This is a genomic window from Paenibacillus sp. BIHB 4019 (assembly GCF_002741035.1).
In the GTDB taxonomy this organism is placed as follows: Bacteria; Bacillota; Bacilli; order Paenibacillales; family Paenibacillaceae; genus Pristimantibacillus.
On sequence record NZ_CP016808.1, the window covers coordinates 3193362 to 3251032 of the forward strand.

Below are 57671 nucleotides of genomic sequence, written 5' to 3' on the forward strand. Positions count from 1 at the left end.
GTCACAGTCAGGAACGTTCACTTCTTCTTTTGGCGGACTGAGTTTCCGCTATTTTGGCTTTTAAGCTGATTTCAGACCGTACGCGGACAGGAGATCCGTTATTGCTCTCATTATCCTGTCAAAATAGCTATTTGCAGCGCATTAGTGTCTCTTGAGTCCGCGACCTATGCCAGAATACGTGTCTCTGTTGAAATAGCGTCTTCAGAGTCCGCGACCTATGCTAGAATCTGTGAATTTGTTGAAATGGTGGCCCCTGAGTCCGCCGCCTATCCCAAAATCTGTGATTCAGTTGAAATAGGCGCTTTAGGCGGTGCTGCGTCCACCAAGTCTATTTTTATGCAGGGAGCAAACCGCTGAACCGAAAAGCATGAGGCTGACCTTCGTACGTAGGTTCACATTCATGATGGATATCATTCGCGGTAGTTGCGGGAATACGTTTGACGCTGGCTTCAAGCAAAATCCGCTCTGGATCTAATCTGAATCTAATCCCGATCTAATGCAAATCCGCTCTGAATCGGCTCTTGCTTGTTTAAGTTTGCATGCAAGCCCTAATATGCAATGCCTATCCTATTTCTAAAAGTCTCTTGACATTCAATTACTCTAATGTTAGAGTAATTATATTCTAATATTAGAGTAAATAATTTAAGAATAAAAACGACTAGTGGGGGAATTAAAATGAGTATTGTATCTATTGTGATTCAAGTTTTGTTAGGTCTGGGTTTTCTTATGTTTGGTTTGATGAAGCTGGGCTCGAAGCAAATGGTCGATGAGTTCAAGCGTTACGGCTTGCCTTCCGGCGTTCGGCTGTTCACAGGCGTGGCTGAAATTGCGGCGGCGGCTCTTGTTGTGGTGGGTATTTGGTACAGCGGTCTGGCTGCTTGGGGCAGCTTGCTTATCGTAGTTATTATGGCGGGCGCCATTGCTACTCATCTTAAAGTTAAAGACCCTGGGTCGAAAATGGGCATGCCGCTCGTATTGCTGGTGCTTGGCCTGATCGTATTGCTGCTCAACTGGAGCGCATTGGCGGGTTAATATGGCAACGAACGTAACCGATTCGTTAAAGCAATAATATTTTCATCCTCAATCAAAGGAGATGCATTCAAATGAAAATACGAATTATAAGTCCGGATGAGCAGGGCATAGGCGAGTTTGACGGTGGCAAAATAAAAGAGCAGAAGCCAATCGGCTTTTCTGGCGAAGGCTCTATTTTCAACCGGCTCGGTCCTTTGTTTTATTGGGCATGGGGACATATCGAGGAAGCGGGCCAAATTGGCGAGCATCCGCATAAGGGCTTTGAAATTATAACCTATGTGCTGGAAGGCAAGAGCTCCCATCGGGATTCGCTCGGTACGCATAGCGTCGTGGGCGAAGGAGGCGTTCAGGTGATGCAGACTGGCTCCGGGATGTGGCATGCAGAGGGCTCGGACGGCCCGGCAGAGCTGTTCCAAATTTGGCTGGAGCCGCATTTAAGCAAGGCGGTGAAACGGGAGCCGATATATAATAAATATACGCATGAGCAATTTCCGCGAACTTCCGAGAATGGAGTATCGGTGAAAACGATTTTGGGCGGACAATCGCCCATTAATCTCGTAGCCGATGCAGCTATGGTTGATGTAGAATTGGAAGCCGGGGCGCAGCATACGTACAGCTATTTGCTAGGACGCAGCCGCATTGCGGGCGTATTGGTCATCAGAGGCGAAGGCACGATTGATAGCGAGCAGGAGATTTCATTTGCAAATAAAGATTTTATAGTGGTACAGTCAGAGGATGGCGGAGAAATACGCATAAGCAATCCAGGTCAGGAACGGCTGCGCTTCAGCATCATTGACGTTCCGGAAGAGGTAGATTACCCGCTGTACAACAAACCGCTGTAACGGGTTTATTTTAGACGGGAAAGGAGGTTGGGTATAGATGTATCAAGCCGATGAGCGCACCGGGCTGGACTTGCGGCTGTTCCGTGTATGGAGCAAAGCTTCTATGGCCGTATTCGGAAATGTCAAAAAAGACATTGCAAGCCACGGCATTGAGCCGGAGCAATTCATTATTCTTGAGCTATTATACAGCAAGGGGCCACAGCCAATTACGAAAATTGGCGAAACCTTCTCCATTCCAACCGGAAGCATTACTTATGTCGTAGACAAGCTGGAGAAAAAAGGATACGTCAAGCGGCATCCTAGCCCGACCGATCGCAGAGCCTCCAATGCCGCGCTTACCGAATCGGGCACGCAGCTGTTTAATGAAATTTTTCCTAAGCATGCGGAAATGATTTCACGCAGCATGTCATTCATTGATGATTCGGAGAAAGAGCTGCTGATCCAGCTGCTCAAAAAAATCGGGCTTGGCGCAGAACAGTTAAGCTGATGCTTGTATAACGGCAGAGCTATTTCCGTCTAGTACCGAAAAAGGCCAATAGCCCCGCAAGATCATGAAGGCAAGCTTCGTGATTTAGCGGGGCTATTTTTCATAGGCATATTAAGCGGGGCTTAGTTCAAGCTCATCATTATCGTTGCTGTTAAACACATCGCGATCCAGCTCCCCTTCGGCTTGAGCGACGAGCACGGAAGTGACCGTCGTTCCCGTTGCATTGACAGCTGTGCGGCCCATATCAATAAGCGATTCGACAGCGACGACAAGTGCCAGTCCTTCCAGCGGCAGGCCGACGGCAGTGAGCACGACAGTTGTCGAGATGGAGGCAGGGCCCGGAACGCCAGCAACACCGATCGACGAAATAACGCTGACGAGCACGATCAGAATATACTCGGTAACGCCGAGCGGAATGCTGTAAATATGCGAAACGAATACGGCAACTACGGCAGGCCATACGCCTCCGCAACCATTGAAATTCATCGTAGCGCCAAGCGGAGCGACGAAGCTGGCAACTTTGGGCGATACGCCGAGGCGCTTCGTAATGACCTCCAAATTGATTGGCAAGGTTGCGTAGCTGCTGCGCGTCGTAAATGCGACTGCAATGGTCGGATACGCCTTCTTGAAAAAGCGCAGCGGATTCAGCTTGGCAACGAAGGAGATGAGTCCGCCAAATACGAGCACGAAATGCAAAATGAGGGCAATGTAGGTGACGATAATAAGCATGCCGAGCGGCTTTAAGGTTTCAAGGCCGTATTTGGCGGCCATCACGGCAATTAGCGCATACACGCCGTATGGCGTGAAGCGAAGCACGAATTTGACGACCTGATGCAGCACCTCGGTGAGCGAGGCGAACAGCGCTTTAACAGGCTGGACGGCATCGGGCTTCTTCGCGCCAACCTTGACGATGGCAATGGCAATGAAGATGGCGAAGATCAGCACCGGAAGCACCTTGCCGGTTGCCGCTTCATTAATCGGATTGGAAGGCACCTGGTCCAAAATAACCTGGAAGAAGCTCGGCACTTCCCTGGCCTCAAAGCCTTCCGGCGAAGTCGCTTCGAAAGTGCCTGCCGGGTTCAGCGCTACGGCGACGAGCAGGCCGATAATTGCGGCAACGCCTGTGGTGGCGAGAAACCAGGACACAGTCTTGATGCCGATCTTTTTCAGGAAAGCGATATTGGTGATGGAAATAATGCTGTTCACGACGAGCACGAAGACGAGCGGAATAACGATCATGCGAATTAAGCTGATATAGATAGAGCCGATGGTGCCAACCCCTTCAAATTGCAGCTCGAATTTATTGAAAATAATGCCGGCGACAAGTCCGAGGCCAAGCGCCAGCAGTACCCTCGTGCCGAAGCCTACGCGTTTCTTCGCGAGATAATAAAGCGCGGCGAGAATGACTGCCGATACGAGCAGCGATAGCCAGTTGTTCTGAAAAGCGGCTACTAAATTGTTTTCCATCTTCAACATCCTTTCAGCTATGACGAGCAAGAATATTATATAATTCCTACCTGTTTACTAAGTATTATAGTACGAAATGTAATATAGCACTCGTCTTTCGTTCCTGTCAATTATAAATTTGGCAAAAAAGAGGGAAACCGCTTACTTGCGGCTCCCCTCCTCAAATTGTTATTATGCTTAGTTTTCTTTGCGAAACGGAAGCTTTGCCGCCAGAGGAGGCGCACGCCGTTTACGCTTGAAATATAGGAAAGGATATGAATTTTGCATCCCTTCTCTATATTTCTCCGCGAAACGAAAGCTTTGCCGCCAGAGTATGGCAACAGCCGTTTACGCTTGAAATATAGGAAAGGATATGATATTTCCATCCCTTCTCTATATTTCTCCGCGAAACGGAAGCTTTGCCGCCAGAGGATGGCGACAGCCGTTTACGCTTGAAATATAGGAAAGGATATGAATTTTGCATCCCTTCTCTATATTTCTCCGCGAAACGGAAGCTTTGCCGCCAGAGGATAGCGACAGCCGTTTACGCTTGCTCCGCTGGCGTTGCTTTTTTATAGGCCGCAGGCGTTTGTCCGGTTACTTTTTTGAACATGCGGTGAAAATGGGGCAGGCTCTCGAAGCCGCAGGCGTCGGCAATGAGCCGAATGTTCTCGTCGCTTGCCAGCAGCAGCTCCTTGGCGCGAATAATGCGCTTCGCCGTCACATAGTCGGTGACATTCATGCCGGTGAGCTGCTTAAATACGCGGGAAAAATGGGCTGGCGTGACCGCCGCCATTTGCGCCAATACGGACAAGCCGAGCGGGACATCGGGATGCTCATCAATATAGTGGAGAATGTTCCGCATCCATAACGGGCCAATCAGCGGGCCATCCGCCTTGGCATATTCGCGGCTGCTTGCAATAATCCGGCGGTTCATCAGCAGCAAAATATGCTCCAGCTGCAGCAATATCGCCTGCCGATAGCCGGGCTGCTGCTCGCGCTGCTCCAGCTCAAGCTCATCAATGAGCTGCACCAGCTTAAGCTGCTCCTGCGTTGTCGGCTCAAATTTGTAGCGTTTATGTTTTTTGGCATGGTCGAAGCAGCGCAAATACGAGAAGGTATCTCCGAATGACGCCGTCTGGACAAATAAGGTGCTGAAAAAAATCGCCGTCGACGTCACCGGCTCCTCCTTGTCGGGAAACGAGCGATGTATCGTATTGCCCGGAATAATGAACAAATCGCCGGGCTTCATATCGTAAAAGGTTTGGTCAATAAAAAAAGTGCCTTTGCCCTCATAAATATAGACAAGCTCATACCAGTCATGCAGATGATCGGGCAGCTCCGTCTGCCAATGCTTGCGGTCACGGTAGACGAAATCGAAGGGAAATGAGCTGCCAACCTCGAACGGCTTGCGAAACGGCTTCATACGCGAACGGCTCCTCCTTGCGCCAGCATGGGCTAAGCGCGCAATGTTTCTATAGTCCAGCATAGCAAAAATCAAAATACAGTACAAATATGCAGGAATACGTTATTTTTAATATCATTATTGGCATTTATAATGAGATCAAAGGGATAGATAGCAGCGGGCGCAGGTTTTTGTTTTAGAGCAGCTGCTGCTATGAAAACGTTAACAATTATATGTTCATTTAAAAATATAGGAAAGTATATGATTTTGCTATCCTTTCTCTATATTTCTCGGACTGAAAGCCGTTTCACCTTGTGTGAAAATATCGTTTTATAGGGGGCAGCAACGATGAGGATTGATGCGCATCAGCATTATTGGGCAATTGAGCGGGGCGATTACGGCTGGATTACACCAGAGGTACCTGTGCTTTATCGCGATTTCGGACCAGAGCATTTGCAGGCAAGCCTGAATCGGCATGGCATTAGCTATACGATCGCAGTGCAAGCCGCTCCAACGCTGGCTGAGACCGATTATTTACTCGCGTTGAGCGACCGCACGGAGTCGATTGCGGGAGTTGTCGGTTATCTCGACCTGTTCGATCCCGAGCATCTAAGCCATTTCGAACATTTTGAACGTCATCAGCGGTTCGTGGGGTTCCGCGTGATGATTCAAGAGCTGCAGGATGCGGGTGTGATTTTGCAACAGACGTTTGTTGAGGCGCTGAAGGAGTATGAGCAGCGGGATACGCCGATTGATCTGCTCCTCACCTCGCATCAGCTCGATTCGCTCGTTCAGCTTATGAAGCAGGTGCCGAATTTGCGCGGTGTTATCGATCATTTGGCGAAGCCGCGGATTGCGGCGGGCGAGCTTGAGCCTTGGCGCAGCCAGCTGACGGAGCTGGCACGTTATCCGAAGCTGTATTGCAAGCTGTCGGGAATGGTCACAGAGGCAAGCCACGAGAGCTGGCGGCCGGAGCATTTTATCGCCTATATTCGCCATGTGCTGGAGGTTTTTGGCCCGGACCGGGTCATGTTCGGCAGTGATTGGCCGGTGTGCCTGCTGGCGGCGGGCTATGATGAAGTTGTGGATGTGCTGGAGCAGGCGCTGCCAGCCTCTTGGGGAGATGCGGAGCGCAGCAAGCTGTTCGGACTAAATGCAAAGGAGTTTTATAAACTATGAGCCAGTTAAATAAGTCGCTTCTGGGACAGGAAGACCGCGAACGGTACGAGGCGGTTCAAGCAGGGAAAATAACGGTGCTGCAAATCGGCGAAGGCAACTTTTTGCGCGGCTTTGCCGATTGGATGCTGCAGGAATGCCATAAGCAGGGGCTGTTCAGCGGTGGAGTCGCGGTGACGCAGCCGCGTCCGGGCGGCAAGCCGAAAATTGACGCTTTGGCCAAGCAGGACGGCCTTTATACGCTGGTCATTCGCGGATTGGAAAATGGCGCGGCTGTCCAGCGCAAGGAAGTCGTCACCGTATTTGCGAAAGCATTCGATCCTTATTCGGAGTGGGAAGCGCTGGTGCAGCTTGCGGAAAGCAAGGATTTGCGTTTCGTCGTTTCCAACACGACAGAAGCTGGACTTGCCTACAGGCCGGAGCCGCTGCAGGAAGGCCAGCCGGTTCAGTCTTACCCGGGCAAGCTTGCTTATTTGCTGTATCGCCGTTTTCTCGCCTTCGAAGGCGCTGCGGACAGCGGCTTGATCTGCCTGCCTTGCGAGCTGCTGGAGCGCAATGGCGACGAGCTGAAAGCTTGCGTCCTGCGCTATAGCGAGGATTGGGGCTTTCCGCAGGCGTTCAAGGAATGGGTGGAGCAGGACAATCGCTTCTTGAACTCGCTTGTAGACCGAATCGTGACGGGCTATCCTGATGAGCAGCAGGCGCAGCAATGGTTTGAGGAGTGGGGCTATGAGGACCCGATGCTGACGACAGCGGAGCCGTACCATTTTTGGGCGATTGAAGCGGAGCCGGAGCTGGATGAGCAGCTGCCGCTGCGCCGGGCAGGACTGAACGTGCATTTTGTAGAGGATTTAAAGCCGTTTCAGCTGCGGAAGGTACGGATACTGAATGGCGCTCACACGCTGATGACGCCGCTTGCGCTCGTCCATGGTCTGGAGCAGGTGCGCGAGGTGATGGAGCATGCGGAGTTTGGCCCCTACGTTCGCGATGCAGTCGAACAAGAGATCATTCCTGCGCTGCCGCTGCCCGAGGGCGAGCTTAAGGATTATGCCGCTGCGGTGTATGAGCGGTTTCTCAATCCGTTCATTCGCCACCGGCTTGCCGATATTGCGATGAACAGCATTAGCAAGTTCAAGGTCAGGCTGCTGCCATCGCTGCTGGATTATGCAGATCGCGGTCAGCCAGTGCCAGCACGCCTGGTGCGCGCTTTTGCCGGATTGCTGCGCTACTATAAAGTAGAGAGCGATGGATCAGGCGCATACACAGGTACGGATTTGCTCGGCACCGTCTATACGGTGCGCGACGATGCAGGAGCACTAGCGGCGCTTGCAGCGGCGTGGGCTTCGGAAGGAACGGCTCAAGGTGCAGAAGCAGCGGCGGGCTCGGCACAAGCGCAAGCAGAGCGGCTGCTGGCCCTGAGCGAGCTATGGGGACGCGACTTGCAGGCAGTGCCAGGCTTGGCGGAAGCGGTAGCTTCACAATTAGAGGAACTGGAGCGTGGTGCGCATGAATAACTGGGTTCGGCTTAATGAGAAGGATCAGGTCGTTATTGCGCTTACGCCGCTTTCCCAAGGGGATAAGCTGGCACTTGAAAATGGCAGGGAGCTGGAACTGCTCGAAGACGTGCCGAAAGGGCATAAAATCGCCTCTACTCCAATTCCGCAGGATGCACATGTACTCAAGTTTGGTTATTCCATCGGCATCGCCAAGTCGGATATTCCAGCAGGCAGCTGGGTGCATACGCATAATATTGGAACCGGACTGAAAGGCTTTCTGGAATATTCGTATGATCCGGCAAAAGGCCGCGAGGAATCGGCAGCGCCAGCTGCGAGCTCGGCGAATCGTGCGAACCAGACGTTTCAAGGCTATGTGCGGGATGGCGGCGAGGTCGGCATTCGCAATGAGATCTGGATTATTAATACGGTCGGCTGCATTAACAAAACCTGTGAAATCGTAGCGCGGCGGGCTGATGCGATGTATGCGGGGCGCGTCGATGGCGTTTATCATTTTGCCCATCCGTTTGGCTGCTCGCAGCTTGGCGATGATCTGCAGCACACGCAGAAGCTGCTTGCTTCGCTTGTGAATCATCCGAATGCGGCAGGCGTGCTCGTAATGGGGCTCGGCTGTGAAAATAACCAGATCGACCTGTTTAAGCAGGCGATTGGCGACTACAATCCGGAGCGCGTCAAGTTTATTAAATCGCAGGAGGTTGAAGATGAGCTGGAGGCTGCGCTTGAGGAAATCGACGCTCTCGTCGAATTCGCAGAGCGCTTCAAGCGGGAGCCGGTGCCGGTCGCGAAGCTCAAGCTGGGGCTCAAATGCGGCGGCTCAGACGGCTTGTCCGGCATTACGGCGAACCCGCTTGTCGGAACGGTATCCGATCGCTTGATTGAAGCGGGCGGAACGGCGATTTTGACCGAGGTGCCGGAAATGTTTGGTGCGGAAACGATATTAATGAATCGCGCAGACAATGAACAGGTATTTGGTAAAATCGTCCATTTAATTAACGACTTCAAGCAATATTTTATCCGTCATGATCAGGAAATTTATGAAAACCCTTCGCCGGGCAACAAGGCTGGCGGCATCAGTACGCTGGAGGAGAAGTCGCTTGGCTGTACGCAAAAGGGCGGTCACGCGCTGGTCAAGGACGTTGTGCCTTACGGCGAGCGGATTTCGCATACAGGCTTGAATTTGCTTGAAGCGCCGGGCAATGATCTCGTATCGGTAACGGCTTTGTCTGCGGGCGGCGCGCATATCGTTCTGTTTACGACAGGTCGGGGAACGCCGTTCGGCGGCCCGGTTCCGACAGTGAAGATTGCAACGAACAGCGAGCTGGCGGGACGCAAAAAGAACTGGATCGATTTCAACGCAGGACAGCTGCTCGAAGGCAAGACGATGAATGAGCTGACCGATGAGCTGTGGGATCAGCTGCTGGCGCTCGCTTCAGGCGAAGCGAAGACGAATAATGAACGCAATGGCTTTAAGGAAATTGCGATTTTCAAAGACGGCGTTATTTTGTAATCGGAGGGAAAACGATGAAATATCGCAAATTAGGCAAAACCGGACTGGATGTATCAGTACTCAGCTTCGGCGCATCTTCCCTCGGTTCCGTATTCCGGGAGACGAATGAGGAAGAGGCGATTCGTACCGTTCACAGCGCTTTGGATGCGGGCATCAACTATATCGACGTTTCGCCGTATTACGGACTGACGAAGGCGGAGACGGTGCTCGGCAAGGCGATTAAGGAGCTGCCGCGAGACCAGTTTCTGCTCTCGACTAAAGCAGGCCGATACGGCGTGGACAGCTTCGATTTTTCCGAAAGCCGGATTATTAGCTCTCTTGAAGAAAGCTTGCAGCGGCTCAATACGGACTACGTAGATTTTATGTTCCTTCACGATATTGAGTTTGTTTCGCCTGAGCATGCGGCACAGGGCATTCCGGCGCTGCAAAAGCTCAAGGAGCAGGGCAAAATCCGCCACTACGGCATTTCCGGCTTGCCGCTGCAGCTATTCGAGAAATGGCTGCCGCATACGGAAGTCGATGTCATTTTATCCTATTGCCATTATTCATTAAATGATACATCGCTGCTTGGCCTGCTGCCGCTCATTGAGCAGCATAATGTCGGCTTGGTTAGCGCATCACCGTTGTCGATGGGTCTGCTTGGCACAAGAGGCACGCCTGATTGGCATCCGGCGAGCGCCGGGCTGAAGGCCGCCTGTCTGCGTGCTGCCGAGCATTGTGCAGCGCAAGGTACCGATATTGCGAAGCTGGCGATGCAGTTTGCAGTAGCGAATGAGCAAATTCCGACGACGCTGGTCAGTACAGCGAATCCAGAAAATATCCGCCGCAACGCGGCATGGATAGAGGAGCCTATGGACGAGAGGCTGCTTAAGGAAGTGCTTGAATTGCTGGCGCCCGTTGCCAATGAAAGCTGGATCAGCGGCTTGCCGGAATATAATGAGCAAATCAGCGGCGGAGCCAGGCAAAGGAGCGCAACATGATGAAAGCGATTGTGTGCGAGCAGCCGGACAGCCTCAAGCTGACGGAGCAGGAGCAGCCTGCTTTTGGCGGCGGCAGCGGTGAAGATACATTCGCGGCTGGCCCAGAGGATGCTATTATTCGCATTCGCCGCATTGGCATTTGCGGGACAGATATGCATGCCTACAAAGGCAATCAGCCTTTCTTTCAATATCCTCGTGTTCTCGGACATGAGCTGGCGGCTATTGTAGAAGAGGTTGGCGAAAATGTAGCCGGACTTGTGCCAGGCGATCAAGTCAGTGTCATTCCGTATATGCACTGCGGTACTTGCATCGCATGCAGGCGCGGCAAAACAAATTGCTGCACCGCCATGCAGGTGCTGGGCGTACATCGGGACGGCGGCATGCGCGAGCTTATTGCGGTTCCCGCTACCCATCTGATTAAGACGGATGGCTTGACGCTGGACGCGGCGGCGATGCTGGAGCCGCTTAGCATCGGCGCCCATGCTGTGCGCCGTGCGGAGCTGGAAGCGGGCGAGACTGTGCTCGTCATCGGAGCAGGGCCGATCGGCCTTGGCGTCATGGCGTTTGCCAAGCACCGGGGAGCGCGTGTTATTGCGATGGATATTAATGAGGAGCGGCTTGCTTTTTGCAAGGATTGGGCTGGTGTGGATGAAACGGTTCATGCCTTGCAGCAGCCGAAAGAGCGGATCGCTGAGCTGACAGAGGGAGAATATCCAACCGTCGTATTTGACGCAACGGGCAATGCCCGTTCGATGACGGATGCCTTCGGCCTGACAGCGCATGGCGGCAAGCTGGTCTATGTTGGACTCGTGAAGGCGGATATTGCCTTTCATGATCCCGAGTTTCACAAACGCGAGCTGACGCTGATGGGAAGCCGCAATGCAACGCGTGAGGATTTCGATATCGTCATTGAAGCGGTATCCAGCGGCAGCGTTAACGTAGACCGATTAATTACGCATCGCTCGTCCTTTGAAGGCATGCTTGATGTATTCGACGAGTGGCTGAAGCCGGAGTCGAAGGTCATTAAAGCGGTAGTCGAACTGTAACCTAATGTTGCTATTGCTCATCATGTACGAATTATGCTAAAGTAAGTTTAGCTTTTCTGATCCTGTGTGAGCTAAGCTTACGTAGATGGCATCGGCTGTGCAGGAAGGATAATGAAGGGAGAGCTGCGGCTCTTCTTTTTTTATATAGGGACAGGCTTTTATTCATGAGATAAAGGGCTGTCTGGCAATAGCAGAGGGGGAAATGAAGGATGAGTATTGTAAATGATTTATTGTCATATAATGAGAAATTTGTTGAGGAAAAACGTTATGAACAGTTTCTGACCGACAAGTTCCCAGCGAAAAAGCTGGCGATTTTGACGTGTATGGATACCCGTCTTGTTGAGCTGCTGCCGCAAGCGCTGAATTTGCGCAATGGCGATGCCAAAATCATTAAAAACGCCGGCGCGATTTTGACTCAGCCGTTCGGTAGTGCGATGCGCAGTATTTTGGTCGCTGTCTATGAGCTGGGCGTAGAAGAAGTGCTCGTTATTGGGCACCACGGCTGTGGCATGAACAATTTGGATACGCAGGGCATGGTCAATAAATTCAAGGAAAACGGCATTTCCGAAGTCGTTATCGAGACGCTTGAGAGCTCCGGCATTAAGATGGACCGTTTCTTGAAGGGGTTTGATAAGGTAGAGGAAGGCGTCATGGACAGTATCGGCATTATTCGCAACCATCCGCTGATGCCTGCGCATATTCCTGTGCATGGCTTCGTTATTGATCCAGAGACAGGACGCCTCGATTTGGTGGATGAAGGATATAAGAAGGAATAATATATTTAAAAAATAACAAAAAAACAAGCCCCTTGCGCATGAATCGCGAGGGGCTTGTTTTTTGTATGCTTAAGTTAGGTGTGCGTGGGGTTAAGCTTGACTCGTCTTCGCAGCCGTCGTAATCATCCACGGAATGCCGAATTTATCTTCCAGCTGCCCGAACAGCGAACCCCAAAATTCCGGGCTCAGCTCTTTTTTCACCGTTCCGCCCTCTGACAGCTTACTGAAAGCCTCATGAGCTTCCGCTTCGCCTTCGAACTCCAAGCTTAGATTAATGGCGCTTCCATGAGTCAGCTTCTGGTACACAGCATCGCATAACATGAAATGAACACCAGCGGCCTTCATCTCAAGATGAAGAATTCTGTCCTTTGCATCCTCTTGCGTATTCGGCAAATCCCCGAATTTCATAATGGAGATGATTTCCCCTCTAAGCGCCTGAATATAAAAATCAGCCTGTGCTTTAGCATCCTCCGAGAAAAAATAAGCAGTGAGCTTCGCCATTGTTCAGCTTCCTTCCCATTATGAAATGTATAGACTTGTACCTTGTTTAGTATAGCCTATTTTTCGGAAATATCTTTATTTTTGATTGTTTTGGGCGCGATAAATGTGTAAACGAGGTAAATAACCAATAAAAACAAGTTAAAAAACAAGTAAAATTTTAAGTTGACTTTAAGTAAAAATCATAATAGAATTTTACTCAGGCAATGCAAGCGTTTTCAAAAAATAGAAAGCTTGCCTCAGAACGGCATGCTGCAAGCAGCAGCCATTTCGTTTATGCACAGAAATACAGTCATATCATTATGAGGGGGAATTTCACATGAACAAATCTTTCAAATCAGTTATCACTTTACTGCTGTTAACGGTCGTGCTGGCAGCATGCGGCAGCAATAACAGCGGAACAGGTACTACAAGCAATGCAAGTCCTGAAAGCGCTAACAACGGAGAGAAAGTGAAATTGACGGCTTGGGCTTGGAACGTAAACGTTGGTGCGTTAAATGAAGCGATTACGGCTTATCAGCAGGATCATCCGAATGTAGCGCTAGAGGTTCAAGACATTGGGCGCCTTGATGTATATGACAAACTGTCCACGGGTCTAGCTGCAGGCGGCGCTGGCCTCCCTGATATCGTGCTTGTGGAGGATGACAGGCTGCAAGGATATCTCGACGCTTTCCCTAAGGGCTTCGTGAACCTTTCGGAGAAAGGCTTTGATGCCAAGCTTTCCGAGTTTCCGACGTTCAAACAAGAGCTGACGAAAAAAGATGGCGTAAGCTATGCCTTTCCTTTCGATGCAGGCCCAACTGGCGTATTCTACCGCACGGATTTGTTTGAGCAAGCAGGCGTTGATGCTTCCAAGATTGAGACTTGGGATGACTACCTCGCAGCAGGCAAGCTGATTAAAGAAAAAACAGGTGCGCAGCTGTTCCCTGTAGATAAATTTAAAGATGATGCAACGCTTCGTATTATGCTCAATGAGCAAGGCGCGTTCTACTTTGACAAAGATGGCAAAATCGACTTTAACAACCCGAAATACGTGAAAGCGCTGGAAACATTGAAAAAATTCGATGAGGCTGGCCTAATCAAAGACGTTAACGGCTGGGATGGCACCGTTTCTGCAACGGTTGACGGCACGATCGCTTCCATTGCATTTGGCGCATGGTACACAGGCACAATTACTGACCAAGCGAAGGATTTGAGCGGCAAATGGGGCGTATTCCAAGTTCCGGCCTTTGAAAAAGGGGGCAACCGCGCAGCTAACCTTGGCGGCAGCAGTTGGGCTTTGACTTCCACAAGCAAAAATGTAGATGCCGCTTTCAGCTTCATGGAATATTTTTCAACATCGCCAGACGTTCAAAAAGTAGCTATGGAAAAATACGGCTTGTTCCCATCGCTGACGAGCGTTTATAACGAAGATATTTTTACAACGGGCGTTGAGTTTTTCAGCAATCAAAACATCTGGATGCTGTTCGCGCAAGAAATGAATGCGGTACCGACACCTTACTACACGAAAGATTATTCCGTTGCTCTTGATGAATCGGTGAAAGCACAATCCGACGTATTCAACGGCAAAGCTGCGGCTGATGCATTGAAGGAAGCGGCAGCACGCCTGAAGGACCGCACAAGCCGCGAAGTAAACGGCGGTTAATTGATCCTCGGCTCCTAGCCTGTTGTATAACCAGGTTTAACCAACCTGCATATGAAGAACCGAATAAGCGAAAAAAGCAGTCCGATAAGAGATCCAGCGCTTACGCCTGGATCTCTTGTTCCCTTCTGCTCTTCTGCTCTTCTGCCCTTCTGCTCTTCTGCTCTTCTGCCCTTCTGCTCTATGCTCTTGTGCTCTTGTTCTCGTATGCTCTTGTTCTCGTATGTTCTTGTTCTCTTATGTTTTTATTCCCTTATGTCTTTATCTCTTTATGTCCTTATTTACTTAATCTTTTGTATTAAAAATTGAAAAAACAGGAGGTTATCCCCTGTTTTTCAACGGCCTATAAAAATGAAATCTACGGTGAAAGTCGGAGCGGAGTGAAAAGCTTGAGCTGGAGAAGCGGCAGCGTTCGCTTTTACCCTTGAATTTCCCTCTTGGGGAAACAAATTCGAAGAAATTCAAGGGTAATGGCGATCGGAAGCCAAGCTTTTCACGCAGCGCAGACTCTTTCTCACCGTAGATTCATAAATCCAACTTAGAAAGAAGGGTGAATATGAGAACAAAAGCGTTTGTTCCGTATTTGTTTCTTACCCCGGCACTCGTGCTATTCGCCATATTTATGGGCTATCCAATCCTTTATTCGCTGACGCTGAGCTTCCAGACCAGCCAAGGCGGAGAACTCGTATTCACTGGTCTCGACAATTACGCTAAGCTGTTCAGCGATAAAATATTTGGCAAAGCGTTGTTAAACACGTTTATTATTTTGATCATCCAAGTGCCGCTCATGCTGTTCGCTTCCTTGCTGCTCGCGACGCTGCTGAATTCCCTTAAGCGCTTTAAGGCGCTGTTCAGAGTCGCTTTTTTCATGCCGGCTGTAACGTCGCTCATTGCGGCATCGATTATTTTTTCAATTATGTTAATGAATGACGGGATTTTGAATCAGCTGCTCGGGGCAGTGGGCATTGATCCGATACCGTGGCTGTCCCATCCTGTATGGGCGAAAGTATCGCTTATTATCGCGATGACCTGGAGATGGACGGGTTACAATATGGTCATTTATTTGGCCGGCTTGCAAAACGTATCGGAATCTCTCTATGAAGCGGCAAGCATCGACGGGGCAACCCGCGTCCGCCAATTTTTCAACATTACGATTCCGCAGCTGAAGCCGATCATATTGTTCACGGCGATTTTGTCCACGATTGGTACGCTGCAATTGTTCGAGGAGCCTTATACGTTGACCAAGGGCGGTCCAAGCGATGCGACGATTACGATCGGCATGTATTTGTACCAGACGGGCTTCCGCTATTTCAACTTCGGTTATGCTTCAACGCTAGCGTATGTCATCGTTATTTTGATCGGCATTCTCAGCTACATTCAATTTAAAGTAACGGGGGATGAGTAAATGGTAGCCAAACGTGTACGCGTCTCTATAACAACTCTGATTTTGCTAATTGGCTCCTTTATCTCCCTATTCCCTTTCTATTGGGCGATTATTGGAGGAACGAACGAGAGCGGTAAAATTTTCGCCAAACCGCCTGTGCTCCTGCCAGGAAACCACTTGTTCGAAAACATCCGGAATTTGAATGATTCCATCGGCATTGGCCGGGTGATGTTCAATTCCTTGTTTGTTACAATCGTTTATACGGTGCTGGCGCTTATCGTCTCGACGATGGCGGGATACGTGTTCGCGAAGTTTAATTTTAAAGGAAAAACGCTCATTTTCGGCGTATTTCTGCTGTCGATGATGATTCCTTACCATGCTATTGTCATTCCAGTGTTTAAAATGATGGCGGCCTGGGGCTGGCTGGGTACCTATAAGGCCTTGATTTTGCCCAACATTGCTTATCCATTCGCGATTTTCCTCATGCGCCAGAACATGATGGCCGTGCCTAACGCCATGATGGAAGCGGGGCGGATTGACGGCGTAAGCGAGTGGGGATTGTTTACTAAAATTATTTTGCCATCCTCCAAGCCTGCGCTTGCGGCGACCGCTATTTATTTGTTCATGTACCAGTGGAACAACTTCCTCTGGCCGCTCATTTCCGCGACTTCAGAGGATATGTATACGATGCCTGTCGCGCTGTCGAGCATGTTCGGCTTATCGCGCATTGATTACGGCCAAGTTATGGCGGGGGTTACGCTTGCGACCTTCCCGATTATTCTTTTTTTCCTTCTGCTGCAAAAATATTTCATTCAAGGGATGCTCGGAAGCTCCGTCAAGGAATAAACCGCCTGAGCAGAATTTCCGTAAGGAGGAACTTATTAGGTTGGTCGGGGTAGACTATTTTATTGAGGATTGGCCCGAGGAGCAAATGGAGCAAATCAAGTTTTTTCGCGGACATGACCTGTGTCCATATGCTAGTATTGTAATAAATCCCTGTTAGTTAGGTGGCGGTAAAGCCTGATGGTGCAGCGGATGTACATTCACTGGATCTTGGGGCAGGAAAGGGTATGATGAAGTGGCAACAATTAAAGATATTGCGCAGCTGGCGAGCGTCTCAATCGCAACGGTATCGCGGGTATTGAATTATGACCCGTCACTGTCGGTTGGAGACGATACACGCAAGCGGATTTTTGAAATTGCGCAGCAGCTGAACTATAAAACGCTGCGCGAGCGCAATGGCACAGCAGCGAAAGAAATGACACGAATCGGCATCGTGAACTGGTATTCCGATCAGGAAGAGATGCTTGATCCTTATTATATGGCGGTGCGGCTCGGCGTGGAGCGGGAATGCTTTCAGCGCCAGATGGAAGTCGTCAAGCTGTTCCGGCAGGAGCGTTCGTATTATAACGAATGGGTCGGCGAATTGGACGGCATGATAGCGATTGGACGTTTTGAGAAGGAAGACCTCGACATGTTCCCCGCTTCTATGGACAAAATCGTATTCGTCGACTCATCGCCGGATGATCAGCGCTTTGACTCGGTCATTATTGATTTGCGCAAATCGGTCACTGAGGTGCTGGATTATCTTGTCCATTTGGGCCATCAGCGAATCGGATACATTGGCGGGCATAATATCGTTAATAATAAGCGGGTACGCGATGAACGCGAAGTGACGCTGCGGGACTATTTGAAAAACAAAGACATTTTTCATCCCCAATTTATTTTCACCGGTGAAAATTTGTTTTCCGAGGATGGTTATGTGCAGATGTCCCGTGCGATTGAGAGCGGGGAGCTGCCGTCAGCCTTTTTTATCGAAAATGATTCCATGGCCGTTGGCGCTTTGCGTGCCCTGCATGAGGCGGGAATTGAGGTGCCGGGCGCGGTGTCGCTCGTCGGCTTCAATGATATTCCGATCTCGGAATTTGTCCAGCCGCCGCTGACGACGGTCAAGGTGCATATGGAATATATGGGCGAGACAGCGGTGGAGCTGCTCGCGGAACGCTTGACCACGAAGCGGTCGATTCCGAAAAAGGTTGTGATTCCGACGGCTTTGACGATTAGGAGCAGCTGCTCGGACGTATAATAACAGAGTGAAAAAGGCTCATCGCTGCATGAATGGTTGGGCTTCCCTTGCGGTTCCCCCTCTTCAGCCTGTTTACGAGCAGGCCCCGTTATGATATAATGTGGGCATAAGTTAATATTCGGTCGGAGAAACGGAGACACCGCAGAAACCTTTTGCATTGCGCTAGATGTTGCGCAGCTTAAGGTGTTTGCGGTTTTTTCGTTTTCTTTTTTTTCAGGATATTGCATAAGGACTAGCTGAAAAGGTGGAATAGACGATGAGCAAACAGACAGGATCGGCAGAACAAGGTGCTTTTAGCGCATTAAATAGGGAACAGCTTTATCGCAGTTTAGGCGAGGAAACCTTCGATTTGCTCGTTATCGGCGGCGGCATTACGGGAGCAGGCATTGCGCTTGATGCCCAGACGCGCGGTATCAAGACAGCGCTTGTAGATATGCAGGATTTTGCGGCAGGAACATCGAGCCGTTCGACGAAGCTTGTTCACGGCGGTCTGCGTTATTTGAAGCAGCTGGAAATCGGCGTCGTAGCGGAAGTTGGCAAAGAGCGCGCGATTGTATATGAGAACGGGCCGCATGTGACGACGCCCGAGTGGATGCTGCTGCCTTTTTATACAGGCGGCACCTTCGGCAAATTTTCGACCTCGCTCGGCCTGCGCGTCTATGATTTTCTGGCTGGCGTTAAACGCGGCGAGCGCCGCAAAATGTTCAGCGTAGACGAGACGATGAGCAGAGAGCCGCTGCTGAAGCGCGAGGGCATGAAGGGCGGCGGCTATTATGTGGAATACCGCACCGATGATGCGCGTCTGACGATTGAAGTGATGAAGAAGGCTGTAGATATGGGCGCTTTGGCGATCCCTTATGTGAAGGTGGAATCGTTCATTTATGAGGATGGCAGAGTTGTTGGCGCTAATGTGCGCGATCTGCTGTCGGGAGCCGAGAGCAAGGTGCGTGCCGTTAAAGTTGTCAATGCGACAGGCCCATGGGTCGATACGCTGCGTGAGCAGGATGGCTCGAAGCAGGGCAAAACGGTTCATTTGACTAAAGGCGTGCATTTGGTATTTGACCAATCGCGTTTCCCGCTGCACCAAGCGGTGTATTTCGATACGCCAGACGGACGTATGGTGTTCGCCATTCCGCGTGACGGCAAAACGTATATTGGCACGACCGATACGAACTATAAGGCAGATAAGGCGCATCCGCGCATGACGAAGCAGGATCTGGACTATATTTTGCAGGCAGCGAATTTCATGTTCCCTTCGATCAAGCTGAAAGACTCCGACGTGGAATCGAGCTGGGCAGGCCTCCGTCCGCTCATTCACCAAGAAGGCAAAGACCCTTCGGAAATTTCGCGTAAGGATGAGGTATTCGTTGCAGGGTCTGGACTGATCTCGATTGCAGGCGGCAAGCTGACGGGCTATCGCAAAATGGCGGAAAGCGTCGTGAACACGGTAAGCACGCAGCTCACAGCGGAAGGCCGCAGCGGCATTCGCCCAAGCGGCACGAAAAATCTGCCATTGTCGGGCGGCGACTTCGGCGGCTCCTCCCATTTCCCAGCCTTCGTTGCCAAGAAAACGGAGGAAGGCGTTCGTGCGGGGCTGTCTCGTGCAGAGGCTGAGCGGCTTGCCCGCCATTTTGGCACCAATGTGGACCGAGTCATTGGCCTTATCCCGCAATACAAGGACCAGGCAGCAGCTAGCGGCCAAGAGCTTCCGCTCAGCCTGCGCATTGAGCTGATGTACGCTCTGGAATATGAGCTGACGACGAAGCCGGCGGATTTCTGGATTCGCCGTACAGGCAATCTGCTGTTTGACCGCGCTCGCGTTCTGCAGTGGAAGGAAGCGGTGCATGCCGAGATGGCCGCACTGTTCGGCTGGTCGGAAGAGACGAGTGCAGCTTATGCTGCCGAGCTGGAGCAGGAGCTGCATTATGCAGTGACGCCAGTGGAGCAGGAATAGGAACTAGCAGTAGTAGAAGTAGCAAAATTGAAGCGAATGAACTTCACAATAATAGCAATATAGCGGTAATATAGCGGCAAAACAGGCAACAGCCAGTGTGTGCACAAGCTGCGTCCGCCTGCTAAATAAGCTTCCTTTATACACCATTCGTGTATGAAGGGAGCTTATTTTTTTGATGCCTTTTTATTGAAATTAAGGTTGTTCTATTAATAAACGAACTTATAAAGTCGATATATATTTTATTATTATAGTATAAGTATGTAAATTAGTCCTGTTATATATCATTTAGACTGTAACAATATTCCCTGTACTATAACTTTATGGTACAGCTGGAGCGTAAGGATATTGAAGGAGATGACATAATGGCCTTATTTTCAGTTAGCTATGAAGAATTGCGAATCCTTCCTTTTGACATGAGATTGCATCATGTGCTGCTCGTCAAGAAAGTTCATGATCACGCCAAATTGACGTTTACGGGCATTATTCCGGAGGAAAAGGAAGATTATTATGTTCGCATGGCGGATGATCAAACCCCTATCGAGCTTCTTTATACCGAAAAAAGCGGGAGGCAGCATCGGCTGTTTCATGGCATGATCATGAAGCTCCACGTTCGTGTAGAAAACCACGTTTATTGGCTGGAGGCGGAAGCCGTGTCGCATACACATGCGATGGATCTCAAGCCGCAAACCCGCTCCTTCCAAAACCAAGCGATGCTCCTCCCCGATCTCATGCAGCAAATCAGCAGCTATTACCCCAAAGGACAAACGTTCAATACGTTCGATGAAAATAAAAAGCTTGGTGCCTATACGCTGCAATATCAGGAAACCGACTGGCAGTTTTTGAAGCGTCTCGCTTCCCGCTATCATTCGGTGCTTGTTCCGGTCACAACCGAGGACTGCATCCGCGTTTATATAGGCATTCCAGACAATCGGGATGCTGGCAAGATAGAGGCGACACATTACCGGATGTTCAAGGACTTGGTTGCTTATAAACAGGAAGCAGCAATGGAGAAGTCCGGCCTTAGCGAGCAGGATTACATTTGCTACGAAATTGTGCTGAACAATCGGGTGCTTGAGCTGGGCGATAAAGTGACGTTCAAAGGGCATAAGCTTCATGTATTCGAGGCGCGGACGGAAATGCAGCAGGGGCTGCTCACCCACAGGTATACGCTTTGCCTGAAGAGCGCGGCTTATCGCCGCAAGCGGCATAATGCCAAGCTGATTGGCGCGTCGATTTCGGGGAAAGTGATGGAGGTTGTGCGCGACGAGGTAAAGGTGCAGCTGGATTACGATCAGAACTGGAGCCTCGCCATCGCCAGCCCATTCCCTTATTCCACAATGTACGCGTCGGACGATCAGACCGGCTGGTATTGTATGCCGGAGAAGGGCGACAGCGTGCGGATTTATTTTCCGAATGCGAAGGAAGCCGAAGGGATTGCGCTTAGCTCGGTGCGGAAGAAGGTGCCGGAGGAAGCGATGAGTGTTGGGGCACAGACAGGTTCAGGAAACGGCGGCGCATCCGCATCGGCTGGATCAACAGGCGGACAAAGCCAAAATGTAACGACGACGGTTGTCCAGCAGGAGCAGCTGCAGCCGGTCATTAACTACGATAAGGATTTGAAGGACGATTTAATGGCGAATCCGAATACGAAGTTTTTGCTGACGCCAACAGGGCAAAAGATCACGTTCGAGGAAGATAAAATCACCATCACGGGCGCGACCGGAGGTGCCACGATTACGCTGACAAGCGCAGGCACGATCATTTTGAACTGTGAAAATAAAATTATGCTGCAAGCGAGCAAGCAGATTGAGATGGTCGGCGAATCGATCATGATGGTGGCGAACCAAATCGAAATGTCCACGAAGGACGGCAACGGGGGAATTACGATTGACCAAGGCCAGGTCGTCATTAAAGGGATTGAAGTGCTGATGAATCAGTAGGCAATGAACACCATAGATAGGAGTACAAGCGATGCATGATATGGAAATGTGGCAGCATTTTTTAGAAGAGGATGTTATCCCGCAGCGCAATGCGCAAATTCGGGCGTTGCATCATTATTATGTGAAAAATAAAGCGTTGATCGCGGCTGAGTTCACCGCGCTGTTTGACCGATTTTGCCAAGCGGTGCTGGCTCGGCAGCAGGAAGGGCTTTTGCAGAAATGTGCCTATATCCACATCTCCTTGCTGCGGACAAGCCTGAATGAAGGGCATCCGGTGTATATGCTCGAAGCGAGCGACAGGGAGACGGATGGCAAGGTGGGGCTGACTCCTTTTCGCTATGAGGCAGGGTGGATTTATGGCTTCGCAGAGGCTTGGGACCTGGGCTGCGAGGAGCGGCGCAAGCGTTATATGAACCGGATTGAGCGCCATTCGTTTGAGGTTTGGATGAAGGAGCAGCTGTATCCGTTTCATGTATATATGGTGCATGCGGCGCGGTATGCGATGGATGCGATTCGGGAGCTGGCTTCTTTTCAGGAGATCAAGAAGGATGATTCGTTTGAGGTGCGCGTGGGCGAATATCGGGATCGGGAGGTTAGCGAGTCGGTCTATTGCGTGAAGGAGCGGCAGCGGACGTCGATAACGTGCAAGGGCTGGCTGGAAAACAAGCTGGATCAGGACTATATCTATGAGCATATCGCTGGCGTGAACCTGATGCGAGGGCAGTACGAAGGAATCGACGTGAATTATACGAGATTCGAAGAGGTGACGCTGACGGGCAGCTCACTTGCCAGCAGCCGCATGCTGGGCACGCGATTCGAGCGGTGTGTGTGCGATCAGGCGGATTTTCTAGATTGCCTCTTATATGATGCCGATTTTCGCCATTGCGATCTGACCTATGCGCGGTTCGATGGCGTCCTCGGCAATCGGGACTATGTGGCAGAAGCGCATGGTCTGGTGTTCGGGATGAACGGCGTACAGTTTCAAGGGGCAGACCTGACGTATGCGAGTTTTCGGGGTGCGAAAATCGCGGCAGATTTTACGGGAGCCGAGCTGCTTGAGGTAGATTTCACCGGAGCAGATTTAACAGGCAGCCGCATGCTGGAGCGGGATTCGCTGCGGGTGGAGCTGACGGAGGAGCAGCGGCAAATGATTTGCTGGGTAAAGGAGCCGTTGCATGAGCATGCGTAGAGAGTGGGGAGAAGAAGGGGATTGGCACTCGCATGAGCTGGAGGCAGGGATGGAATATTTCGTGCTGGAGCATGATCGGCGCCTGCCGGCAAACGGGGCAAATCTCGCTTTCCCCGAGCACATGCTGAGAGGCTACCGCTATGCGGAGCAGCAGGAGATGGTGTACGTCAAGAAAGGGAGCCGTCTGAATCCGGGTTGTATGATTGAAAATCCGCTGCTGCTCGTAGGCGCTGAGCTGCGGGCGGTCGTCAGCCGAATGGTTCCAAATATTAACTATAAGAGCGTCATCGTCATGGATTTGGAGCAGCAGGGACAGTTTTTTTATGACTGGATGGATGTGCAGGAGGTGCCTTGCTTAGCGCCAGAGCGGACCGTGACGGAAAACGGGCGGGTGAGCAAAATGTGGGTAGATCCATGGGCGCTGCAGGATGCTGCGATTTTTCAAATTCCGTACTATAGGAGCCGCGTGCTGGTGGTGCGTGTAGATATAGCGGAGGGGCTGCTGCGGAAAAGCCTGTATGGGCTGAGTGTGAGACGAATTGAGTTGGTAGGGGGAATGGGCTCAAATGGGGCATAGGGAAACGATCTTGAAAAAAACGACACTTAAGGCTTTGCTGGAGTCTCCGTGGCGAAGCGAGGATACGTATGTGACGGCAGGGGCCTATATGCATTGCTCCTACGGTTCTCACGAGGAGGTGCTGAATAAGCCGGAGCCGAATGGCATTTATATTAACGGCAGCCCGATGCTGACGGTGGAGGATTGCAAAGTGTCCCTGTCAACGCCCAATACCATTGTGGGGATCCCCTTTGATCGTATGGGTCAAGAAATTGACGGGAATTTTTATTCCTTTGGCTTTTGCCGAAGTGAGCAGCATCCAATGAAACTGGCGGAATCAGCAGGTGCGGGCATGCCTTCGGACCCCTCTTATATCATTGATACGGATCCAGAGGAGCCTACTTTTAACCTGCCTGTTTACCCCTGTGCGCCCAAGCTGATGGCAGCTCCGGCTCCAGCGGGAGCGCCATTTAAATCTGCGCCGCCGATCGGACTGCCAAGCGGATTGCCATCGCTTAGTGCGATGCTGGAGAAGCTGAAAGGGCCGCAATGGACAAACGGCAGCCCGAGTGTATCGATACAAGGGGCAGCTGCGTTAACGAGCAAATCCTGTTTGTTTTGCCAGTATGGGGGACAAATTCGGCTGCTGACCAATGGGATGGATCCGGCACCTCCGGAGTTTTCCGTGAGATAAGGGGAAGAAGGGAGGTGACGGCATGGAAGTGAACTATGAAGGAGACGGCTACCAGCTGGTATGGCCTTATAAGCTTAAGGCCGTGCGCAGCTTTCGCATCGAGCGGAAGTTCAATGCGCATGCGAAATGCACCTTTACGGCGGAAATGACGGAAGAGGAAGCCGAAGCTTGTATAGGCAGAAGCAGCTTCGAGGACAGCCTAATCATGCGCAAGCCCGCTGAGCCTAAGGCGGAAAGCTGGTTTGCCGGGGGCATTACGCATGTAGACATTGAAATGGAGGACGGCATTCCGCATGTGAAGGTCGAGGCGATGTCGCGCACGTATGCGATGGATTTGGAGCCGAAAAATCGGTCCTATCAGAATAAGCATCTGACGTATACGGACGCAATTCTGCAGCTGGTCAAGAACTATCCCCGCGGAGACGCGCAAAATATGGCGACGAGCGATCAAGCGACACTCGGCTCCTTGATGGTCCAGTTCGAGGAGACGGATTGGCAGTTTCTAAAGCGGTTGGCGTCGCGGGTTGGAACGGTCATTTTGCCGGATGTGGTGATGGATACCCCGCGCGTGTATTTTGGCGTACCGGACTTGTCCTGGGGGAAGGAGCTGAAGGCGAAGCGTTATACGGTTCTGAAAAATCGCGCTGCCTATGAAGAGCTGAAAGCCCATGCGGAAGGCAGTGATGCGGATCGTATTCATGAAGCGGACTTCGTCAGCTACCGCATAACCAGCGAGCAATTTTGCCAGGTTGGGGACGATGTCGTATTCAAGAAGCAGATGTGGGTCGTAGCTGAGTCGATCATCAGCTATGCCTCGGGGCTGCTGACCTATGAATATATGCTCGTCCGGCGCCAGACACTGAGGCGGAAATCTCGGCAAAATGAAGGGATTCAGGGTGTGTCTCTGGAAGGTCGCGTCGTGAAGCGGGCGAACAATATGGTCAAGGTGCATCTGGATATCGACAACGCACATGACGAGCAGGGGAACTGGTGGTTCCCGTATTCGGGGGAAGGCAACAATATGTTTCACGTGCTGCCGGATGAGGGGGCGCGGATAAAGGTCTATTTTCCAAACGGTGTGGAAAAGAAAGCGATGGCGATCAACTCGGTGCGAGGCGGCAGCGAGGAGATGAAAAGTCGAACGGTGTTCCAGAAGCCAACGACGAAGGTGTTTGAATCGCCGGGAGCGGCCAAGATGCAGCTGGGGGACGATGGGGTTCTTTTTGAAAAAGGAACGGTCAGCCTGCATTTGGATGGCGGAAACATTACGGTGAATGCGAGTGAAGATGTGCTGCTGGTCGCGGGCAATAAGGTGGAGTTGGGCAGCGGCAGTGAGAAAGGGATCCTCGAATCGATCCGAATGCGGGCGACGAATCAGATCGCATTGCAAACGAATGCGGAGCATTATGTGCTAATCAGCGATAACCGTGTCGGCATCAAGAGCAGCAAGCTGGATTTTCAGAAGGTGGAAGTACCGTTCACCGAGCTGCTGACGGATGAAGAGATGGAGCAGATGTATCTGGATGAACAGTTGTCCGAGCAGCTTGCTGCGAATATGGAGCAAGAAAAGCAGAAGTATAATGGGGCTCCAATCTCGGAGGAATATTTGTACCAGAAGGTTCATCCTGCAACCAAGGAGCAAATGAAAAATGATCCGAACTTAGGCGCTAAAGCGAAGGACTGGATCAAGACTCAATCGACGGAAAAGCAGCAAGAGATTTATCAGAAGAGGTATGGTCCGAAATCGAGTGAACCAAGCAAAGATAGAGAGGGAGAGCTTGCGCGTAGACAGCAGGTGTATGATCAGCAGGATCGGGACCGAACGGCCGTGCATAATTGGAATCAAGAGGTAACGGCGATCAGCAAGCGTGGTCAAACGGAAGGGAAGTCGGTAGCGGAGATCCAGTCGATGCTGCCCGCGCCGCCTGTGCTTTCGTCTAGTCCTCCAAAGGAGAACATGTTGTCAGGAATGATCCACGAGGTGCTGAATGCACCTGGGGTTCAGAGCTTCCTGGAACAAATGGTACCTGCGCTGGATGCCTGGGCGTTGGAAAATATGATTCCGCAAAAGCCGGACTATCTGAGCAAGCAGACAGCAAAAACGGTATACTTATCTCGATATACGTATGAGGAATTAATATTAGGTCCGCAAATGCTGATAGCAGAGTTCAATCTTATTTTTGGGGTTATTGCGATTATTGCGGCGATACCGTCAGGCGGGGGATCACTTTACCTCTTAGTAGCGGCTGACGTTGCTTTAGGCGCAGCCATGATTTGGGTCAATGCAGAGAAATTAATGGATTTGAGGAACGGTGATGATAGCACCAACCCTTCCTTATTTGGCATCGACCAGTCTATGCTGGACAAGCTAGGTATTGCGCTGACAGTTGTGAACTTGGGTATTTTGCTGAAGCATGGCTTGTACGCCGCTGCGAATAAACTAGCGAATGGTCGGAATGTAGCAGCGCTGGATGATACTTGGACGAAGTTCAAGCTGGAAAATGTCAAACCTAAACCGAAGGAACCGCCTGCGCCGCCGCAAACGAAGACAACAACGAAAGAACCTTCAAAAGACGTACCTGGTGTAAATCGGCCGATTGATGAGTTTGATGATGCGGCGATTTATCAGGGGGCAGGTAAAGGTAGATCGGAGCATCCGAATGCAACAGGTGGGGAAGTAGGGGGGACAGGTAATTCTGCAAAGATACCTAGAACAGGACCAGAGTGGGATGAGTATTTCCGTTCAAAATATGGCGATCAGAATGTGGACTGGAAAACGAGTTCAGAATATAAACTATATGGTGAAAAACATATTCCTTATACACCTAAAATTAGACCAAATGCTATCATTACAAAGCCTTCATTACCTAAGGGTGGCAAACCAGTAGGAAACTACGCTGAAGCTAATGGAAAAGATACTCGAGGAATAGATAGACAAAATGAAGCAGCGGATGTGCTGGCGGAAAATGGATATCGCACGATAATGCTTGACGAAGTCCCCAATGGAAATGGTTTTGGTGGAAACGGCTATGGTATTGATCCTCAAAAAAGTCCAGACTTCATAATTGAAGGACAAGTATTTGATTGTTATGCTCCTGATTCAACTAATCTAAAAAACATTCTTGACACACTTAGAGCAAAAACTACTAAACAGGCTAGACGAATAGTGTTAAATTTAAATGATTATCCTGTTGAAAAAAGAGCTGAGCTTATTGAGTTTATATTAAGTCAAACACACAAAGATTTAAAAAATTTAAATGAACTATTGATTATTGAAGGTCGAGAAGTAACTAGAGCGTACTGGAGGTTTGAGTAAAATGGATTTCCGATTATCAATTGGTTTTGATTTACCTAGGGAGGACTTGAGAAAAATATTTTATGATATGATACGTGATGCTTTAATTTTGGAATTAAATATATATGAAGCAGAAATAAGTGATTGGTCTGACGCTCAACAAGTGAGCATTAGTTGTACTTATTTTTCTCTAAGTATAGATTTAGATGACGAGGAGGAATATTTAGAACGTTTTCGAGAGATGAATCTTGAAGCGTACGGTGTGGATACAAATGTTCTTGTAAATATTCAATTTATAACGCGTACATTTGATATAGGATGGTTGAAGTTATTGGAAATGATAGGAAAATTATTGAATATAAATGACAGAGATTTGATTTTAGAGGATGATTCCACATATCCATTACTGAAAAGAATTAAAGGATCTTTACTTATCAATAGTAATTTAGATGAATATAGGACTTGGTATATGACTAAAGAAAAACTAGCACTACTGAACAAACCATATCTAGAAGAGGATTTTTAAAGATAGTAGTTTATACACAGTTCTGAGTAAGAACGTCCAATAGTTTTCATAATAGGATCGTACAATAAAGCCAACTAAGCCACAATGCGAGATTGCTATCCGTATTGTGGTCTTCTTTTACCCATGTCCCTGTTTTAATGCTTGAAGAGTAGCCCCACTCGGTAAAAACGGTATACTTATCTCGTTATACGTATCAGGAATTAGAACTGAACCCCCAGATTTTGATGGCACAAATGAACATCGTATTTGGAACCGTGACCATCGTTCTGGCTATTGGAACGGGTGGGGGATCGTTGTATGTCTTAGCAATAGCGGATGGCGTTCTAGTCGCGGCAATGGTTACGGTGAATGGAATGAAGGCGTACGCCTTGTCTCACGGTAATGTAGTTACACCCCTATTGGATCTGGAGCAGAAAATACTGGATGACCTAGGAATAACCTTGGCGGTCGTGAATTTAGCGCTCCTGCTGAAGCATGGTGTATATACGGTAGCGAACAAGATGGCGAATGGTCGGAATATAGCAGCGGTGGATGATGCTTGGAAAGCGTTCAAGCTAGATAATGTCACACCGCCTAAACCGATGGAACCGCCTGCGCCGCCGAAAACGAAAGGACCTTCAAAAGGCGGTCCTGGTGTAAATCAACCGATTGATGAGTTTGATGATGCAGCGATTTATCAGGGGGCAGGTAAGGGTAGACCGGAGCCTTCGAATGCAACGGGTGGGACAGTTGAGGGGCGGGACAATTCTGCAAAGATCCCTAGAAATGGATCAGAATGGGATGGAGATTTTCGTTCAAAATATGGCGATCAGAGTGTGGACTGGAAAACGAATTCAGAATACAAACTATATGGTGAAAAACATATTCCTTATACACCTAAAATTAGACCAAATGCTATAATTACAAAGCCTTCATTACCTAAGGGTGGCAAACCAGAAGGAAATTATGCTAAAGATACAGGTAAAGATGCTCGAGGATTAAAAAGACAAAATGAAGCTGCTGATGTTCTTGCAGAACAAGGATATCGTACAATAATGCTTGACGAAGTCCCCAATGGAAATGCATTTGATGGAAATGGCTATGGCATTGATCCCTCTAAAAGTCCAGACTTTATAATTGAAGGACAAGTATTTGATTGTTATGCTCCAGATAAAGGTACTAGTTTACAGAATATTCTTACTACACTCAGAAGTAAAACTACAAAACAAGCTAGAAGAATCGTATTAAATTTAAATGATTATCCTGTTGAAAAGAGGCGAGAACTTATTGATTATTTAATAAGTCAGACACACAAGGATTTAAAACATCTAGACGAACTATTAATCATTGAAGGTCGTCAAGTAACAAGAGGGTATTGGAGGTTTGATTAAAATGGATTTTAGGGTATCTATTGGTTCTGATTTGCCTAGAGAAGCCTTGCGAAAGATACTTTACGATATGATATGCGAAGTGTTTTTTGTAGAATTAATTAATTATGAAGTGGAAGTAAGGGATCGATCTGGTGCTCAGCAAGTGAGTATTGGTTGCACTTATTTTTCACTAAGTATAGATTTAGATGAAGAAGAAGACTATATTAAACGCTTTCGAGAGATGAATCTCGAAGATCATGGAGTAGATACAAATGTTCCTATTAGTTTTCAATTTATATCGCGTACTTTTGATATTGGGTGGTTAAAGATGCTTGAAGTTATTGGGAAACTACTGCAGTTGAACGATAAGGATTTGGTTGTTGAAGATGATACCTCCTATCCATTAATAAAAAGGGTTAAAGGGAGTTTACTGATCAATACCCATTTAGATGAATATCAAACGAGTTATTTGGCTAAGGAAGATTTAGAACTACTGAACTACCCCTATCTAGAAGAGGATTTTTTTAAAGATAGAGAGTAAAAAAGCAGCCACTCTTTATTTGCTGAATAACAGGAACATTCAATCCTGTGAATGAGAGCCAAAAATGAGTGGGAGAAGAACAGTTTTGCAGCACAGGCTGCAAGCTGTTCTTTTTCTATAAAAGTCGAAATTGCACGGAGTATCTATAGCAACAGTATTTAAATAGCTAATTTTAAGAAGGCAGGTGTTGAAATGGGAGAGCAGTCGAATGATTTAGCAAAAGTTATGGAGAAGATTAATAGAGTTCGATTAGAAGAAGGAATACTGGATTACTTAGAGATAGGCGGGCTGGATCTATCTTTTTCAGACTTATCAGAGCTAAGGGCAGATCGAATAATGGCTCATGGTACGAACCTGCGAGGCTCTGAGCTACTGCGTGTCTCCTTGCGTGATTGTGAATTTGGCAAGGCACATCTGGAAAGCTGTAATTTGGAGGAAGCGGATATCGCTGATTGTGTATTGAGCGAGGCGAACCTGCGTAAAGCTCAGATGAAGTATGCACAGATAAAAATAAGTACGTGTATAGAGACTTGTTTTGACGAGGTGGATTTTTACCATGGCCATTTATCTGGAACGACTTTCAATGGAGCTGCATTTCGCCAGGCGAATCTAATGGGAATTATTGCAATCGGGGCCTATTTTGATGAAGCCATCTTTTCTGGTGCTGTTCTCATAGATGGAAACTTTGAAGGATCTGATTTCATTAAGGCTAATTTATCCGAAGTACAAGCTAGGAATGCGAATTTTTCAGGAGCTGATTTAACTGGAGCTACACTATGGAATGGTCATTTTGAAGCAGCTGACTTTACAAATGCTAAACTTGACGATGTGATTTGGAAAGGGGCTAACATAGAAGGAGCTAAGTTCGATAAAGGTGTTAGAGAACAAATCTTAAAACAGCTGTAAAAGGTATGATCATGCTGTGGACTACTGGCGATGATGCCACCACCTCAGGCTGTATCCCTGATAAAGCCGCAGTTTTAGTCATGAATACATATAACGAAAGGTCCAAACAAAATGGAAAATAAAATAACCGCAAGCTATAATGCCATTCAACAGGATTTAGTTCAACAAATTAAGTTGGAAAATCATTTTAAAATAGAAGATATTAAGCTCATTGCCGGAGTGGATCTAGCGTACTGGGAGGAAGCTGGAAAGACAATTGCAGTGTGCTGCATATGTGTCGTAGATTTTCTGACGAAAGAGGTTGTGGAAATACAGTCATTAAAAGCTGAAGTTAAGGTGCCTTATATACCGGGCTATTTATCTTTCAGAGAATTGCCTTTAATTATCGAAACCTTTAAGCTGCTGACTAGCGATCCAGATATGATCATGTTTGATGGCAATGGATATTTGCACCCTAGAAATATGGGAATCGCCACACATGCGTCCTTCCATCTGAATAAACCGACGATAGGCATGGCGAAAACTTATTTGAAAATCGATTCGGTTGATTTTGATATGCCGGCGAATGAAGCAGGGGCGTTCACCAATATTGTAATTAACAACATCGTATATGGACGAGCGCTAAGAACGCATAAAGACGTGAAGCCTATTTTTATTTCATGCGGCAATTGGATCGATATAGATACAGCGACCGCCGTCACGCTAGCGTTAATTAATAAAGAAAGCAGACTGCCTATACCTGTAAGACTGGCGGATTTAGAAACTAAAAAAAAGAGAGAGCATTTTAGATAGCATATGAAAAGGCTCGTTCCACTTGGGCTTCAAGTAGGAATAAGCCTTTTTTTAGAATAGCTTTAGAAAAGCCTTTATTTATTCAAAACGCTATCCTCCAGCATCGAATACTTATCGCCATAAATTCGGATAATATGCTCTTCTCCCCAGTTGCAGAGGGCGCTCAAAATGCTATCGAGGCTGAGTCCGTATTCGGTCAGCTCGTATTCGACTTTAGGCGGCACCTGATTATACGTAATCCGGTTCACGATTCCATCGTCCTCCAGCTCGCGGAGCTGCTGAGTGAGCATTTTTTGCGTAATGCCTGGCATGAGCCGTTTCAGCTCGCTTGTCCGCTTCTTGCCGTGGGTGAGATGGCACAGAATGACGCATTTCCATTTCCCTCCGATAACCTCAAGCGTCGCTTCTACGGAAATATTGTATTTCTTCTTCGTCATGCTGCTCCTCCTTGCTGATCGGTATTTATGGGTACTTTTTAGTGCCTACAGTACTGAAAAGTACGTACTATTCATTTGGATAGATATAACCTATCATAGCATTTATCGATCCATTGCGGCTACTCGCGAAGTGAACCGTACCCAATAGATACACGACAGGATAGGAGGCAATATAGCATGACTATTAATCAAAAAAGAAGCATATTGGCATTGCTGGCTCTCGCCGTTAGCGCCTTTGCCATTGGTACCACGGAATTTATAAGCGTCGGGCTGCTGCCGCTGATTTCAGAGGACTTGCAGGTATCGCTGCCGACAGCGGGGCTAACTGTTTCCCTTTATGCACTAGGTGTAACGATTGGAGCTCCCATTCTTACATCTCTAACGTCCAGCTTGTCACGCAAAACGCTGCTCATGTGGATTATGCTCATCTTCATTATCGGCAACAGCTTAGCGGCCGCATCGGCTAGCATTGAGGTGCTGCTGATTGCGCGCATCGTATCGGCTTTCTCGCATGGCTTATTTATGTCGATTGGCTCGACGATTGCGGCTGATCTTGTTCCGGCGAACCGCCGTGCCAGCGCGATTTCGATTATGTTCAGCGGATTGACCGTTGCGACGGTAACCGGTGTGCCGCTCGGTACATTTATCGGCCAGCTGTGGGGCTGGCGTACGGCTTTTGTCGCTATCGTAATTGTCGGCGTTCTTGCGTTTATCGCGATCATGCTGCTCATTCCAGGCGATTTGCGCAAAGGGGCTCGTTCTTCCTTTAAAGATCAATTGCAACTGGTCAAAAATGGCCGGCTATTGCTGCTGTTCGCCATCACCGCCTTGGGCTACGGTGGCACATTTGTCGTATTCACTTATTTATCCCCGCTATTGCAGCAAATAACCGGATTTAAATCGGGAACGGTCACGGTTATTTTGCTCGTATACGGTATTGCGATTGCGCTCGGTAATATGATTGGCGGAAAGCTTGCCAACCGCAACCCGATTGTTGCTTTGTTTTATATGTTTATGGTGCAGGCCGTTGTGCTCGTTATCCTGACATTTACGGCGCCTTTCAAAATCATCGGTCTAGTGACGATTATTGCGATGGGACTGCTGCATTTTATGAACGTGCCGGGTTTGCAGGTGTACGTTGTAATGCTGGCCGAACGGTTCGTGCCGCGTGCAGTTGATGTGGCCTCGGCGATCAATATTGCTGCCTTTAATGCAGGCATTGCCATCGGCGCTTATCTTGGCGGCATTATTGCTGCTTCCATCGGGCTTATTCATACGACCTGGATCGGCGCGTTGATGGTGCTCGGAGCGGTGCTGCTGAGTGGGTGGAGCATGGCGCTGGAGCGCAACGATCAGAAGGGAAGTCAGAAAGCAGCGTGATTTTAGCGGGAGTAAACAATCTGAAATAATAACAGGGCTGTCCATCCGTCAGTAAAAACAGCTCATCATTAAATGGATTATGGATGGAATTAGAAGCCCCTTAGGGTCGGGAAGTTAGAAGTAGAAAAGGCATAAAATTGATAAGCGGACGCCCATTTGCTATCATAAATAATAAGGGACTGACCAAAAGAACAAATCGGTCATTTCGTTTGTTTTCAACATTTTTTGCGTTCAATTATGGGCAATGAGGGAGAGTGAAGCATGTCAACGATCGAGGTACACACGAAGGATGGCGCGGTTAAAGGGCAGCAGTTAAACGGAGTTTCCGTTTGGAAGGGAATTCCCTATGCCAAGCCGCCAGTAGATGAGCTGCGATTTGCAGCGCCTGTTCCGCCTGAGCAGTGGGAAGGCGTCAGAGAAGCTTTCCATTTTGGCCCTGAAAATATACAGCCGAGACACAATGGGGCGTCAGCGGAGTTCGCCGCAGGTGCGTTCCTCGAATCAGAAGATTGCCTATATTTAAATGTATGGGCACCGGAAGCAGCCGTTACTGAAAATGCAGCCGCGCCGCTTCCAGTTATGGTATGGATTCATGGAGGCTCTTTCTTGACCGGAGCAGGAAGCTTGCCTCTCTATGATGGATCAGAGCTGGTGAAGCGAGGAAATGTGATCGTCGTAACGATCAATTACCGTCTAGGACCGTTCGGGTTTCTGCATCTCGCGCCGCTTGGCGGCTCCTTCGTATCGAATGCGGGACTTCTAGATCAAATAGCAGCACTGGAATGGGTGAAAAATAATATCGCGGCGTTCGGCGGCGATCCCGCTGCCGTCACCATTTTTGGCGAATCCGCAGGCAGTATGAGCATTGCAGCGCTGCTGGCCATGCCGAAGGCGAAAGGCTTGTACAGCCGTGCCATTATGCAAAGCGGAGCCTCGCAGTCCATTGCGCCTCAGCAAGCGGATGCCATCCGGGCAGGCCTGCTTCAAGGTCTCGGCATTGGCCCATCTGAGCTGGATAAGCTAAGGAGCGTGCCGGCAGAGCAGATTTTTGCAGCAGGAGAAAAGCTGAAGGAGCAGGCGGGAGACCGGTTTGCGCTGCTGTTTCAACCGGTGCCCGACGAGGCGACGCTCCCGCAGACGCCGCTTGAGGCCATTCAGGGAGGGGCTGCGGCGGACATTCCTCTGCTAATCGGGACGAATTTGAATGAGGGGCATTTTTTCATCCGGCCCGATATGCCTTTTGATGATAATCTTGATATGTCCAAAGCGCTGGCTTTTATGGCGCCGGATATCAAAAACACAGGCGCAGCCGCGGCTGCTTATCCGCAAACGTCAGATGGACAAGCGCAAATGATGACCGAAGCCTTTTTCTGGCGTTCGTCCCTGCAGTTCGCCACCGCGCAAAGCGAGCATGCGCCTGTATGGATGTATCGTTTTGACTGGGTATTGCCGGAGCACCCGCTGCTGAATAAAGCGATTCACGCCATTGAAATCTTCTTTGTGTTCAATACGCTGGAGCATATGCAGAGCATGGGCGTTACACCCGATGAGTCCATGAGGCAGTTAGCTTGGCGCATGCAGGATGCTTGGATTGCTTTCGCCAAACAGGGCAAGCCTAAAGTTGAAAATGTTACCTGGCCTGCCTACAGCAAGCCGGAGCGTTCGACGCTCATTTTCAACCACAGTATTCAAGTGATTGCTGACCCTGAAGCCCAAAAACGCGAGCTGCTGGAGCTGTAAAGCATCAGCTTAAAATAAGCTTCAAATCGAAAAGCACCAATGAAGCAGGCGCAATTGCCTATTTCATTGGTGCTTTGTTGTATTGGTATTTGGTGCTTGGGTGTTCATAATCTCTTTAATCCTTCATTCATTACCTGCTTGGCTGCAAAACTGCCGCCCGCCCTTTCCGCTGTTTAAGCAGCAGCAAGAGAGGGAAGCCGGCAAGCACTGTAATGGCACCGACCACAAACACATCATTAATGCTCATTGTGAACGACATTAGGCGGATCGTATTCGTATCGGTAGCGCCAGACTGGATGAGCTCGCTGCTATGGATGGCGGTACGGCTGGAGATGAGTCCCGTAAACACTGCGATAGCGAAGGAACTGAGCACATTGCGAATCCAGTTGCTGATGGAAGCGGCATGACCGGACCACTCAGGCGGAATTTCTTCCATGGAGGCGGTACTGCTCGGAACGGAAGCAAAACCAAGCCCGATATTGCGAATAATCATTCCCCATAGTACGAAGCTGTAAGCCGTATCCATATGCAGCCAGCTGAGCATAAACAGCCCTGCGAAAATAAATATGATGCCAATGCTGATCATTTTCACCGCTCCAAGCTTCGGATACAGCTTTCCGGCTATTGGGCTTAGAAGTGCCAATATGACGGAGGAGGGCAGCAAAATCAACCCTGTTGCAAGCGGACTTTCGAGCTGCACCTGCTGCAAAAACAGCGGAGTCAAATACGTTCCCGTGTACAGCGCGACCGTCACCATGCCATAGATGCTCAGCATGACGGTAAAACGGCGAATGCGGAAAACCCGCAAATTCAGCAGCGGCTCCTTGGCCGTCAGCTCCCGCCAAATAAAGAGGCCCAGCAAAGCGACGCCTGAACACATAAGCAGCAGCGTTTTCCATGAGCTCCAGCCCCAGCTATTGCCCTCGCTGAAAGCTACGAGCAGCGCCAGACTGCCGAGAATAACGGTCATGATGCCCGGAATATCAAGCGATTTTGGGATGTTCATCCGATAATAAGGAATTAGCTTTTGGGTCAAAATAATCGCAATCAGCCCAATCGGCACATTGAACAAAAACAGCCAATGCCAGCTTGCCTGCTGCAGCAGCCAGCCGCTGAAAGTCGGTCCAATTGCAGGAGCGACCATCGCCGACAGCGACCATAGGCTAACCGCAAATGCCCGGCGCTCCTTCGGCACAACCTGAAAAATAATCGTCATCGTACAGGACATAATAAGTCCGCTGCATGCCCCTTGCAGCATCCGAAATACGATCAGCGACGTCGTATCCCATGCGGTAGCGCACAAAAACGAAAACAGCGTAAAGCCGATCAGCGCGTATAAATATAATCGTTTATAGCTGAATCGTCCTCCCAAATACCCGACGAGTGGTGAAATGACTCCGGTTGCCAGCATAAAGCCCGTCACCATCCACTGCATGGTCGAAAGCTCCGAGTGGAAATGCTCCATCAGCAGCGGAAGCGCAATATTAATCGTCGTTGTGCTGAGCACGGAAAGGAACGTTCCGAAGAAAATCGCAATCATAATCGGCCAAAATCGTATCGTAGTCGTCTGCTCCTCCAAAACAAATGTCCTCCTGTCATTGCTTATATGTCTACTTTTACATATAATATTCTGTGTTATCTATGTTACACTTATGCATTTTATATGTCAATAATGACATATTGGGAGGCCGTTATACGATGCGATTAAACACTTTATCCTACGGGTTGCTTGCTTTGCTAAGCGCTAGCCCACTGACAGGCTATGATTTGGCGCAAAAAATAAAGCCGCTGTGGCAGGCGGGCCACAGTCAAATTTACCCGCTGCTTGCTGCGCTGGAGCAAAACGGCTATATCGCTTTTGAGCGGATCGAGCAGCAGGATAAGCCGGACAAGAAGGAATATTCCATTACCGATAAAGGGCTAACGGAGCTGGGAAGATGGGTGGAGCTGCCAGCGGAAAATCCTGTGCTGCGGGACGAGCTGCATTTTAAGCTATATGGCTTATGGCTGTCAGAGCCGGAAAAGGCGAAGGCGCTGCTCGTTACTCGCGAAGCTTTTTGCCGGAGCGAGCTGGAACGATATGACGGGCTAATGCGTGCTCTGGAGGAGAAGCGCATAAGCGGGAAGGAGGCGCGCAAGCAGAATGCACGGCTGCTCGGGCGTTATTTGCTGATCAGCAAACGGATGATGGATACGCGGACGTCATTGGCTTTTTGCGAATGGGCAATGAAGGAGCTTGAAGCCAGCGAATGGCTGGAGGGCTGACACGGGCTGGGAGTTCACGATTATGCTCGGAGGAAGCGCCGTTTTTTTTTTCTGGTCGAGATTATATTACAAAAGAAAAACGATGTAATTAACTCCGAAGCAAAGCCCAATCCTCTATGTAGAGTGGATTGGGCTTTGCTTCGTATCAGCTTTTATGCTTTATGAGAGGCGGCTGTGTCACTTCTCTGAAAATGCACCTTGAGCGAAGGAAGAACAGATATCAAACATACGGCTGCCGCTATGAGGTAGACGGGAACCAAGCCGATCGAAGTCGCTAGCAGTCCGGATACACCTGTGCCAAGCAGGGTCGCCCCTATGAACAAGGGGGTCATCAGGCCATTGACCTTGCCGACCATTCCGTCGGGAATTTTCGCAATGACAAAGCTGGCAACTGCCGTATTAAGAACGGCGAGCAGCATGCCGTTGGCGAAGCGGAATGCACCAGTAACCAGCGGCCAGATAGAGGAACCTTCCACTATAAAGGTAATGCCAAGAAAGGCGAGTGCGAGCGGCAGCAAATATTTAGCTTGGAGCAGCTTAGGCAACAGCGCTGCAAGCAGCGAGCCCAGCAGCAGGCCAATGCCGTCTGCGGTGGCGAACCACTGCACATTTTCCTTGCTAAGGCCAAGCCTTTCGGTCACTATAAATATTTCAAGCGGCTGAACGAGCCCGGCTGCCAGACCGATGAAGGCGAAGGTTAGAAATAACCGAAGTAAGCTTTTCTCAGCCATAACGAAGCGGTAGCCGGAGGTTAAATCGCTTTTAAGTGAAGCATTTGAACGTTCCTTGGGCTTATCATCCTTTGGCAGCATGGTGAGCGCGGCTGCTGACAATAGAAATAACACAGGAAGCACAAGCAGCGATGCCGTTATTCCCGCCCACTGATAAATCGCCGTTCCAACAATCGGACCGAGAATAAGAAACAATGACGATAGACTTTGCGAAAGGCCAACTGCGGCGGGAACCTGATCCTCACGAATATGGCGTTTGAACACCTTCGCTGATGAAGGTTGTGAAAATTGGCTGACGATGGCGGATACGAATACGGATACATACAGCGCTTCCCACCAATCATTCGCCAGCATAAGCATAATGACGCCAATCGATGCGGCGCTGAGCAGGTCGCTGGCAATCATCGTGCGCTTCGGATTCCAGCGGTCGGCAAGCACGCCGCCAACGATGGAAAAGATAAAAATCGGCGCGTATTCCAAAATGGACAACAGCGATACGGCAACCTTATTGCCATTCGTTTGCTCCATGACAAAAAAGAGGAGTGCCATATTGCGAATCCAAATCGCCAGCTGCTGCATAACATCTGAAAAAAGAATAATGCGAAAAGTACGGTTCTGATATAACATGGTATTCATTCCCTTCGTTTGTAGACCGACCAACCGGTCCAATTAATAGCTAAAAAAAGCGCCAGCTATCTTCACTTAGCGCGTATACCATTCAACAGCAGCTTGGCTGCCAGATGAAACAGCTTAGAGACCCGATCCGGTTCCTGCTCCCGGTCAATCGTATAATACACTTTTCCTAGGCCCTCCATCATGCTGCTGACAATCAAAACAAGCTCTTCCTCATCACTAGCAACAAATAGGCCGCTGGCTTGCCCCTCGCGAATAAGGTCGCGGCAGGCTTGCGATGCGTTATTCATGATCTGGAGAAGGCGATTGAAGATTTCCTCCTGTGAGAACGCTTGGCTGCGCGAAAATTCCTCCATGGCTTTCATAAGCGGATTTTGAAAATCATGGGCGTAATGCTCTGCAAGTGCATAAAGCTGTTCCTCTACAGTAGTCAGCATCTCTCGTTTACGATCCCATGCCAAGCGCCATTGCTCGCTATCTTCCTCAACCACCGCAAGGAAGAGCTGTTCCTTGCTCGGGAAATGATGATATAGGCTGCCTTTGCTGACCTTGCTGCTCTCGCATACCTCGTTCATGGAAACGGCGCCATAGCCTTTCTGGACAAACAGCTGCTTTGCCGTGGAGGCGATGCGGCGTTTAGTTTCTTCACCATCTGAACGTCCCTTGACCATTTGTTGTCCCTCCTGATAGACCGACTGATCGGTCTAATTATAGGCGAGTGAAGACAATCTTGCAATATTTCCAGCCGTTGTTTTGAAAAATATCCATTTCTATGCTAGTCTTAAAAGAAAATAGTCGGAGGCAAAGCATGGCAAAAGCGCATAAGAAACTCTCAAAGCTTGAAATTTTGAAAAGAACGATGTTTATTACAATCGGAGCCGTCCTCATGGGCGTCGCACTGGAACTATTCCTCGTCCCAAATAGCGTCATTGACGGAGGAATTACCGGTATTTCGATTATGATCTCTCACCTGACTGACAAGCCTCTGGGTATTTTTATTTTCCTCTTGAACCTGCCATTCCTGTTCATCGGCTTCAAGCAAATTGGTAAAACGTTTGCGATATCTACTCTATACGGCATCGTAGTCATGTCCGTAACGACGCAAATGCTGCATCACGTGGACGCTTTTACAGAGGATAAGCTGCTTGCTGTATTGTTCGGCGGTATTATTCTTGGCGGTGGTATCGGTCTCGTTATCCGTTTCGGCGGATCGCTGGATGGCACGGAAATTTTGGCGATTTTAGCCTCGAAGAAGTTTTCCATGCCGGTTGGACAATTTATTATGATCGTCAACGTGTTCATCTTCATTTTGGCAGGCTTCGTCTTCAAATGGGATTCCGCCATGTATTCGATGTTCACGTATTATATCGCGACAAAAGTGATGGATATTGTGGTGGAGGGTCTCGACGAATCCAAATCGGTTACCATTATATCCGCCGAATACGAGGAAATTTCTGAAGCTGTTATGAGCCGTTTGGGCAGAAGCACAACGTATATCCAGGCAAGGGGCGGCTACTCTAGAGAAGAAACGCAAATGATCTACTGCGTAGTCAACCGTCTGGAAGTGGCGAAGCTTAAATCTATCGTCCATGACATTGATCCGCGCGCATTCGTTGCCATTGAGCATGTATCTGATGTAAGCGGCGGCAACTTCAGCAAGAAAGAAATTCACTAAACGAATTCATGCACGACTCTATATGATCTTGTTTTTCCAAAAAGCAGCAGCTCAGGACACGCATTTATGGTCTGGAGCTGCTGTTTTTTTGATCCTATGCATTTAGCCTTTCATACGGCTTTACATACCCTATGGGGGTATGTTAATATGAAAATAAGCTTATGCTATACCCCCTGGAGGTATTAAAATGGACAAAGAAACGAAATCGGCTTGTTTGCATCAGCATGTGGATTCAGGTGGTGCAGGCGACGACCAGTCCATGGAGCGTCTGAGCCATCATTCCGATGATATGAAAGCGAATTTGATCAGGCGCCTGAACAAGGTGGAGGGTCAGATCCGCGGCGTGAAGGCGATGATTGAGAAGGATACGTATTGCGATGATGTGCTCACTCAGATAGCAGCTGCGCAATCGGCATTAAACGGGGTAGGCAAGCTGCTGCTGGAAGGGCATATGAAAAGCTGTATTGTCGATCGCATTCAGGCAGGCGAGCATGAAGTTATTGACGAGCTGTTGATTACCGTTAAGAAATTAATGAAATAATAAAACATTATTCAAGGAGGCTATAAAGATGGAAAACGTAACACTTAAAGTAGAGGGCATGTCCTGCGGGCATTGCGTGAGCACAGTGGAGAAAGCTGTAAATGAAGCGGGAGCGAGCGGCAAAGTCGATTTAGCAGCTGGACAAGTAGCGGTGGAGTTTGATGCAGAGAAAGTATCACTGGCTTCCATTAAAGAAGCGATTGAAAACACCGGTTTCGACGTCGTATAACACGGGGCATAAGCTAAGCATGCAGAGCCCTCTTTTTCCGAAGCGAACATAGCAAGATGGTTTGGGCTTTGGAGAAGGAGCGGCTTTTTGTGTTTTTTAAAAAAGGAGTTGGGAAAAGGAAAATGGCAAAAAGAAAAGCGGCGCTCTATATGACGATGATCGCTCTTGCAGGCATGCTGGCAGGATGCGGTTCGAATAGCACGAACACTAGCGGCACAAGCGCAAGCGAACATGAAGGGCATGAGCAGTCTAGTCCGGCAGCTGCACCAGAAGCTGCGGAGTCAGGCTCACACAATGGGCACGGCGGTGATGAGAAGGCGGGGAGCAATAACGGTCATGGCGGCGGCCATGGGGATATGGACGGTATGGAGCGTGAACAGGCAAATGCCGACGTGAAGTGGAGCTTCCAGAGTGGGGAGCCAGCAGCAGGAGCGGAAGCAGCGATCGAGCTTAATGTGACGGATGCTGAGGGTGCGCCAATCGAGAAGTTTGATTTAAACCATGAGAAGCTTATGCATTTGATTGCCGTAAGCAGCGACTTGAACTATTTTTCACATATACACCCGAATTATGAAAGTGGCGGCAAATTTACAGTGAAGGAAACGTTCCCGGCCGCTGGCGCATACAAGCTGTTTGCCGATTTTATACCGACAGGTGCCGCGCAGCAGACGATGAGTACAAAGGTGGAAGTTACGGGGCAAGCTGCTGCTAAAGTCGAGCTGAAGGCAGACCAAGAGCTTGTAAAGACGGTGGAAGGGCAGCAGGTGAAGCTCGCGCTGTCAACGACGAAAGCGGGCGAGGAAGCTAAGCTTACGTACATCTTTGAGGATGCAGCGACGGGGGAGCCGGTGACAGATTTAGAGCCTTATTTGGGCGCTGTGGGCCATGTCGTCATTATTAGCGGCGATTTGGAGAAATATTTGCATGTGCATCCGCTGGATGAGGCGGCAAAGGGTCCGGATGCTGTTTTTGCCACCGAGTTTCCAGAGCCTGGCGTATATAAAATATGGGGACAATTCCAGCGCGGCGGGAAGACGTTTATCGTCCCTTTCGTCGTGAACATTCAAGCTTAAACCTAACTTAGAAGCAAGGAGGAGAGGCGGTTGCTTCCTTTCATACAGCTGCTGCAGCATCGAACGGCTAGGCCGTCGGTCCGCTTCGCCCATCTGAGCATTGGCTCGATAGCGGCAGCCCCGAGAACGATTTACGATCATAAGTTTATTTTTGTGCTAAAGGGGAGCGGCATCGTTTCTTCTGAAGGCAAGCAAGCCGCATATAAGGAAGGTTCGGTCATTATGATTCCGCCGGGCGTCGCCCACAGCTTGATGCAGGGGCAGGAACAGGAGGATGAGCTGCATATTGCGATTCATTTTGACTGGGAGCCGCGGATACAACTGAAAGAGGAGCTATTGCATCACATTGATAGTGAGGCGTCCGAAGCGGAGTGGGAATTGGCAGCATCAGCGCTGGTGCCAGCGCCAGTACCAGAGGCGCAAGCATCAACATCAGCGCTGGCGCCAGCGCCAGTACCAGAGGCGCAAGCATCAACATCAGCGCTGGCGCCAGCGCCAGTACCAGAGGCGCAAGCATCAACATCAGCGCCCTATTCTATTTGGCTGCCGCATGTGACGGTGCTTGAATCGGCATCGGACGAGCTATTTGCTTGTGCGGGCTGGACGGTGCGCGCCTATGAGCAGGGCGGTGCTTACCAACGGCTGCGTACTGATGCAGAAATGCTGAACTTAATCGTGCAGCTGGTCGAAAATATAACGGACGGCCCTCAGGCGCTCCAAACGCTGCACCCCTATGAAAACGAGCAAGCGGCTGCGCAGAAGGATCACAGCGATATGATCGCATTCGCGCAGCGGATGGAGCAGCTTGCCGAAGAGCTGCCAATTTCGGCAGCGGTATTTGAGGAACTGTACCGGGAAAGCTGTTTTGCTGACAGCCATTTCCGCACGCTGTTTGAAGAGCAGCTCGGCATGGCGCCGCATTTTTATTTCACGAGTCTTCGCCTGAGTCGAGCTTCGCAGCTGCTGCTGGATACTGAGCATACCGTACAGGAAATCAGCAGTTTGTGCGGCTACGAGGATGCTGAATATTTCAGCCGCTTGTTCCGCCAGCATGAAGGCATGATGCCTCAGGAATTCCGGCAATCGCTGAGGTTTACGGGGTAGAATTAATGGAGCAGAAATTATTCACTGAGTGAGTAATTTGTTAATAGACATGACTTTATATAAAAGTAACATACGGGGCGGACTTCTATAGGAGTCCGTTTTTTTGTTTTCTCAATTTCAGGCTAATAAAATTACATAAATTATGTTAAAATTAAAATCGCTGATATTTTTACATATTCTGAAAGAAGGCATGCAGATGAATTTTCTTGCTGGAATGAAAGCAAAAATATTTTTAGAGAAAGATGAGAATTCCGCTACTGCTTTCATTCATTACGTAGCACTCTCCTTTTTTGTGCTGGTCCCATTCGCTTTTGCTGGTGCATTCAATAATGTTTCGTTTCTAGTTTCATTTGCTTTCTCCGGATTGTTTTTTACTTTATATGATATGACGACTGGAAAAAGTGGATTCATGCTGTTTCTAGGAATACTTTTTACTATAACAATCCCGCAAGTATTGCAGTTTAAAGCTATGAAACAAGTGTTGAAAGATTTTTTAAACTATTTAAATAGTAATCTTAGCCTTGATATAAGCTCTGCATCAATAAGTAATGCTTTAACAATCGCCAGTTTAGCGCTTGTTTTATTTAGTTTATCCAGGAAAAATCAGAAGATCAAAGAAATAGAAGGCGAAAATGAAAGTCTCAACAAGAAGGTAGAACAGCAAAAGGAATGGGACATCAGGTTTGAACAAATCGCTCAACTCAATTCAATAGATGATCAAATTGAAGAACTCTCATCTATTATTGAGCTAGAAAAAGACCCTGCTATTTTATCTAGATCGTACACTCTGCGTGGTAATGCATTTAAAAAACTTGGGAGATTAGACGAAGCATTAGCTGATTTTAGTGAATCAATAAAGTGTAAATCTGATTATTTCCCGGCTTATGTTTATCGTGGAGAGATACTAAAAAGTATGGGAAATCAGCACGAGGCTCTAAATGAGTATACTAAGGCAATAGAGTTAAAACCTAAAATAGCTGAGTTATATAATAATCGTGGTGTTGTTTTTAGTAATATTGGTAATAAAGATAAAGCATTAATTGATTATTCTAAGGCTATAGAAATAAAACCAGATTATGCTAAGGCTTATAGTAACCGTGGGATTGTGTATGATGATTTAGGAAAGTATGAGGAAGCATTAAAAGATTATTTAAAGGCTATAGAGATAAAACCAGATTATGCTAGGGCTTATACTAACCGTGGGAATGTATATGATAATTTAGGTAAACATGAAGAGGCTCTAAGAGATTATGCGAAAGCCATAGAGTTGAACCCAGAAGATGCTTCTGCTTATTATAACCGTGGGTATGTATATAATAACTTAGGAAAACATGAAGAGGCGCTGAGAAATTATACGAAAGCCATAGAGTTAAACCCAGAAGATGCTTCTGCTTATTATAACCGTGGGGATATATATGTTAATTTAGGAAAGCATGAAGAGGCACTAAAAGATTATACGAAAGGGATAGAGTTAGACCCAGAAGATGCTTCTACTTATTATAACCGTGGGAATGTGTTTGTTAAACTAGAGGAATATAAAGAGGCACTGAAAAATTATACGAAAGCCATAGAGTTGAACCCAGATGGTGCTTCTGCTTATTATAATCGTGGGTATGTGTATAATAAATTAGGAAAACATGAAGAGGCGCTAAAGGATTATACGAAAGCCATAGAGTTGAACTCAGAAGATGCTTCTGCTTATAATAACCGTGGAGAAATATATGATAAAATAGGAAAGTATGAAGAGGCACTAAGGGATTATACGAAAGCCATAGAGTTAGAACCGGAAGTTGCAGATAACTATTATAATCGTGGGAGGATATTTAGCACTTTAGGAGACTCGCACAAAGCAATACAAGACTATACCAAAGCAATTGAGTTAGATAGCAGCTATAGCACCAGGCTTGAAGCTATTATTAAGGATATAAAACTAAGTATGAGTGAGACCGCCTCAGGTGAAGGTTATGAGGAAGATGACGAGTAGTGAAAAATGGTAATACAACAAGATTAAACTCTTAAAACTTAATTTTTTTGTAAACGGCCAGATTTCTATGTGAACAGCATATTACAGAAAGCTGCCCATCAGTCATTTTGCGGGATAACTGATGGGCAGTTTCATGTTTTGCGGGCCAAGAATATCTAGAAGTCACACCTGCTGCTTCGCACAAGCAGGAGCACCGCTCAGCCATTGTCCTTCGAACGGCTGAACTACGCCACTTTTAACCTCGTACACCATATCCCCTCTACTCCAAGTAGCCATGACACGGCAGCCGAATTTTCTGCCGATATAAGGATTATGCTTATGACGGTGAAATAGATGCTCAGCTTCAAGAATGTATGGGGCATCGAGCTGCACCATAACAAGATCAGCATCCGCTCCGAGCCGTATTTCGCCCTTCGTATCGCTGAGGCCAAACCTTGCGGCGGGCGCGGACGAAAGCATCCGACTCAGCGCCGGGAGTGGAATCCCCCTCTTTGTATAGCCTTCGTCAATCATCAGCTCCAGCGAATTTTGCGCTCCCGCTATGCCTCCCCACGCCGTAAAATAATTCCTGGATTGCTTCAATTCGCTCGGGCAGGGGGAATGGTCGGAGGCGATCATATCGATATGTCCAGCAGCAAGCATCGCCCACAGCTTTTCCTGCTCGGATTTGCTCCGTAAAGGAGGGGCGCATTTGGCTGCTGGACCAATCAGCTCCAAATCACGGTCTGTGAGCACCAAATAATGAGGGCACGTTTCCAAGGTCACATCCATACCGCGCTTTTTAGCATTGGCTATTGTCTGTACGGCATCAGCACTGCTAATATGGACAAAATGCAAAGCGCATCCCGTCTGCTCCGCGAACAGGAGCGCCCGTTCAACCGCCTCAAGCTCAGCGCGCACTGGACGCGATGCCGTATAATCTGCCGCAGATATGGCGCCCTCAGCCAGCTTCTCTTTCGTCAAAGCAGAGACAATGGGCTCGCTTTCCGCATGCAGCGCCAGCACATGCCCGAGCTCTGCAATTATCTTCATCCCTGCCAGCAGCGTTACATCATCCACCTCGCGAAAGGCATCCTCGGACGGATCGCCGGGAGAAGACATAAAGGCCTTGAAGCCGATGACTCCGGCCTCATCCAATGCTCGCAAGTCATCTAGATGCCCCGGAACAAGCCCGCCCCATAATGCAAAATCCACAACGGATTTTCCTTGCGCAGCGGCAAGCTTTTGATGTAATGCGGCGACAGTAACGGTAGGAGGGAGGCCATTTAGCGGCATATCAATAAAAGTAGTGCAGCCGCCTGCTGCAAGAGCCGAGGAGCCGCTGGCAAAGCCTTCCCATGCTCCAAGTCCCGGCTCGTTCAAATGGACATGGGCGTCGATCATGCCGGGCATCACAATCATGCCGGTTGCCAGAACCGTTTGCTTGGCAGGGGCTGTCAATCGCTCAGCCAACTGTACAATTCGCCCATTGTGGATACCAATATCCAATTGGCGAACATCGTGGCTTAGGACAACCGAGCCGTCCCGGATGATTAAATCCAATGGTTCCTTCATAAGCTCACCTCTGTCCGATTAGGAGGATATAAACATAGAAGGCAGAACCACAAGGGCTCAGCCTTCCCGTTATGTTCCTCTTATTTTTATCCCTACTCAGATACTCAGATACTCTGTTACTCGGTTACTAGCGCAGGATCAAGCGCTTTGAGCAAGCTCAGATCATGGTACGAAGCGAAATCAGGGATGTTTTTGATATTGCCTACACTTTTCAAATACTCGCCTACAGCTTGGCCGTTGCTTCCGTTAATGTAAGTATCATTTACTTCCATAGCATATACGTTGCGGTTCATAATCTCTCTAAGCTCATCTTCGGTTAAGTGCAGCTCGGGCGCCAATATTTTAATCGCTTCTTCCCGATTGTCATTAATGTAAGCTGTCGCTTTCTCTAGAGCGCCAAGCATCGCTTTAATCGTATTCGGGTTTTCCTTCAAATAGTCGTCGGTTACCTGCACCGTCGTATGCACGCTCATCCAGTTCACAGCGCCCGTTTTATCGGGAAGCTCGCTTTTTGTGCCGCTGAACAGAAACTTGCCGCCACCTTGAATCGCCTTCGTGATGAACGGCTCCCACGCTGCCATCGCATCGATAGACCCGTTCTGTAAAGCAACAACGGCATCGCTTGGCGCAAGGTTGACGTATTTGATTTTGCTCACGTCAACGCCAAGCTCCTTGCCCATATTATCGATGGCGAACTTGACATCTGCTCCGCTTGGAATGCCGATTGTCTTACCTTCCAGATCCTTAGCGCTTTTCAATTCCAGCTTGCTGGAGCCAACGACCGCCTGTGTTCCGGCAATTTGGGCTAGCGGCGCTACAATTTTCACGGGAATATTGGAGGATTTCAAAATAATATCCATAAAGTTCGTCTGAATGCTGACAGGAGCGCTGCCCCCTGCCACTAAAGGAGCAATATCCGGGCCGCTTTCAATGAGCTGGCTTGTTACATCGAGTCCTGCTTCCTTGAAGTAGCCAAGCTTGTCGGCAATAATTTGCTGGGAGGAAATTTGGGCGTCGCGAACGCCGACGAGTGTAACGGTTGTCGTCTCGGGAGTGTCATCGGCTGCAGCCTCAGGCGAGCTTGTTTCCGCAGCCGCGGCAGCAGGGGCAGAGCTAGCATTTCCGCTTGCGCTCGTAGCTTCTTCCTTCGCGCCGCATGCCGTCAGCGCCAATGCCAGAGCGGAAACGACCAATAATTGTTGAACCCATTTTTTCTGATTAGCCATCGTAATCTCTCCCTATACCCATTGTTTTTTGTCTCTAATTTCTAATTTCTGCTTTCTCGATGCTGCCAGCCGCATAAAACGGATCAAGCTCCCCTAGATGTGCGTGCTACTTCTCAACCGCTTCGCTCATCCCTCCTTTGCGCCAGCTAAGAACCTTGTTCTCCAACAGTTTCAGCAAGGCGGAGAAGATGCTATAAATCAAGCCAATAAAAATAATGGCAACGAACATATTGGAAATTTTAAAATAATTCCGTGCGTCTACGATAATATAGCCGAGCCCTGATTTGGCACCCATCATCTCGGAGACGATCAGGGCGGAGAAGGACAAGCCGAGGCTGACTCTGGCGCCGACGATGAAACTCGGAATGGCGGAAGGAAGCAGCACTCTTCTGAAAATTTGCCGTTCCGAAGCGCCAAGACTCATCGCCGAACGAATGAGGGTAGAAGGGACGGTTTTGAATCCGTCTACTGTATACACTAATACCGGAAGAAACGTCGTCCAGGCTATGAGCAGCACCTTAGGAAATTCGCCGATTCCAAACCAGATAATGATCAGAGGGAGCAGGGCGAGTGCCGGAATCGGACCTACTAAATTCAACAGAGGAGACATCCAGCGCTCCACCTGACGAAACTTGCTCATTAATACGCCGATGAAAACGGCAAGCACACAGCCGATAACAAAACCGGCGGCAATACGCAAAGTGCTGGACAGCAAGCTTTCAAAGAGAAGGCCTGTTTGCGCAAGTGCCCAAGCATCGCTAATAACGAGTGACGGGGGTGGGAGAAAAAGCGGATTGAACAGGGCGGCCTTCATATTTATTTGAGAAAAAACTTCCCATACAATGAAAAAGGCCAGATAAGGAACGAAATTCGATGTTCGCATAAAGCTGGAGCTAGGCTTAGCCTTCAATCTGCGTACAGCCTGTTGTGCCCCAAGCTTGCCCGCTTGCGCCCCCTCGGCTGTGAAAGAACCTGATGTCTCGCTCATTGTACGGCCTCCTCCAATTCATTCTCCATCAATACGTGCTCGATTCGCTGCATAGCCTCGCCGAAGCCGGGCATATCGAAGGTGCGGGGATGCAGAAGGTCGACTTTAAATTCATCAGCAATGACACCATTTTTCATAACGACAACACGGTCAGCCAAATAAATCGCTTCGCTTATGCTGTGTGTAACGAACAAAGTAGTGGGCTTTAGCTTTTCGCAAATGCGGCGCAGCTCTCTGCGCATCATGTCGCGGGTCAAAATATCCAAAGCTCCGAAAGGCTCATCCATCAGCAAAATATCGGGGGAGCTTGCAAGCGCCCGGGCAATGCCTACCCGCTGCTTCATTCCGCCTGACAATTCGGCTGGGTATTGATCCGCATATTTCTCCAAGCCAACGAGACCTAAAAACTGTCTGCCAACTTCCTTAGCCTCTGCTTTTCCCGCTCCTTGGACTTCCGGGCCAAAGCTTATATTTTCAAGTACCGTGTACCAAGGGAACAGAGCATGATCTTGAAAAACCATGCCGCGAGCTTTGGAAGGGCCGCGAATAAGCTCGCCATCTACGAGCAGCTCCCCTTCATCAGGCAGCAAATAGCCGGCGATCATATTAAGCAGCGTAGATTTGCCGCAGCCGCTATGTCCGAGAATGCATACGAACTCGTGTGCATCCACCGTCAAATGGACATTTTTCAATATCGTCCGTTCACCAAATCGCTTTCCTGCATTTCGCACCATCAACTTCATCGCTATCCCTCGCTTTCTACCATTCATGCCCGTCGTTGTATCCCATTTATGAAGGTATCCCATCCAACATGAAATCCAAGATTGGATACAATCCTGTGCAAAAAAAATGATCGGCCTGCCGACTCAGCTTTTCGCGCTGGCGTAATGACCGTTTGCCAAGCGGAAAACCTCGCTTAAGGACTGAGGAGCCGTTCCCTTTTCTTCGAACTGGAGCGTATCTTCGATTTCCTTTAAATGCTCGATCATCAAACGTTCCGCCTGCACCGCGTCGCCTTGCTCAATTAAAAGCACTAACCGTCGATGATCGCTGCAATGCATATGCTTGCTCATGCCATATAGGGCGATGATTACGTAGGTGAGCGATATAAGCTCCTCCAAATAGCGGTAATAATAATTATTGCCTGTAAACTCGGCGATTTTGAGATGGAAGTTGCCCGAGAGCCGCAGGGCGAGCAAAGGATCGCCGTTGTGATGGGCTTGATGCTCTTCATCAAGCAGCTTGTTTAACTGTCCGAGCTGATCGGCGGTCAGCTTTCCGCTTGCTTTTTTTACGCTGGAAGCTTCAATGACTCTGCGCATTTCGAAAACTTCCTTGGCCTCATCGACCGTAGGACATGCAACGAAAGTTCCCTTGTATGGAATCACCGTCACAAGCTTCTCGCCTGCCAGCTTGCGCAGCACATTGCGTACAGGCGTGCGGCTGACGCCGAACGATTCGGCAATAACCTCCTCGACAAGCTGCATGCTAGGGCGCAGCTTTTGCTGAATAATGGCATCTTTAATGGCTATATAAATATCAAGTTCATTTGCTACCCCCACAGGGAACATCTCCTTTCTAAGGTGGATCAGTCAAACGAAAGTGTTTGTTATGTTTTATAACATGAATAGTAATTTAAAAGCACGTTACAAGTCAATAGTTATTTTTGAATAGGGTGAAATGACGGATTTTTAAAAGATTCTTCAAAAATCCAACTGGTTTTAGCACATTTTCGTATAAATGCTTGTCTTTTTCGCTAGCTCACTTTTATTTCGCGGCATATTTATGTTATATAAACTAACACAAACCATTGATTAATAACTGTTTTTTCATTTGCAGATTGTCCTGCTTTTAAACTATAAAAAACACCTATATAGTGGTAGAATTGGATGAGTGAAATGAATGTGAAGGGTATAAAGAACTAGAGAGATATCATTTTGGGGTTATGCTTTTTATTTATTTTTATAACATAATAAAGTTGAGAGGGTTGAATCATCATTATTAAATTTTATTATCGTATCGGTGTAACAGGGTTGGTTATTCTGCTTATGTCATTGGTTTATTTGCCTGGGGAGCAAGGGGTATCAGCGAGAGCGCTTGTTCAAGAGTTCGCCGCAAGCTCAGCCGTTAAAGCGGATAACGCCCTTACACGAGCTGAGGCGGCCAGCATGCTGAGCCGGGTTACCCAATTGCCAAAGCCCGACATGGCGGATGCCGCATCGGTATTTCCGGACCTGGACAAGCACAGCAGCCGCAGCGATGTGCGCAAGCTCGTTGCCCTTGGAATGATTGCGAAAAATGACTACCCCAAAGGCTTCCAGCCTGACAAGGCGGTGACCCGCTTTGAAATCATGAAATGGATGGCTAGCGGACTTGCGGCATCCGACGAAAGCTTCAAGCAAGCACTGGCGGATACGGCGCATACGCTGCTGCCTACTCCTGAGACTTATAAGGGCGGCATTGCAGACAAGCAAATTCCGTATATCGCCGTTATTCGAGGAACGGGCATTATTACAGGGATGCAGGATGGCACGTTCCGGCCGGCTGATCCCGTTTCGAAGGCTGAGCTGGCCGCCAGTCTGCTCCGCTATAAGCGAGTGGAGGGCACCAAAGCTGAAGGCTATCAGGCTTTAAATGAGCTGCGGGAAGTGGGATTAACCGGCAGCAATCTGAGCAGCATTACGAAATTCAAATATGAAAGAGTAACCTATTTTAACAATGACGGAACCTACAAGCCTGAAGCTGTTGCTAGCGCGGGGATTGACCTGGAGCAGCACATTGATGTCAGCACCTTGGAGCCTTATCTGCGAATTCCTGGCATAGGATTGGATTACCACCATTTTGTAAATGGCTATAGCAAGCGCTACAAATTCGTTAGGCTGGAGGAGCTGGGAATGAGCCTGAAGGATGCGATAGCAGATGCTTATGACACAGGATATATGCCGCATCTTGGAGTAGAGGACCCGAGCAAGCTTAGCCAGAAGGATTTGAATTTGATATTGTCACACGAGGATGCTACTTTGAAGGTTGAGGGGAGCAGAATGCCGTTTACCTCCTTTGCCGATGTGGTCGACAGCCCAATCAAGGCCAAGAAGGTGGCTACGGCTAAGCTTCACCGAATGATTTTCGTTGATGTTCCCGTGACGGGCAAGGGGGAAGCGAAGGGTGTTTATGCGAACTATTTTGCGGATACCATCGCTTCGTGGGGCAAGCTTGATAACAGTGTTTATATGGCCTTCACGGAAATGACAATCCAGACCCATTCGGATAAAATGGATATTATGACCTTCTACGGCGCTATTGGCAATGGGAATGGGAACGGATTTTTCAAATTCAGCCGCCTTGCTCCCGAAACGTTGGACAAAAACGGGCTGACTACCGTTCCGATGGCTACTTCCACTTATTTTACTAAAGATAGCGTCAGACGCTTTTGGACCTTTGGCACCTATCTCAAAAAATACCGTGATCCAGTCCACCTCACAACCGACTCAGGAGCTTACTTTAGAGCGTATTACCAACCTTAATCGATTAATCGAAGCACCCCTTGTCCTCTCTCTATGAGAGCAAAGGGGTGCTTTTTCTCTTGTTGCACAAAGGGTTAACAGACTGTATAGCTATTTTAACCAACTACCTTGCATAGCAATGTATATAAATATATAATGTAGTTTAGGAGGTGACATCTTTTGCCAATTGAGAAAGAGATTTTGAAGGGGTATATCGATATTATTATTCTTTCGTTGCTGTTTGAAAAAGATATGTACGGTTACGAGATGGCTAAGATGGCTCATCATAAATCACAATTTGAATTAAAAGAAGGAACGATGTATTTGTCCTTGAAAAGAATGGAGAAAAACGGGCTTATTGAATCGTATTGGAATGACAGCGAGTCGGGGGGCAGCAGAAGGAAGTATTATAAAATTCTTCCCGAAGGCGTAGAACGATTGAGGCAGAAAAAACAGGAGTGGATTGAAATTAATCAAGTGCTTTCCACTTTTTTGGAAGGGGTCGAATAATGAAGCAAGTTGATGCATTTATTGATGAGCTCTACCAAAATGTACGGGATACCGCTCATGTGAGAGAGCTTAAGGAAGAAATGCGTGTCCACTTACTGGAGTCCATAGGCGAATTGCAAAGCCAGGGTCATTCTTTGGAAGAGAGTATTCGAACGGCCTTTGAAAAATTCGGCGATGTAGATAAACTGAAGAAGGAATTAACCGAAAATGATGTGATTCGCCGAACGAGAGCTAGGAGATTGTTAGCGCTCATTGTTTTGCTTGGCGTTTTAGGCTCCGCTATTTTACTTCTATATAGCATGTGGAACGACAATATTTCGCAAAACAAAGTAAACCGGGTTTTTGATGAGGTTAAAATATACGCAACTAGTGAGAAGGAAATGTCAGAGGAGCTTCTAGCCGGTATTTTGAAAAATAATGCGAGCATTTCGGCAATCGGGTTTAAACGGATTCCTGCTGGCAAAGCAAGTCTAGAGTATCCTTATGAATATACATACCCGGCGGGTACACCTATCGATTCTTATGGGGAATTTGCAAATTCTTCACCGAACGGCATTTGGTTTACGAACAACTATAAATATTCATTGCAGGCTCAAGGCAAGAATGGCCATGCAGATGTTGCTGTTGATGTGATGCTATGGAAATTTTCAAATAAATTTTATTTAGTAGGTTGTGGACTGCTTATTTTATATTGGCTGCTCTTTATCGTCTGGGCAACTACAAATTTGTATGTCAATCATACTCGAAAGAAATGGAAATGGATTGTCATCTTTACTTTTTTCAATGTAATTGGTTATTGGCTGTACATCGATGAAATTAAATCAGCGCAACTGAGAAGATCCTGGCTTTATATCAAAATGATTGTATGTCTCGTCGGATTATATATTGGATATCGAGGCATAACATTAATGCTGTTGCAGACAAGAAGTGAAAATATGGTTATTAATGAATTAGGTATTGATGTCCCATTAAACACGCAATCGCTTGTTATTTATGGAGCTGCATTCGTATTAGCGGGTATCTTCCTAGTTCTCATACCCTTCAAGATTCATAATAAACTGGTTTGGAAAAAGGGATAAAAACAATCACCAACTCTTATCCTTCTGTTATCCGTATGCTGCCTAAAGCATAAAACAAGGGCTGCCCCCAGAACGTTTAGTTCTAGGAATAGCCCTTGAAACTTGCTGTATTTTACTTATGCGCATCAGCTGTTAGATCGTTTTGGCAACCGAAGCAGCTTGTGTCTCTACTGCATCAGGAACAGCCGTCCGTGCTTGTGCTTGCGTCTCCACCTGCTCAGCAGGGGCAAGCGCTGCTGCTTGAAGCGCTGCTTGGTTAAGCAAGCTCCACGGCTTATTGTAATGCGGCTGGAAGAAGAAGTCGACGAAGCCAATCTCATCAATCGTCATGCGGTTTTGGATGCACACCGACATCGTATTCATCATTTGCGTCAGATCAGCCTTCGATAAAATTTGTGCGCCGACGACACGCTCGCTATCCGCTTCATAAACGAATTTCAGCGTGACCTCCTCAAACGTTGGCATAAATTCCGGACGGTAGTTTTCAACGATAGTGACAGTTTTCACATTCATTTCAGCAGCAAGTGCAGCTGTTTCAGTCAAGCCCGTCGATGCAATGTTGTAGTCAAAAAGCTTAATGGCCGACGTTCCTTGCGTGCCTAAATATTTCACGCGCGGCTGCAGCAGGTTTTTGCCGATAAGCGTTCCCATCCGGACGGCATTCGTAGCGAGCGGAATGTACGCATGCTGGCCAGTCGGGTTGTACATAACCGCACAGCTGTCTCCGGCAGCGAACACATCAGGCTTGCTGGTGCGCATATATTCGTCGACGATAATGGCGCCATTCGGCAGCATATCGACTTGGCCCTTCAGCAGCTCCGTATTAGGACGGAAGCCAATGCACATAATGACAAGATCGGCTTCATATTCGCCCTTGGTCGTCAAAATCTGCTTTACTGCTCCGTTCGTACCCTTGAAGCCCGTAACGGTCTGGTCAAGCGCAAGCTCGATGCCATGGGCGGCGAGATCCGTTTCGATCACATCGGTATATTCCTGATCCAAATATTTGTACAAAATGCGATCCATATTATCAATCAGCGTCACCTGTTTACCCAACTGCTCAAATGCTTCCACCAGCTCGATGCCGATATAGCCCGCGCCGATGACGGCAATGCGGTCCGCATATTTCGCTTTTTCGATAATCGTTTGGGCGTGGTTGTAGTTTTTGCATAACAGAATATTTTCAAGCTCCATGCCTTCGAGCTTCGGAATAATCGGCCACGAGCCCGTTGTCACGATGAGCTTGTCAAAGCTGTTTTCAAACGTTTCATTCGTCAGCAGATTGCGGACGGTGACGGTTTTTGCATCGGTATCGACGTTCAGCACCTCATGCTGCATATGCGTTTGAACGCCCATTACGGCAAGCTGCTCAGGCGAAGCATAGAAGAGCTTGGTCGGATCTTTGACGACGCCTCCGACATGAAGGGCGATGCCGCACGACAGGAAGGAAATGTTGTCATTTTTCTCGAAAACGGTAATTTCCGCCTCAGGGTGGAGCTTGATCATTTGATTAATAGCGGCAGTTCCTGCATGTGTACATCCAATAACGGTAACCTTCATAGTAAGGGCCTCCTCGAGTATATGTGAATGTTTTCACAACCATAATGTTTAATGTGAAATGATTCACAATGTGTTGTTGGTATTATCATAAAACATTCGATGCCTGAAAACAAGGTCGGAATTGTGAACTTTTTCACAAGGCATGGCATAGCCCGTTCGAGCCATGTTCAAGCGGGTTATTTTCAGCGACAATAAAGGTGTACAATATATAAATAGAAAAGTGCGGCAGTGGCGCAAAGCCAGACAGAATGAGAAAAGAGGGATGGGGCATGACCCAGCCGGTTCGAATATTGATTGTGGATGACCATCATCATGCACGCGAGGGCATTCGGGCGATTTTGCAGGCGGAGCCTTTGTTTGAGGTCGTCGGCGAAGGATGCAGCGGGCTTGAGGCGTTAGTGCTTACCGAGCAGCTGATGCCGGACTTGATTTTGATGGATATTAATATGAAGGAGATGGACGGGCTCGAAGCGACGAAAGAAATTAAAGCCCGCTACCCTTATGTGAAAATCGTGATTATAACCGTATCGGATGATATTACGCATCTGTTCGAGGCGCTTAAGAAGGGGGCGCAGGGCTATTTGCTCAAAAATTTAAATCCCGGCGCCTGGCGCGAATATTTGAAGGCCATTGCGCTGGACGAAGCGCCTTTGTCGAGGGAATTGGCGCAGCGGATTTTGCAGGAGTTCGCACTTGCAGGCGCGGGCAGGCAGCAGGCCGAGGAAAGTCCGCTCACGGCGCGTGAACAGGACATTTTGCGCTGTGTGGCGCAGGGGGCGGCCAATCGGGACATTGCCGGCATGCTGATGATTTCGGAGCATACCGTGAAAAACCACCTGAAAAATATTTTGCAGAAGCTCCATCTGGACAACCGCGTGCAGCTGGCAAAATATGCATTCGAGCAAGGGTATCTGCGGGACTAGAGCTCAGCACAAGCGACGCGCTTATAATCCTCTAATGAGGGGCTAATGCGTGACAGTGCCAGCGATCGGTCATCAAAGGTTCACAGCTTGGTCGCAAAGCTGATGCAGAATAGCCCTTTGTAGTCATTCTTTCCCTGAGGGCAGGCCGATATAATAGGATTTAGTTATCCAATATCGATGCTCAGGGGGCTATTTTAATGATCATTTGGAAAAAGAAACTGGCAGCCGCAGCGCTTGCCGCAGTACTAACATTCAGCGTATCGGCGACCGCGTTCGCCCATGACGGCTGGACGCAGACGAATGCGCCGATTATTGCACAGGGTGAGGTTGCGTACGTGGATTTGCTTTTTGGCAACCACTCAAACGATCACAAGAGCTATCGCATTACCGGACAATGGGGCGTAGACAGCTCCAAGGTTTATGTGACTTCTCCGGCAGGCGTGAAGACTGACATTACGTCGACGCGTTTTTACACAGGTGAAGCAGCTACAGAGACGGAGCCAGCCGTAAACAATGGTTTTGTCGCTTCCTTCTCGGCCGCATCTCCTGGAGCCTATATCGTGACGGGCGAATCGGACAGCGTGAGCACGACCTCGCTCAGCCGCTCGATGCGCAGCGCGAAATCGTTCGTCGCGATCAGCGATCTTCCTCTTATTGCGCGGGTCAGCGCGCTGAAAGGTTTTGCAAATCCGGTGAGCCTTGACCGTGCGGAATTCGTTCCGCAGTTCAATCCGGCAGCTGCCCTGCCAGGGCAGGAAGTAAAGGTGCAAATGCTGCTGAAAGGCAAGCCGGTAGCGGATGCCGAAGTGTCGCTCATTCGCCGCAGCAACTCCGAAGGGCAGACACTGACAACGGATGAGAATGGCATAGTGACTTATAAAACGGGAGCAGCCGACTATTACTTGCTGCGTGCTTCGACATCTACGGATGAGAGCAAAGAGGGTGAATATACGAAGGTCAATTATACGGCAAC

Annotated in this window: 51 protein-coding genes (1 of these 51 only partly in view); 38 read left to right on the top strand and 13 right to left on the bottom strand. The window is 48.5% G+C overall.

The window, feature by feature from the left end:
- Positions 1-675: 675 nt before the first annotated feature.
- The 3 genes from BBD42_RS13590 to BBD42_RS13600 all read left to right on the top strand — a co-directional run bounded on the left by BBD42_RS13590 (position 676) and on the right by BBD42_RS13600 (position 2361).
- Entirely contained in the window at positions 676-1032 is a 357-nt protein-coding gene (locus tag BBD42_RS13590; RefSeq protein WP_099518572.1) for a DoxX family protein, read from the top strand.
- A 71-nt stretch (positions 1033-1103) separates the two neighbouring features.
- On the top strand, positions 1104-1874 hold the full coding sequence (locus BBD42_RS13595; protein ID WP_099518573.1) for a pirin family protein: 771 nt from the start codon (positions 1104-1106) through the stop codon (positions 1872-1874).
- Between the two features lie 37 nt (positions 1875-1911).
- Complete coding sequence (locus BBD42_RS13600; RefSeq protein WP_056033864.1) at positions 1912-2361, top strand: MarR family winged helix-turn-helix transcriptional regulator; 450 nt, start codon at positions 1912-1914, stop codon at positions 2359-2361.
- A 111-nt stretch (positions 2362-2472) separates the two neighbouring features.
- Here the strand turns inward: BBD42_RS13600 and BBD42_RS13605 are convergent, their stop codons facing one another.
- Both BBD42_RS13605 and BBD42_RS13610 read right to left on the bottom strand, forming a co-directional pair.
- Complete coding sequence (locus BBD42_RS13605) at positions 2473-3828, bottom strand: dicarboxylate/amino acid:cation symporter (RefSeq protein WP_099518574.1); 1356 nt, start codon at positions 3826-3828, stop codon at positions 2473-2475.
- A 523-nt stretch (positions 3829-4351) separates the two neighbouring features.
- Positions 4352-5233: an AraC family transcriptional regulator gene (locus tag BBD42_RS13610; RefSeq protein WP_099518575.1), complete on the bottom strand. Its 882-nt coding sequence runs from the start codon at positions 5231-5233 to the stop codon at positions 4352-4354.
- A 327-nt stretch (positions 5234-5560) separates the two neighbouring features.
- Between BBD42_RS13610 and BBD42_RS13615 the strand changes: the two genes are divergently transcribed.
- The 6 genes from BBD42_RS13615 (at position 5561) to BBD42_RS13640 (ending at position 12211) form a co-directional block, all read left to right on the top strand.
- Positions 5561-6391, top strand: coding sequence for an amidohydrolase family protein (locus BBD42_RS13615; protein WP_099518576.1), 831 nt, complete (start codon positions 5561-5563; stop codon positions 6389-6391).
- A complete protein-coding gene (locus BBD42_RS13620; RefSeq protein WP_099518577.1) occupies positions 6388-7902 on the top strand; it encodes a tagaturonate reductase in 1515 nt (504 codons plus the stop codon). The genes BBD42_RS13615 and BBD42_RS13620 overlap by 4 nt, the downstream gene beginning before the upstream one ends.
- Positions 7895-9409 carry a UxaA family hydrolase gene (locus tag BBD42_RS13625; RefSeq protein WP_099518578.1) on the top strand — a complete coding sequence of 505 codons (1515 nt, stop codon included), beginning with the start codon at positions 7895-7897 and terminating at the stop codon, positions 9407-9409. Before BBD42_RS13620 ends, BBD42_RS13625 begins: the two co-directional genes overlap by 8 nt.
- Positions 9410-9423: 14 nt before the next feature.
- Complete coding sequence (locus BBD42_RS13630) at positions 9424-10389, top strand: aldo/keto reductase (RefSeq protein WP_099518579.1); 966 nt, start codon at positions 9424-9426, stop codon at positions 10387-10389.
- A complete protein-coding gene (locus BBD42_RS13635; protein ID WP_099518580.1) occupies positions 10389-11435 on the top strand; it encodes a zinc-binding alcohol dehydrogenase family protein in 1047 nt (348 codons plus the stop codon). Before BBD42_RS13630 ends, BBD42_RS13635 begins: the two co-directional genes overlap by 1 nt.
- A 209-nt stretch (positions 11436-11644) precedes the next feature.
- Positions 11645-12211 (top strand): beta-class carbonic anhydrase, encoded by a 567-nt coding sequence (locus BBD42_RS13640; protein ID WP_056033885.1) that lies wholly within the window; start codon positions 11645-11647, stop codon positions 12209-12211.
- 90 nt (positions 12212-12301) lie between these two features.
- Here the strand turns inward: BBD42_RS13640 and BBD42_RS13645 are convergent, their stop codons facing one another.
- Complete coding sequence (locus tag BBD42_RS13645) at positions 12302-12712, bottom strand: VOC family protein (RefSeq protein ID WP_099518581.1); 411 nt, start codon at positions 12710-12712, stop codon at positions 12302-12304.
- Positions 12713-13028: 316 nt separating this feature from the next.
- Between BBD42_RS13645 and BBD42_RS13650 the strand changes: the two genes are divergently transcribed.
- The 15 genes from BBD42_RS13650 (at position 13029) to BBD42_RS13725 (ending at position 31563) form a co-directional block, all read left to right on the top strand.
- On the top strand, positions 13029-14354 hold the full coding sequence (locus tag BBD42_RS13650) for an ABC transporter substrate-binding protein (protein WP_099518582.1): 1326 nt from the start codon (positions 13029-13031) through the stop codon (positions 14352-14354).
- Between the two features lie 553 nt (positions 14355-14907).
- Positions 14908-15756, top strand: a complete 849-nt coding sequence (locus BBD42_RS13660) for a carbohydrate ABC transporter permease (RefSeq protein WP_099518584.1) — start codon at positions 14908-14910, stop codon at positions 15754-15756.
- Positions 15757-16581: a carbohydrate ABC transporter permease gene (locus tag BBD42_RS13665; RefSeq protein WP_099518585.1), complete on the top strand. Its 825-nt coding sequence runs from the start codon at positions 15757-15759 to the stop codon at positions 16579-16581.
- A gap of 232 nt (positions 16582-16813) precedes the next feature.
- Positions 16814-17821: a LacI family DNA-binding transcriptional regulator gene (locus BBD42_RS13670; RefSeq protein WP_099518586.1), complete on the top strand. Its 1008-nt coding sequence runs from the start codon at positions 16814-16816 to the stop codon at positions 17819-17821.
- A 256-nt stretch (positions 17822-18077) separates the two neighbouring features.
- Complete coding sequence (locus BBD42_RS13675; RefSeq protein WP_099518587.1) at positions 18078-19775, top strand: glycerol-3-phosphate dehydrogenase/oxidase; 1698 nt, start codon at positions 18078-18080, stop codon at positions 19773-19775.
- Positions 19776-20137: 362 nt separating this feature from the next.
- Entirely contained in the window at positions 20138-21715 is a 1578-nt protein-coding gene (locus tag BBD42_RS13680; protein WP_172455491.1) for a contractile injection system protein, VgrG/Pvc8 family, read from the top strand.
- A gap of 31 nt (positions 21716-21746) precedes the next feature.
- Complete coding sequence (locus BBD42_RS13685; protein WP_099518589.1) at positions 21747-22904, top strand: pentapeptide repeat-containing protein; 1158 nt, start codon at positions 21747-21749, stop codon at positions 22902-22904.
- The gene (locus tag BBD42_RS13690; RefSeq protein ID WP_099518590.1) at positions 22891-23481 is read left to right on the top strand and encodes a hypothetical protein; all 591 of its coding nucleotides are present in this window, start codon (positions 22891-22893) and stop codon (positions 23479-23481) included. The genes BBD42_RS13685 and BBD42_RS13690 overlap by 14 nt, the downstream gene beginning before the upstream one ends.
- Complete coding sequence (locus BBD42_RS13695) at positions 23471-24154, top strand: DUF4280 domain-containing protein (protein ID WP_099518591.1); 684 nt, start codon at positions 23471-23473, stop codon at positions 24152-24154. Before BBD42_RS13690 ends, BBD42_RS13695 begins: the two co-directional genes overlap by 11 nt.
- Before the next feature lie 22 nt (positions 24155-24176).
- Positions 24177-27470: a CdiA C-terminal domain-containing protein gene (locus BBD42_RS13700; RefSeq protein WP_099518592.1), complete on the top strand. Its 3294-nt coding sequence runs from the start codon at positions 24177-24179 to the stop codon at positions 27468-27470.
- 1 nt (position 27471) lies between these two features.
- Entirely contained in the window at positions 27472-27975 is a 504-nt protein-coding gene (locus tag BBD42_RS13705) for a hypothetical protein (protein ID WP_099518593.1), read from the top strand.
- 233 nt (positions 27976-28208) lie between these two features.
- A complete protein-coding gene (locus BBD42_RS31975) occupies positions 28209-29345 on the top strand; it encodes a CdiA C-terminal domain-containing protein (RefSeq protein ID WP_216364932.1) in 1137 nt (378 codons plus the stop codon).
- Position 29346: 1 nt separating this feature from the next.
- On the top strand, positions 29347-29865 hold the full coding sequence (locus tag BBD42_RS13715; RefSeq protein ID WP_099518594.1) for a hypothetical protein: 519 nt from the start codon (positions 29347-29349) through the stop codon (positions 29863-29865).
- Between the two features lie 192 nt (positions 29866-30057).
- Complete coding sequence (locus BBD42_RS13720) at positions 30058-30771, top strand: pentapeptide repeat-containing protein (protein ID WP_099518595.1); 714 nt, start codon at positions 30058-30060, stop codon at positions 30769-30771.
- A 111-nt stretch (positions 30772-30882) separates the two neighbouring features.
- Positions 30883-31563 (top strand): endonuclease V, encoded by a 681-nt coding sequence (locus BBD42_RS13725; protein WP_099518596.1) that lies wholly within the window; start codon positions 30883-30885, stop codon positions 31561-31563.
- Positions 31564-31637: 74 nt separating this feature from the next.
- On the opposite strand, the gene BBD42_RS13730 is transcribed toward BBD42_RS13725, so the two are convergent.
- Positions 31638-32000, bottom strand: a complete 363-nt coding sequence (locus BBD42_RS13730) for a winged helix-turn-helix transcriptional regulator (protein ID WP_099518597.1) — start codon at positions 31998-32000, stop codon at positions 31638-31640.
- Between the two features lie 177 nt (positions 32001-32177).
- Between BBD42_RS13730 and BBD42_RS13735 the strand changes: the two genes are divergently transcribed.
- Positions 32178-33380 carry an MFS transporter gene (locus tag BBD42_RS13735; RefSeq protein ID WP_099518598.1) on the top strand — a complete coding sequence of 401 codons (1203 nt, stop codon included), beginning with the start codon at positions 32178-32180 and terminating at the stop codon, positions 33378-33380.
- 261 nt (positions 33381-33641) lie between these two features.
- Entirely contained in the window at positions 33642-35120 is a 1479-nt protein-coding gene (locus BBD42_RS13740) for a carboxylesterase/lipase family protein (protein WP_099518599.1), read from the top strand.
- Between the two features lie 130 nt (positions 35121-35250).
- On the opposite strand, the gene BBD42_RS13745 is transcribed toward BBD42_RS13740, so the two are convergent.
- Complete coding sequence (locus BBD42_RS13745; protein ID WP_237163471.1) at positions 35251-36699, bottom strand: DHA2 family efflux MFS transporter permease subunit; 1449 nt, start codon at positions 36697-36699, stop codon at positions 35251-35253.
- A gap of 119 nt (positions 36700-36818) precedes the next feature.
- On the opposite strand from BBD42_RS13745, the gene BBD42_RS13750 reads away from it, so the two are divergent.
- Positions 36819-37385, top strand: a complete 567-nt coding sequence (locus BBD42_RS13750) for a PadR family transcriptional regulator (protein WP_172455492.1) — start codon at positions 36819-36821, stop codon at positions 37383-37385.
- A 152-nt stretch (positions 37386-37537) separates the two neighbouring features.
- On the opposite strand, the gene BBD42_RS13755 is transcribed toward BBD42_RS13750, so the two are convergent.
- Both BBD42_RS13755 and BBD42_RS13760 read right to left on the bottom strand, forming a co-directional pair.
- Entirely contained in the window at positions 37538-38743 is a 1206-nt protein-coding gene (locus BBD42_RS13755) for an MFS transporter (protein ID WP_172455493.1), read from the bottom strand.
- Between the two features lie 71 nt (positions 38744-38814).
- Complete coding sequence (locus BBD42_RS13760) at positions 38815-39420, bottom strand: TetR/AcrR family transcriptional regulator (protein ID WP_099518602.1); 606 nt, start codon at positions 39418-39420, stop codon at positions 38815-38817.
- Positions 39421-39557: 137 nt separating this feature from the next.
- Here BBD42_RS13760 and BBD42_RS13765 point away from each other — a divergent pair, with 137 nt between their 5' ends.
- The 6 genes from BBD42_RS13765 to BBD42_RS13790 all read left to right on the top strand — a co-directional run bounded on the left by BBD42_RS13765 (position 39558) and on the right by BBD42_RS13790 (position 45355).
- Positions 39558-40424 (top strand): YitT family protein, encoded by an 867-nt coding sequence (locus BBD42_RS13765; protein ID WP_099518603.1) that lies wholly within the window; start codon positions 39558-39560, stop codon positions 40422-40424.
- A 259-nt stretch (positions 40425-40683) separates the two neighbouring features.
- A complete protein-coding gene (locus tag BBD42_RS13770) occupies positions 40684-40965 on the top strand; it encodes a metal-sensitive transcriptional regulator (RefSeq protein WP_150131631.1) in 282 nt (93 codons plus the stop codon).
- 28 nt (positions 40966-40993) lie between these two features.
- Positions 40994-41194 (top strand): copper ion binding protein, encoded by a 201-nt coding sequence (locus BBD42_RS13775; protein ID WP_099518605.1) that lies wholly within the window; start codon positions 40994-40996, stop codon positions 41192-41194.
- Between the two features lie 122 nt (positions 41195-41316).
- Entirely contained in the window at positions 41317-42267 is a 951-nt protein-coding gene (locus tag BBD42_RS13780) for a DUF8832 domain-containing protein (RefSeq protein WP_237163472.1), read from the top strand.
- Positions 42268-42297: 30 nt separating this feature from the next.
- Positions 42298-43371, top strand: coding sequence for a helix-turn-helix domain-containing protein (locus BBD42_RS13785; RefSeq protein ID WP_099518606.1), 1074 nt, complete (start codon positions 42298-42300; stop codon positions 43369-43371).
- Between the two features lie 196 nt (positions 43372-43567).
- On the top strand, positions 43568-45355 hold the full coding sequence (locus tag BBD42_RS13790; protein WP_172455494.1) for a tetratricopeptide repeat protein: 1788 nt from the start codon (positions 43568-43570) through the stop codon (positions 45353-45355).
- Between the two features lie 162 nt (positions 45356-45517).
- Here BBD42_RS13790 and BBD42_RS13795 read toward each other — a convergent pair whose 3' ends face one another.
- The 5 genes from BBD42_RS13795 to BBD42_RS13815 form a co-directional block, all read right to left on the bottom strand.
- On the bottom strand, positions 45518-46909 hold the full coding sequence (locus tag BBD42_RS13795; protein ID WP_099518608.1) for an allantoinase: 1392 nt from the start codon (positions 46907-46909) through the stop codon (positions 45518-45520).
- Positions 46910-47025: 116 nt separating this feature from the next.
- Positions 47026-48135, bottom strand: coding sequence for an ABC transporter substrate-binding protein (locus tag BBD42_RS13800; RefSeq protein ID WP_099518609.1), 1110 nt, complete (start codon positions 48133-48135; stop codon positions 47026-47028).
- A gap of 106 nt (positions 48136-48241) precedes the next feature.
- Entirely contained in the window at positions 48242-49123 is an 882-nt protein-coding gene (locus BBD42_RS13805; RefSeq protein WP_099518610.1) for an ABC transporter permease, read from the bottom strand.
- A complete protein-coding gene (locus BBD42_RS13810) occupies positions 49120-49866 on the bottom strand; it encodes an ABC transporter ATP-binding protein (RefSeq protein WP_099518611.1) in 747 nt (248 codons plus the stop codon). The genes BBD42_RS13805 and BBD42_RS13810 overlap by 4 nt, the downstream gene beginning before the upstream one ends.
- A gap of 123 nt (positions 49867-49989) precedes the next feature.
- Positions 49990-50685, bottom strand: a complete 696-nt coding sequence (locus BBD42_RS13815; RefSeq protein ID WP_237163473.1) for a GntR family transcriptional regulator — start codon at positions 50683-50685, stop codon at positions 49990-49992.
- Positions 50686-51171: 486 nt separating this feature from the next.
- Between BBD42_RS13815 and BBD42_RS13820 the strand changes: the two genes are divergently transcribed.
- The 3 genes from BBD42_RS13820 to BBD42_RS13830 all read left to right on the top strand — a co-directional run bounded on the left by BBD42_RS13820 (position 51172) and on the right by BBD42_RS13830 (position 54215).
- The gene (locus BBD42_RS13820) at positions 51172-52647 is read left to right on the top strand and encodes an S-layer homology domain-containing protein (RefSeq protein WP_099521606.1); all 1476 of its coding nucleotides are present in this window, start codon (positions 51172-51174) and stop codon (positions 52645-52647) included.
- A 159-nt stretch (positions 52648-52806) separates the two neighbouring features.
- Positions 52807-53136 carry a PadR family transcriptional regulator gene (locus tag BBD42_RS13825; RefSeq protein ID WP_099518613.1) on the top strand — a complete coding sequence of 110 codons (330 nt, stop codon included), beginning with the start codon at positions 52807-52809 and terminating at the stop codon, positions 53134-53136.
- Positions 53136-54215 (top strand): permease prefix domain 1-containing protein, encoded by a 1080-nt coding sequence (locus BBD42_RS13830; RefSeq protein ID WP_099518614.1) that lies wholly within the window; start codon positions 53136-53138, stop codon positions 54213-54215. The genes BBD42_RS13825 and BBD42_RS13830 overlap by 1 nt, the downstream gene beginning before the upstream one ends.
- A gap of 132 nt (positions 54216-54347) precedes the next feature.
- Here the strand turns inward: BBD42_RS13830 and BBD42_RS13835 are convergent, their stop codons facing one another.
- Complete coding sequence (locus tag BBD42_RS13835; protein ID WP_099518615.1) at positions 54348-55775, bottom strand: FAD-dependent oxidoreductase; 1428 nt, start codon at positions 55773-55775, stop codon at positions 54348-54350.
- A 269-nt stretch (positions 55776-56044) separates the two neighbouring features.
- Between BBD42_RS13835 and BBD42_RS13840 the strand changes: the two genes are divergently transcribed.
- Together BBD42_RS13840 and BBD42_RS13845 are read left to right on the top strand one after the other, a co-directional pair.
- The gene (locus BBD42_RS13840) at positions 56045-56698 is read left to right on the top strand and encodes a response regulator (RefSeq protein ID WP_099518616.1); all 654 of its coding nucleotides are present in this window, start codon (positions 56045-56047) and stop codon (positions 56696-56698) included.
- 197 nt (positions 56699-56895) lie between these two features.
- Positions 56896-57671 carry the 5' portion of a DUF4198 domain-containing protein gene (locus BBD42_RS13845; protein ID WP_099518617.1) on the top strand. It continues 289 nt past the right edge of the window, so 776 of the gene's 1065 nt are visible here — the first part of the coding sequence; its start codon is at positions 56896-56898; the stop codon falls past the right edge of the window.

Coding starts and splice junctions, on each gene's coding strand:
- BBD42_RS13620 (WP_099518577.1), top strand. CDS start 6,388: ATGAGCCAGTTAAATAAGTCGCTTCTGGGACAGGAAGACCGCGAACGG.
- BBD42_RS13775 (WP_099518605.1), top strand. CDS start 40,994: ATGGAAAACGTAACACTTAAAGTAGAGGGCATGTCCTGCGGGCATTGC.
- BBD42_RS13735 (WP_099518598.1), top strand. CDS start 32,178: ATGACTATTAATCAAAAAAGAAGCATATTGGCATTGCTGGCTCTCGCC.
- BBD42_RS13615 (WP_099518576.1), top strand. CDS start 5,561: ATGAGGATTGATGCGCATCAGCATTATTGGGCAATTGAGCGGGGCGAT.
- BBD42_RS13685 (WP_099518589.1), top strand. CDS start 21,747: ATGCATGATATGGAAATGTGGCAGCATTTTTTAGAAGAGGATGTTATC.
- BBD42_RS13705 (WP_099518593.1), top strand. CDS start 27,472: ATGGATTTCCGATTATCAATTGGTTTTGATTTACCTAGGGAGGACTTG.
- BBD42_RS13645 (WP_099518581.1), bottom strand. CDS start 12,712: ATGGCGAAGCTCACTGCTTATTTTTTCTCGGAGGATGCTAAAGCACAG.
- BBD42_RS13810 (WP_099518611.1), bottom strand. CDS start 49,866: ATGAAGTTGATGGTGCGAAATGCAGGAAAGCGATTTGGTGAACGGACG.
- BBD42_RS13630 (WP_099518579.1), top strand. CDS start 9,424: ATGAAATATCGCAAATTAGGCAAAACCGGACTGGATGTATCAGTACTC.
- BBD42_RS13770 (WP_150131631.1), top strand. CDS start 40,684: ATGGAGCGTCTGAGCCATCATTCCGATGATATGAAAGCGAATTTGATC.
- BBD42_RS13790 (WP_172455494.1), top strand. CDS start 43,568: ATGAATTTTCTTGCTGGAATGAAAGCAAAAATATTTTTAGAGAAAGAT.
- BBD42_RS13640 (WP_056033885.1), top strand. CDS start 11,645: ATGAGTATTGTAAATGATTTATTGTCATATAATGAGAAATTTGTTGAG.
- BBD42_RS13780 (WP_237163472.1), top strand. CDS start 41,317: ATGGCAAAAAGAAAAGCGGCGCTCTATATGACGATGATCGCTCTTGCA.
- BBD42_RS13595 (WP_099518573.1), top strand. CDS start 1,104: ATGAAAATACGAATTATAAGTCCGGATGAGCAGGGCATAGGCGAGTTT.
- BBD42_RS13675 (WP_099518587.1), top strand. CDS start 18,078: ATGAGCAAACAGACAGGATCGGCAGAACAAGGTGCTTTTAGCGCATTA.
- BBD42_RS13835 (WP_099518615.1), bottom strand. CDS start 55,775: ATGAAGGTTACCGTTATTGGATGTACACATGCAGGAACTGCCGCTATT.
- BBD42_RS13830 (WP_099518614.1), top strand. CDS start 53,136: ATGAAGCAAGTTGATGCATTTATTGATGAGCTCTACCAAAATGTACGG.
- BBD42_RS13605 (WP_099518574.1), bottom strand. CDS start 3,828: ATGGAAAACAATTTAGTAGCCGCTTTTCAGAACAACTGGCTATCGCTG.
- BBD42_RS31975 (WP_216364932.1), top strand. CDS start 28,209: ATGAACATCGTATTTGGAACCGTGACCATCGTTCTGGCTATTGGAACG.
- BBD42_RS13805 (WP_099518610.1), bottom strand. CDS start 49,123: ATGAGCGAGACATCAGGTTCTTTCACAGCCGAGGGGGCGCAAGCGGGC.
- BBD42_RS13625 (WP_099518578.1), top strand. CDS start 7,895: ATGAATAACTGGGTTCGGCTTAATGAGAAGGATCAGGTCGTTATTGCG.
- BBD42_RS13695 (WP_099518591.1), top strand. CDS start 23,471: ATGGGGCATAGGGAAACGATCTTGAAAAAAACGACACTTAAGGCTTTG.
- BBD42_RS13740 (WP_099518599.1), top strand. CDS start 33,642: ATGTCAACGATCGAGGTACACACGAAGGATGGCGCGGTTAAAGGGCAG.
- BBD42_RS13660 (WP_099518584.1), top strand. CDS start 14,908: ATGAGAACAAAAGCGTTTGTTCCGTATTTGTTTCTTACCCCGGCACTC.
- BBD42_RS13700 (WP_099518592.1), top strand. CDS start 24,177: ATGGAAGTGAACTATGAAGGAGACGGCTACCAGCTGGTATGGCCTTAT.
- BBD42_RS13650 (WP_099518582.1), top strand. CDS start 13,029: ATGAACAAATCTTTCAAATCAGTTATCACTTTACTGCTGTTAACGGTC.
- BBD42_RS13725 (WP_099518596.1), top strand. CDS start 30,883: ATGGAAAATAAAATAACCGCAAGCTATAATGCCATTCAACAGGATTTA.
- BBD42_RS13750 (WP_172455492.1), top strand. CDS start 36,819: ATGCGATTAAACACTTTATCCTACGGGTTGCTTGCTTTGCTAAGCGCT.
- BBD42_RS13755 (WP_172455493.1), bottom strand. CDS start 38,743: ATGTTATATCAGAACCGTACTTTTCGCATTATTCTTTTTTCAGATGTT.
- BBD42_RS13760 (WP_099518602.1), bottom strand. CDS start 39,420: ATGGTCAAGGGACGTTCAGATGGTGAAGAAACTAAACGCCGCATCGCC.
- BBD42_RS13600 (WP_056033864.1), top strand. CDS start 1,912: ATGTATCAAGCCGATGAGCGCACCGGGCTGGACTTGCGGCTGTTCCGT.
- BBD42_RS13840 (WP_099518616.1), top strand. CDS start 56,045: ATGACCCAGCCGGTTCGAATATTGATTGTGGATGACCATCATCATGCA.
- BBD42_RS13820 (WP_099521606.1), top strand. CDS start 51,172: ATGTCATTGGTTTATTTGCCTGGGGAGCAAGGGGTATCAGCGAGAGCG.
- BBD42_RS13795 (WP_099518608.1), bottom strand. CDS start 46,909: ATGAAGGAACCATTGGATTTAATCATCCGGGACGGCTCGGTTGTCCTA.
- BBD42_RS13610 (WP_099518575.1), bottom strand. CDS start 5,233: ATGAAGCCGTTTCGCAAGCCGTTCGAGGTTGGCAGCTCATTTCCCTTC.
- BBD42_RS13730 (WP_099518597.1), bottom strand. CDS start 32,000: ATGACGAAGAAGAAATACAATATTTCCGTAGAAGCGACGCTTGAGGTT.
- BBD42_RS13715 (WP_099518594.1), top strand. CDS start 29,347: ATGGATTTTAGGGTATCTATTGGTTCTGATTTGCCTAGAGAAGCCTTG.
- BBD42_RS13665 (WP_099518585.1), top strand. CDS start 15,757: ATGGTAGCCAAACGTGTACGCGTCTCTATAACAACTCTGATTTTGCTA.
- BBD42_RS13690 (WP_099518590.1), top strand. CDS start 22,891: ATGAGCATGCGTAGAGAGTGGGGAGAAGAAGGGGATTGGCACTCGCAT.
- BBD42_RS13800 (WP_099518609.1), bottom strand. CDS start 48,135: ATGGCTAATCAGAAAAAATGGGTTCAACAATTATTGGTCGTTTCCGCT.
- BBD42_RS13720 (WP_099518595.1), top strand. CDS start 30,058: ATGGGAGAGCAGTCGAATGATTTAGCAAAAGTTATGGAGAAGATTAAT.
- BBD42_RS13590 (WP_099518572.1), top strand. CDS start 676: ATGAGTATTGTATCTATTGTGATTCAAGTTTTGTTAGGTCTGGGTTTT.
- BBD42_RS13765 (WP_099518603.1), top strand. CDS start 39,558: ATGGCAAAAGCGCATAAGAAACTCTCAAAGCTTGAAATTTTGAAAAGA.
- BBD42_RS13635 (WP_099518580.1), top strand. CDS start 10,389: ATGAAAGCGATTGTGTGCGAGCAGCCGGACAGCCTCAAGCTGACGGAG.
- BBD42_RS13680 (WP_172455491.1), top strand. CDS start 20,138: ATGGCCTTATTTTCAGTTAGCTATGAAGAATTGCGAATCCTTCCTTTT.